General features: G+C 60.9%; 52 protein-coding genes and 1 riboswitch (2 of these 53 cut by a window edge). Of the genes, 21 read left to right on the forward strand and 31 right to left on the reverse strand.

What is annotated here, in order from left to right; translation table 11 throughout:
* Nucleotides 1–1,296 carry the 5' portion of a putative bifunctional diguanylate cyclase/phosphodiesterase gene (locus VNV36_RS08005; protein WP_325717290.1) on the reverse strand. It extends 828 nt beyond the left edge of the window, so 1,296 of the gene's 2,124 nt are visible here — the first part of the coding sequence; its start codon is at nt 1,294–1,296; its stop codon lies beyond the left edge, outside the window.
* Between the two features lie 313 nt (nt 1,297–1,609).
* Between VNV36_RS08005 and VNV36_RS08010 the strand changes: the two genes are divergently transcribed.
* The 3 genes from VNV36_RS08010 (at nt 1,610) to VNV36_RS08020 (ending at nt 3,766) form a co-directional block, all read left to right on the forward strand.
* Nucleotides 1,610–2,278 carry a polysaccharide lyase family 7 protein gene (locus VNV36_RS08010; RefSeq protein ID WP_325717291.1) on the forward strand — a complete coding sequence of 223 codons (669 nt, stop codon included), beginning with the start codon at nt 1,610–1,612 and terminating at the stop codon, nt 2,276–2,278.
* Nucleotides 2,279–2,757: 479 nt separating this feature from the next.
* The gene (locus VNV36_RS08015) at nt 2,758–3,120 is read left to right on the forward strand and encodes a DUF6124 family protein (RefSeq protein ID WP_325717292.1); all 363 of its coding nucleotides are present in this window, start codon (nt 2,758–2,760) and stop codon (nt 3,118–3,120) included.
* Between the two features lie 295 nt (nt 3,121–3,415).
* Nucleotides 3,416–3,766, forward strand: a complete 351-nt coding sequence (locus VNV36_RS08020; protein WP_325717293.1) for a hypothetical protein — start codon at nt 3,416–3,418, stop codon at nt 3,764–3,766.
* A gap of 63 nt (nt 3,767–3,829) precedes the next feature.
* On the opposite strand, the gene fba is transcribed toward VNV36_RS08020, so the two are convergent.
* The 6 genes from fba to tkt all read right to left on the reverse strand — a co-directional run bounded on the left by fba (nt 3,830) and on the right by tkt (nt 10,197).
* On the reverse strand, nt 3,830–4,894 hold the full coding sequence (gene fba, locus VNV36_RS08025; protein WP_325717294.1) for a class II fructose-bisphosphate aldolase: 1,065 nt from the start codon (nt 4,892–4,894) through the stop codon (nt 3,830–3,832).
* 263 nt (nt 4,895–5,157) lie between these two features.
* A complete protein-coding gene (locus VNV36_RS08030; RefSeq protein ID WP_325717295.1) occupies nt 5,158–5,490 on the reverse strand; it encodes an MliC family protein in 333 nt (110 codons plus the stop codon).
* Between the two features lie 57 nt (nt 5,491–5,547).
* Nucleotides 5,548–5,769, reverse strand: a complete 222-nt coding sequence (locus VNV36_RS08035; RefSeq protein ID WP_325717296.1) for a hypothetical protein — start codon at nt 5,767–5,769, stop codon at nt 5,548–5,550.
* 34 nt (nt 5,770–5,803) lie between these two features.
* On the reverse strand, nt 5,804–6,967 hold the full coding sequence (locus tag VNV36_RS08040; protein WP_325717297.1) for a phosphoglycerate kinase: 1,164 nt from the start codon (nt 6,965–6,967) through the stop codon (nt 5,804–5,806).
* 12 nt (nt 6,968–6,979) lie between these two features.
* Entirely contained in the window at nt 6,980–8,032 is a 1,053-nt protein-coding gene (gene epd / locus VNV36_RS08045) for an erythrose-4-phosphate dehydrogenase (protein WP_325717298.1), read from the reverse strand.
* Nucleotides 8,033–8,199: 167 nt separating this feature from the next.
* Nucleotides 8,200–10,197, reverse strand: coding sequence for a transketolase (tkt, locus tag VNV36_RS08050; RefSeq protein ID WP_325717299.1), 1,998 nt, complete (start codon nt 10,195–10,197; stop codon nt 8,200–8,202).
* Nucleotides 10,198–10,455: 258 nt separating this feature from the next.
* On the opposite strand from tkt, the gene VNV36_RS08055 reads away from it, so the two are divergent.
* From VNV36_RS08055 to VNV36_RS08070, 4 genes are all read left to right on the forward strand, one after another.
* Nucleotides 10,456–11,451 carry an ArsR/SmtB family transcription factor gene (locus VNV36_RS08055; protein ID WP_325717300.1) on the forward strand — a complete coding sequence of 332 codons (996 nt, stop codon included), beginning with the start codon at nt 10,456–10,458 and terminating at the stop codon, nt 11,449–11,451.
* A gap of 18 nt (nt 11,452–11,469) precedes the next feature.
* On the forward strand, nt 11,470–12,660 hold the full coding sequence (metK, locus tag VNV36_RS08060; RefSeq protein ID WP_024014624.1) for a methionine adenosyltransferase: 1,191 nt from the start codon (nt 11,470–11,472) through the stop codon (nt 12,658–12,660).
* 235 nt (nt 12,661–12,895) lie between these two features.
* Entirely contained in the window at nt 12,896–14,560 is a 1,665-nt protein-coding gene (gene ligB / locus VNV36_RS08065; RefSeq protein ID WP_325717301.1) for an NAD-dependent DNA ligase LigB, read from the forward strand.
* Nucleotides 14,561–14,657: 97 nt separating this feature from the next.
* Nucleotides 14,658–15,053: a DUF1090 domain-containing protein gene (locus tag VNV36_RS08070; protein WP_325717302.1), complete on the forward strand. Its 396-nt coding sequence runs from the start codon at nt 14,658–14,660 to the stop codon at nt 15,051–15,053.
* Between the two features lie 120 nt (nt 15,054–15,173).
* Here VNV36_RS08070 and VNV36_RS08075 read toward each other — a convergent pair whose 3' ends face one another.
* Nucleotides 15,174–15,623, reverse strand: coding sequence for a c-type cytochrome (locus VNV36_RS08075; protein ID WP_325717303.1), 450 nt, complete (start codon nt 15,621–15,623; stop codon nt 15,174–15,176).
* Nucleotides 15,624–15,751: 128 nt separating this feature from the next.
* Here VNV36_RS08075 and mltA point away from each other — a divergent pair, with 128 nt between their 5' ends.
* Nucleotides 15,752–16,924, forward strand: a complete 1,173-nt coding sequence (mltA, locus tag VNV36_RS08080; protein ID WP_325717304.1) for a murein transglycosylase A — start codon at nt 15,752–15,754, stop codon at nt 16,922–16,924.
* 93 nt (nt 16,925–17,017) lie between these two features.
* On the opposite strand, the gene VNV36_RS08085 is transcribed toward mltA, so the two are convergent.
* On the reverse strand, nt 17,018–17,401 hold the full coding sequence (locus VNV36_RS08085; protein WP_325717305.1) for an MAPEG family protein: 384 nt from the start codon (nt 17,399–17,401) through the stop codon (nt 17,018–17,020).
* Nucleotides 17,402–17,727: 326 nt separating this feature from the next.
* Between VNV36_RS08085 and VNV36_RS08090 the strand changes: the two genes are divergently transcribed.
* Both VNV36_RS08090 and VNV36_RS08095 read left to right on the forward strand, forming a co-directional pair.
* Nucleotides 17,728–18,897: an MFS transporter gene (locus VNV36_RS08090; RefSeq protein ID WP_325717306.1), complete on the forward strand. Its 1,170-nt coding sequence runs from the start codon at nt 17,728–17,730 to the stop codon at nt 18,895–18,897.
* Nucleotides 18,898–19,019: 122 nt separating this feature from the next.
* Nucleotides 19,020–20,285, forward strand: coding sequence for a cation:proton antiporter (locus VNV36_RS08095; protein ID WP_325717307.1), 1,266 nt, complete (start codon nt 19,020–19,022; stop codon nt 20,283–20,285).
* Here VNV36_RS08095 and VNV36_RS08100 read toward each other — a convergent pair whose 3' ends face one another.
* Both VNV36_RS08100 and VNV36_RS08105 read right to left on the reverse strand, forming a co-directional pair.
* Nucleotides 20,286–21,173 (reverse strand): formate/nitrite transporter family protein, encoded by an 888-nt coding sequence (locus tag VNV36_RS08100; protein WP_325717308.1) that lies wholly within the window; start codon nt 21,171–21,173, stop codon nt 20,286–20,288. It lies immediately after the preceding gene.
* Between the two features lie 184 nt (nt 21,174–21,357).
* Nucleotides 21,358–21,765 (reverse strand): acyl-CoA thioesterase, encoded by a 408-nt coding sequence (locus tag VNV36_RS08105; RefSeq protein WP_325717309.1) that lies wholly within the window; start codon nt 21,763–21,765, stop codon nt 21,358–21,360.
* 192 nt (nt 21,766–21,957) lie between these two features.
* A riboswitch (S-adenosyl-L-homocysteine riboswitch) is annotated at nt 21,958–22,056 on the forward strand.
* Between the two features lie 23 nt (nt 22,057–22,079).
* On the opposite strand from VNV36_RS08105, the gene ahcY reads away from it, so the two are divergent.
* The 4 genes from ahcY to rhlE2 all read left to right on the forward strand — a co-directional run bounded on the left by ahcY (nt 22,080) and on the right by rhlE2 (nt 27,562).
* Nucleotides 22,080–23,489 (forward strand): adenosylhomocysteinase, encoded by a 1,410-nt coding sequence (gene ahcY / locus VNV36_RS08110; protein ID WP_039757587.1) that lies wholly within the window; start codon nt 22,080–22,082, stop codon nt 23,487–23,489.
* A gap of 159 nt (nt 23,490–23,648) precedes the next feature.
* Entirely contained in the window at nt 23,649–24,494 is an 846-nt protein-coding gene (metF, locus tag VNV36_RS08115) for a methylenetetrahydrofolate reductase [NAD(P)H] (protein WP_325717310.1), read from the forward strand.
* A 171-nt stretch (nt 24,495–24,665) separates the two neighbouring features.
* Complete coding sequence (locus VNV36_RS08120) at nt 24,666–25,478, forward strand: substrate-binding periplasmic protein (protein ID WP_325717311.1); 813 nt, start codon at nt 24,666–24,668, stop codon at nt 25,476–25,478.
* Nucleotides 25,479–25,699: 221 nt separating this feature from the next.
* A complete protein-coding gene (rhlE2, locus tag VNV36_RS08125) occupies nt 25,700–27,562 on the forward strand; it encodes an RNA helicase RhlE2 (protein WP_325717312.1) in 1,863 nt (620 codons plus the stop codon).
* A 228-nt stretch (nt 27,563–27,790) separates the two neighbouring features.
* Here rhlE2 and VNV36_RS08130 read toward each other — a convergent pair whose 3' ends face one another.
* The 3 genes from VNV36_RS08130 to VNV36_RS08140 all read right to left on the reverse strand — a co-directional run bounded on the left by VNV36_RS08130 (nt 27,791) and on the right by VNV36_RS08140 (nt 31,105).
* Nucleotides 27,791–28,369 (reverse strand): YceI family protein, encoded by a 579-nt coding sequence (locus VNV36_RS08130; RefSeq protein WP_325717313.1) that lies wholly within the window; start codon nt 28,367–28,369, stop codon nt 27,791–27,793.
* Between the two features lie 31 nt (nt 28,370–28,400).
* Nucleotides 28,401–28,952, reverse strand: coding sequence for a cytochrome b (locus VNV36_RS08135; RefSeq protein ID WP_110644415.1), 552 nt, complete (start codon nt 28,950–28,952; stop codon nt 28,401–28,403).
* Between the two features lie 383 nt (nt 28,953–29,335).
* Entirely contained in the window at nt 29,336–31,105 is a 1,770-nt protein-coding gene (locus tag VNV36_RS08140) for a flavin monoamine oxidase family protein (protein ID WP_325717314.1), read from the reverse strand.
* A 223-nt stretch (nt 31,106–31,328) separates the two neighbouring features.
* Between VNV36_RS08140 and VNV36_RS08145 the strand changes: the two genes are divergently transcribed.
* Entirely contained in the window at nt 31,329–32,735 is a 1,407-nt protein-coding gene (locus tag VNV36_RS08145) for an adenosylmethionine--8-amino-7-oxononanoate transaminase (protein WP_325717315.1), read from the forward strand.
* A 143-nt stretch (nt 32,736–32,878) separates the two neighbouring features.
* Nucleotides 32,879–33,598: a 16S rRNA (uracil(1498)-N(3))-methyltransferase gene (locus VNV36_RS08150; RefSeq protein WP_325717316.1), complete on the forward strand. Its 720-nt coding sequence runs from the start codon at nt 32,879–32,881 to the stop codon at nt 33,596–33,598.
* Between the two features lie 92 nt (nt 33,599–33,690).
* On the opposite strand, the gene trhA is transcribed toward VNV36_RS08150, so the two are convergent.
* Nucleotides 33,691–34,308 carry a PAQR family membrane homeostasis protein TrhA gene (gene trhA, locus VNV36_RS08155; protein WP_007964065.1) on the reverse strand — a complete coding sequence of 206 codons (618 nt, stop codon included), beginning with the start codon at nt 34,306–34,308 and terminating at the stop codon, nt 33,691–33,693.
* A 162-nt stretch (nt 34,309–34,470) separates the two neighbouring features.
* Here trhA and VNV36_RS08160 point away from each other — a divergent pair, with 162 nt between their 5' ends.
* The gene (locus VNV36_RS08160) at nt 34,471–35,385 is read left to right on the forward strand and encodes a LysR family transcriptional regulator (RefSeq protein ID WP_325717317.1); all 915 of its coding nucleotides are present in this window, start codon (nt 34,471–34,473) and stop codon (nt 35,383–35,385) included.
* Nucleotides 35,386–35,432: 47 nt separating this feature from the next.
* Here VNV36_RS08160 and madM read toward each other — a convergent pair whose 3' ends face one another.
* The 16 genes from madM to pilG all read right to left on the reverse strand — a co-directional run bounded on the left by madM (nt 35,433) and on the right by pilG (nt 53,768).
* Nucleotides 35,433–36,197, reverse strand: coding sequence for a malonate transporter subunit MadM (gene madM, locus VNV36_RS08165; RefSeq protein ID WP_325717318.1), 765 nt, complete (start codon nt 36,195–36,197; stop codon nt 35,433–35,435).
* Between the two features lies 1 nt (nt 36,198).
* Nucleotides 36,199–36,615 (reverse strand): malonate transporter subunit MadL, encoded by a 417-nt coding sequence (gene madL, locus VNV36_RS08170; RefSeq protein WP_325717319.1) that lies wholly within the window; start codon nt 36,613–36,615, stop codon nt 36,199–36,201.
* Nucleotides 36,616–36,679: 64 nt separating this feature from the next.
* Entirely contained in the window at nt 36,680–37,600 is a 921-nt protein-coding gene (mdcH, locus tag VNV36_RS08175) for a malonate decarboxylase subunit epsilon (RefSeq protein ID WP_325717320.1), read from the reverse strand.
* Complete coding sequence (locus VNV36_RS08180; RefSeq protein WP_325717321.1) at nt 37,597–38,217, reverse strand: malonate decarboxylase holo-ACP synthase; 621 nt, start codon at nt 38,215–38,217, stop codon at nt 37,597–37,599. Before VNV36_RS08180 ends, mdcH begins: the two co-directional genes overlap by 4 nt.
* On the reverse strand, nt 38,211–38,996 hold the full coding sequence (mdcE, locus tag VNV36_RS08185) for a biotin-independent malonate decarboxylase subunit gamma (RefSeq protein ID WP_325717322.1): 786 nt from the start codon (nt 38,994–38,996) through the stop codon (nt 38,211–38,213). Before mdcE ends, VNV36_RS08180 begins: the two co-directional genes overlap by 7 nt.
* Entirely contained in the window at nt 38,993–39,844 is an 852-nt protein-coding gene (locus tag VNV36_RS08190; protein ID WP_325717323.1) for a biotin-independent malonate decarboxylase subunit beta, read from the reverse strand. The genes mdcE and VNV36_RS08190 overlap by 4 nt, the downstream gene beginning before the upstream one ends.
* On the reverse strand, nt 39,837–40,136 hold the full coding sequence (locus tag VNV36_RS08195) for a malonate decarboxylase subunit delta (protein ID WP_325717324.1): 300 nt from the start codon (nt 40,134–40,136) through the stop codon (nt 39,837–39,839). The genes VNV36_RS08190 and VNV36_RS08195 overlap by 8 nt, the downstream gene beginning before the upstream one ends.
* The gene (locus VNV36_RS08200; protein ID WP_325717325.1) at nt 40,136–40,993 is read right to left on the reverse strand and encodes a triphosphoribosyl-dephospho-CoA synthase; all 858 of its coding nucleotides are present in this window, start codon (nt 40,991–40,993) and stop codon (nt 40,136–40,138) included. Before VNV36_RS08200 ends, VNV36_RS08195 begins: the two co-directional genes overlap by 1 nt.
* Nucleotides 40,993–42,663 (reverse strand): malonate decarboxylase subunit alpha, encoded by a 1,671-nt coding sequence (gene mdcA / locus VNV36_RS08205; protein ID WP_325717326.1) that lies wholly within the window; start codon nt 42,661–42,663, stop codon nt 40,993–40,995. The genes VNV36_RS08200 and mdcA overlap by 1 nt, the downstream gene beginning before the upstream one ends.
* A gap of 269 nt (nt 42,664–42,932) precedes the next feature.
* On the reverse strand, nt 42,933–43,298 hold the full coding sequence (locus tag VNV36_RS08210; protein WP_325717327.1) for a DUF6124 family protein: 366 nt from the start codon (nt 43,296–43,298) through the stop codon (nt 42,933–42,935).
* Nucleotides 43,299–43,809: 511 nt separating this feature from the next.
* Nucleotides 43,810–44,280: a chemotaxis protein CheW gene (locus VNV36_RS08215; protein ID WP_325717328.1), complete on the reverse strand. Its 471-nt coding sequence runs from the start codon at nt 44,278–44,280 to the stop codon at nt 43,810–43,812.
* The gene (locus tag VNV36_RS08220) at nt 44,273–50,188 is read right to left on the reverse strand and encodes an Hpt domain-containing protein (RefSeq protein WP_325717329.1); all 5,916 of its coding nucleotides are present in this window, start codon (nt 50,186–50,188) and stop codon (nt 44,273–44,275) included. Before VNV36_RS08220 ends, VNV36_RS08215 begins: the two co-directional genes overlap by 8 nt.
* An 11-nt stretch (nt 50,189–50,199) precedes the next feature.
* Nucleotides 50,200–52,248, reverse strand: a complete 2,049-nt coding sequence (locus VNV36_RS08225; RefSeq protein WP_325717330.1) for a methyl-accepting chemotaxis protein — start codon at nt 52,246–52,248, stop codon at nt 50,200–50,202.
* A gap of 139 nt (nt 52,249–52,387) precedes the next feature.
* Nucleotides 52,388–52,927, reverse strand: a complete 540-nt coding sequence (locus VNV36_RS08230) for a chemotaxis protein CheW (RefSeq protein WP_325717331.1) — start codon at nt 52,925–52,927, stop codon at nt 52,388–52,390.
* Nucleotides 52,928–52,937: 10 nt separating this feature from the next.
* The gene (pilH, locus tag VNV36_RS08235; protein WP_325717332.1) at nt 52,938–53,303 is read right to left on the reverse strand and encodes a twitching motility response regulator PilH; all 366 of its coding nucleotides are present in this window, start codon (nt 53,301–53,303) and stop codon (nt 52,938–52,940) included.
* Between the two features lie 60 nt (nt 53,304–53,363).
* On the reverse strand, nt 53,364–53,768 hold the full coding sequence (pilG, locus tag VNV36_RS08240) for a twitching motility response regulator PilG (RefSeq protein WP_016772743.1): 405 nt from the start codon (nt 53,766–53,768) through the stop codon (nt 53,364–53,366).
* A gap of 225 nt (nt 53,769–53,993) precedes the next feature.
* Here pilG and gshB point away from each other — a divergent pair, with 225 nt between their 5' ends.
* From gshB to ruvX, 4 genes are all read left to right on the forward strand, one after another.
* Nucleotides 53,994–54,965 carry a glutathione synthase gene (gene gshB / locus VNV36_RS08245; protein WP_325717333.1) on the forward strand — a complete coding sequence of 324 codons (972 nt, stop codon included), beginning with the start codon at nt 53,994–53,996 and terminating at the stop codon, nt 54,963–54,965.
* Between the two features lie 154 nt (nt 54,966–55,119).
* The gene (locus VNV36_RS08250; protein ID WP_325717334.1) at nt 55,120–56,019 is read left to right on the forward strand and encodes an energy transducer TonB; all 900 of its coding nucleotides are present in this window, start codon (nt 55,120–55,122) and stop codon (nt 56,017–56,019) included.
* Between the two features lie 135 nt (nt 56,020–56,154).
* A complete protein-coding gene (locus VNV36_RS08255; RefSeq protein ID WP_325717335.1) occupies nt 56,155–56,727 on the forward strand; it encodes a YqgE/AlgH family protein in 573 nt (190 codons plus the stop codon).
* Nucleotides 56,727–56,763: the beginning of a Holliday junction resolvase RuvX gene (ruvX, locus tag VNV36_RS08260; RefSeq protein ID WP_325717336.1), read on the forward strand. Its footprint extends 401 nt past the window's final position; 37 of the gene's 438 nt are visible here — the first part of the coding sequence; it begins with the start codon at nt 56,727–56,729; the stop codon falls past the right edge of the window. The genes VNV36_RS08255 and ruvX overlap by 1 nt, the downstream gene beginning before the upstream one ends.

Below are 56,763 nucleotides of genomic sequence, written 5' to 3' on the forward strand. Positions count from 1 at the left end.
CTGCTGCCGCCCGGCACGCTTGGCTTCGTACATGGCAATGTCCGAGGCGCGCAGCAAACCGTCGAGGTTGCGCCCACAGTCAGGATAAGTCGCAATGCCGATACTGGCGCCAAGGACGATATCCAGCCCTTCGATCTGCTGACAGACCGACACCCGTTCAATGAGCTTCTCGGCAATCTTCGCTGCCTGCTCGGGAAATTCCAGATCCAGCAGCGCGGTGAATTCATCGCCACCCATGCGCGCGAGAATGTCGAACGGCCGCAGGCACGCCTTCAATTGTTCGGAAACCCAGCGCAGCACACGGTCGCCGGCATCATGCCCGAGGGAGTCGTTGACCCGTTTGAAGCCGTCGAGATCGAGATAGAGCAGCACCCAACTGCTGTCGCTGCGTTCGCCGCGCAACAGCAGGTTTTCCACGGTCTGGTAGAAACCGCGACGGTTGAGCAACCCGGTCAGTGGATCGGTAACCGCCTGGAACTCCAATTGCTGGTGCAGATGCCGCACCACCGACATGTCCAGCACGGTCACCACCATGGCGTGCTGTTCCGAAGACAGCGGCGCACAGGACAACGCCACCGGCACTTGCTGCCCGGGCGCGGTGCGCAATGACGCATCATGCAGACGCAGGGTCTCGCCACGCTGGTAACCGGCGTAAAACTCGGAATCGGCCCACAAGGGAATATGCGGTTTCTGCAGGAAATCGAGAAACTCCTTGCCCTCAAGCTCCTTGACCGGCGCGTTGAGCAGCCGCGAAATCGCCGGATTGGCAAAGCGGATCACGCCGTCCTCGCTCAGCACCAGAATGCCCTCGGCGGCGTTATCCAGCACCGAGGCATTGAAGGCGCGCGCCACTTCCAGGTCATGACTCAAGCGCTGCAAGGCACGACGATTGCGCTGGTGCTCAAGCAACGCCTGCACTTTGGGCTTGAGGATCTGCGGGTCGAACGGCTTGAACAGGTAATCCACCGCACCGCTGGCATAACCCTTGATCACGGCATCCTGGGATTGCTCGTTGGCGGTGAGGAAAATAATCGGCGTCAGACGCGTGCGCTGGCTGCCACGCATCAGCCGCGCGACCTCGAAGCCATCCATGCCGGGCATCTGCACATCGAGCAAGACCAGATCGATATCGTGCTCGAGCAGAAGGTTGAGCGCCTCGAAACCGGAGGCGGCGGTCATAACGTGCCAATCCTGTCGCTGCAGCAACGCACGCATGCTGATCAGGTTTTCGGGGTAATCATCGACGATCAAAAGGACCGAGTTGCCTTCACCTGGCTGGGGTTGCGCGCATTCCATGCTGCTTCTCTTATCGGGACCGGTTGCCGGCAAAACCATAGACGTACTGAGCCTTCACTCTAGTCGTGGATGCCGCAAAGCAGAAGCTGTCCTCCAGCCATCATTTGGCCAATGTTCCGTCGAGCCGACTAACGGTCAGCGCTGAAGCCCCCGAAATCCGGGAAAGATGGCATTTCGACAGGATGTTGACGTCAATCATCCGCCGGACGGGCATTAACAAAAATAGCCGCTACGCTTATAAAGGCGCCCCGAAAAGGCGCGGGCTAGAGCTTCTGGCACCCGCGTTCAGGATGAATCGAGTGGAAGAACAGACATGATCGATCTCGCAACCTGGAACCTCAGCGTTCCCGTTGGCAGCCCGCCATACACCGTAGAAACCGAAAAACTGGTGAATGGCTTCAAGGATCAATACTTCCATTCCGACACCGGCACCTTATTCTTCTGGTCCCCGGTAACCGGGTCAAAAACCGAAAACGCCATCTATCCGCGCACCGAATTGCGCGAGACTTACAGCAACGGCACCCTGCGCAACTGGTACTACCCCGACGCCGACAACCTGCTGCGAGCAACCCTCACGGTCAACAAAGTGCCAAGCTCGGGCAAGATCGTCATCGGCCAGATCCATGCCTATGAAAGTCAGAAGCCGATGCTCAAACTCGAGTACCAGTACAAGACCAAAACCGAGACCGGCAACCTGGTTATCAAAGTGCGCATGCGTCCCGATGACGAAGAAAGCCGCGTCATCACCCTCGCCACCGGCATCAAGCTCGACCGCGAATTCAACTACCTTATCCACTTGAGTCCCGGCGGTGCGCTGGGCGTGAGTGCGGCGGGGTATCAGTGGGATTCCCAGATCAGCGCGAGCTGGCGGGACAAACCGTTGTATTTCAAGGCCGGGGTGTATGTGCAGGACAACACCGGCTACACCAGTGAGGGTGGGCAGGTGACTTTCTCCAAACTCGACATCGATCACGACAAGTAACCCATTTCCTCATCGCATTCCCCTGTAGGAGCTGCCGAAGGCTGCGATCTTTTGATCTTGATGTTTGGCGGCTCTTGGGAGCGCCAGAATCAAAGTCAAAAGATCGCAGCCTTCGGCAGCTCCTACATTTAAACGGGATTGTTTAGATAGGTCGGCGGTTACTTCCGGATGCCTACAACAGCTTGCGTCGTTGCCTACCACTACGCCAGAATCCGCCGGCTTGTGCGCCTGGAGGGCCATCGGTAACTTGATTCGCGTCACTGATTTCCAGTGATCGGGTTTAGTAGCCCGTGGTTTCAAGCGTGATGCACAAGCATCTGTCAGTCGGGGATTTTGATTCCTGCGCTTGATGGTAGCTGTGCGCAGGGCACCTTCGGGTGCGCCGGCTTGCTCGAAACCCCGGTCTACTAACCTGCGTACAGTTGCCTCCACTTTGATTAGTAGCCAGAGCGGGGGCACTCCAATCAGGTTTCGAGCAAATGACTAAATCAACGCCACACCCGCCGGTCACCGACCCGGCCTCGCCATACGAATCCCTCGTCTCGAAAAAACTCAACGACGCCGCCGAACGCGCCCTCGACCACTACCTCAACCCCGCCGCCCTTATCTTGGCGAGCAACAATGAACCCGAGCCCATGTATTTCGCCAACCCGAAATACAACACCGAATCCCTGCTGGCCAACGCCAGTGAAACCTTGGGCTCAGCCAGCGTCATGCTCAACAACTTCGCCGCGATGCTCGACAACTCGCATCGCAAAACCGCGCTGGGGATCGCGCAGGTCGTCATGCTCGGTGAACTGGCAGTGAATCAGGCACTGGATCATGTCGAATTGAAGGAATAGTTCTACTCCGCAAAAAAACAACCCGCCTCTTGGTGGGTTATTTATCAGAGATTTAATACATCCAAATACACTGCCTCTATACGTTACCGACAGGCCTGTCTAAATCACCACTCTTATACCGATTTTATGAAATATCCGAAAAGAATATCGCAAACGACTATATAAAACTGTCATTTCTGTCAGGTTACAAAAAACAGACTTCCACCTAACCTCATCAACGTGATCCCGGAAAACCAACTTCGGACTGAAGTTCAGCCCGAGCCTTAAATATCGCGAGCAAAAGGTGAAGAAGATAATGCTTACTTTCCAAGGAACCGTCTCTGATACAGGCGAAAGCAATCCCGCCACACTTACATTTGATGACCTAAGCCAACAAGGCGGACAGTTAAATAATGGGAAAATGAAATATTACGGACTTAACTTTAAAGTCACCGGTAGCTATACCGCGAAGAGTTCCAGGTCTTTTAATCTTCAAGCAAAAGCAAAAGCCTCAGATGGAGATGAATATGGACACGGAGACAGTTCACTCACCATCAGCTTGAAATCGCCCGACGGCAACGATAATAAGTTGAACGGCACTGTTAAGGTTAACGCAGGCGGGCCGAATGTGGGTAAAACCTACAATATGAACTTCACAAGAGGGTAAGACCTGAACACAAAAAACCCGCCTCACGGCGGGTTTCTCATTGAAGCAGTTAAACGCTCAGGCTTAGTTAACCTTGGCGTTCAGCTCACCTTTCAGGTAACGCTGGTACATCGCTTCCAGCGAGATCGGTTTGATCTTCGAAGCATTACCGGCAGTACCAAACGCTTCATAACGAGCGATACACACATCACGCATTGCAGTCACGGTAGCGCCGAAGAATTTACGTGGGTCGAATTCGCTCGGGTTGGTGGCCATCAGGCGGCGCATGGCGCCGGTGGATGCCAGGCGCAGGTCGGTGTCGATGTTGACCTTGCGCACGCCGTGCTTGATGCCTTCGACGATTTCTTCAACCGGCACGCCGTAGGTTTCTTTGATGTCACCGCCGTACTGGTTGATGATCGCCAGCCACTCTTGCGGAACCGAAGACGAACCGTGCATCACCAGGTGAGTGTTCGGAATGCGCTTGTGGATCTCTTTGATGCGGTCGATCGCCAGCACGTCGCCGGTAGGTGGCTTGGTGAACTTGTAGGCGCCGTGGCTGGTGCCGATGGCGATGGCCAGGGCATCCACTTGGGTTTTCTTGACGAAGTCAGCGGCTTCTTCCGGGTCGGTCAGCATCTGGCTGTGATCCAGAACGCCTTCGGCGCCGATGCCGTCTTCTTCACCGGCCATGCCGGTTTCCAGCGAACCCAGGCAGCCCAGCTCGCCTTCTACCGAAACGCCGCAGGCGTGAGCCATGGCCACGGTTTGTTGGGTAACGCGGACGTTGTAGTCGTAGTCGGTCGGGGTCTTGCCGTCTTCGCCCAGCGAGCCATCCATCATCACCGAGCTGAAGCCCAGTTGAATCGAGCGCTGGCAGACGTCAGGGCTGGTGCCGTGGTCCTGGTGCATGCACACCGGAATGTGCGGGAATTCTTCGATCGCGGCCAGGATCAGGTGACGCAGGAATGGCGCGCCGGCGTATTTACGGGCGCCGGCCGAAGCCTGGACGATCACCGGGGAGTCAGTCTTGTCAGCGGCTTCCATGATCGCGCGCATCTGCTCAAGGTTGTTGACGTTGAAAGCTGGAACGCCGTAGCCGAACTCGGCTGCGTGGTCCAGCATCTGGCGCATGCTGATAAGTGCCATTGTGTGTGTCTCTCCCGGTTGAGGGTCGTTGATCGTGCCAGCCTGCCGGAGCGGCGGCGGCTATTCAAGTTAATGCAGATCGGGAGATGAGGCCCGGTCTGGTGATTCGGTATTACCAAAACCCTGTGAACAACAGAGAACCATTGTGGGAGCGAGCCTGCTCGCGAAAGCGGGCTGACAGACACTGCATCATCATCGGCAAGATCGCCTTCGCGAGCAGGCTCGCTCCCACATTTGGATCTCTGTACATCAAATCAATCGTGTTACTCAGCTTTGCAACCGCGGCCAATCAGGTCATTGGTGGCGACCCAGTACACCAGGCCTTCGTCACCCTTGACGTGAAATGCCAGCATGCCGTCGCTGTACAGCGTGCCCGAGGCGCCCGGCTCTTCTTTCAGGCGATAGACCTGATCACCGCCGCCGAGGCGGACGTCGACTTCCTTCTGGCCGGCATCGGCATAACGCCATAACACCTTGGCTTGACTGTCGCAGGTCCAGGTCGTCCAGTTGTCTGCCGGGACGGACGACTGAAACAGATTCAACTGCGCGCAACCGCCCAACAATGCCAACGCCGCAACGGCGATCAAGCCTTTCATCCGTGTTCCTCGACTGACAGCGCACGCCGCCAGCCCTGAGTTAAAGAGTCAGACCCGTCAAGGACAACCATGTTCCTTGACCGGGGTTTGCGTCTCATATTTGTCCAGACCGTCCGGACCGGAGCGCTTGTTCAGCACCGGGTTGGTTTCGGCCTGCCAGTCGGCCTGATAACAGCCCTTCTGCGGCTCGCTCGGTGCTGGCGTCGCGTCGGCCTTTGGGGTACTCCCGCAGGCTGCCAGCGTAACGCTCAGCAACAACAGCGCTAACGACTTGACCATGTCAACACTCCTTTGCCTGGCCAAACGGGCGGCCTCAGGCCTTGGCCCGGCTTTCCAGAACTTCAACGGCTGGCAGCACCTTGCCCTCGACGAATTCGAGGAACGCGCCACCACCGGTGGAAATGTAGGAGATTTGCTCAGCCACGCCATATTTATCGATCGCCGCCAGGGTGTCGCCACCGCCGGCGATGGAGAAAGCCGAGCTTTCGGCGATGGCCTGGGCGAGCACTTTGGTGCCGTTGCCGAACTGATCGAACTCGAACACGCCCACCGGGCCGTTCCACAGAATGGTGTTCGACGATTTCAGCAGCTCGGCGAAGTTGGCTGCGGTTTGCGGGCCGATGTCGAGAATCATGTCGTCTGCCGCCACGTCAGCGATCAGCTTGACGGTGGCTTCAGCGCTCTCTGCGAATTCTTTGGCAACCACCACGTCAACCGGCAGCGGCACGCTGACCTTGGCGGCGATTTCGCGGGCGGTGTCGAGCAGATCCGGCTCGTACAGCGACTTGCCGACCGGGTGGCCGGCAGCGGCGAGGAAGGTGTTGGCGATGCCGCCACCGACGATCAGCTGATCGCAGATCTGGCTCAGGCTGTTGAGCACGTCGAGTTTGGTCGAGACCTTGGAGCCGGCAACAATGGCCGCCATCGGCTTGGCCGGTGCGCCGAGGGCTTTGCCCAACGCGTCCAGTTCAGCCGCCAGCAACGGGCCAGCGGCAGCGACTTTGGCGAACCTGGCTACACCATGGGTCGAACCTTCGGCGCGGTGAGCAGTACCGAAGGCATCCATCACGAACACGTCGCACAGGGCCGCGTATTGCTGGGCCAGTTCATCGGCGTTCTTTTTCTCGCCCTTGTTGAAGCGCACGTTTTCGAACAGCACGATGTCGCCGGCCTTGACGTCAACGCCGCCGAGGTAATCAGCCACCAGCGGCACTTCGCGACCGAGGGCCTTGCTCAGGTAGTCGGCGACGGGCTTGAGGCTGTTCTCGGCGGAAAACTCGCCTTCGGTCGGACGGCCCAGGTGTGAGCAGACCATTACCGCCGCGCCTTTTTCCAGGGCCAGCCTGATGGTCGGCAGCGAAGCCAGGATACGCGCGTCGCTGGTGACAACACCGTCCTTGACGGGGACGTTGAGGTCTTCGCGGATCAATACGCGCTTACCTTGCAGATCGAGGTCGGACATCTTCAACACGGTCATGGGTCGCACTTCCTACGGTTTTTTTGAAGTTGCTGTTTGCAGATAGTGGTCTGCTACGTCCAGCATTCGGTTGGCAAAACCCCATTCGTTGTCGAACCAGGCCAGGATGTTTACCAGTTTGGGGCCGGAAACGCGGGTCTGACTGGCATCGACGATGGCCGAATGTGGGTCATGGTTGAAATCACAGCTGGCGTGCGGCAACTCGGTGTAGGCCAGAAGGCCTTTGAGCGGGCCGCTGGTGGCGGCTTCGCGCAGGATCCGGTTGACCTCGTTTGCGTCAGTCGCCGTGGCGGTCTGCATCGTGATGTCGAGGCAGGACACATTGACTGTCGGCACGCGCACGGCTTTGGCCTGAATTCGTCCGGCAAGTTCCGGCAGCAGGCGCTCGATACCGCGCGCCAGACCAGTGGACACCGGGATCACCGACTGGAACGCCGAGCGGGTGCGGCGCAGGTCTTCGTGATGATAGGCGTCGATCACCGGCTGATCGTTCATCGCCGAGTGAATCGTAGTGATCGACACGTAATCCAGACCGATCGCCTGATCAAGCAGGCGCAGTAGCGGCACGCCGCAATTGGTGGTGCAGGAGGCGTTGGAAACCAGCAACTCGTCGCCGGTCAGGCAGTCCTGGTTGACGCCGTAAACGATGGTGGCGTCGACATCCGCTTCGCTGGCCATCGGCTGCGAGAACAGCACCCGTGGCGCGCCGGCATCGAGAAAACGCTGACCATCGGCCCGGGTGTGGTAAGCGCCGGAACATTCAAGCACCAGATCGACGCCCAGCGACGCCCAATCGATGCCTTCGGGGGTGGCACTGCGCAGGACTTTCACGCAGTCGCCATTGATATGCAGACAATCGCCCTCGACCCGCACTTCGCCGGGAAAGCGGCCGTGAGTGGAGTCGAAGCGTGTCAGGTATTCGATGCTGGCCATGTCCGCCAGATCGTTGATCGCGACAATTTCAAACCCGGCCTTGTCGCCGCGCTCGAACAACGCCCGCAAGACGCAACGACCAATGCGGCCGTAGCCGTTGAGTGCAACTTTGTAGGGACGCGGTTGAGGCATGGGGTTCTCGATAGAATTCGCTAACAACACAACCCTTGTAGGAGCTGACGAGTGAAACGAGGCTGCGATCTTTTGATCTTGTTTTTAAGATCAAGATCAAAAGATCGCAGCCTTCGGCAGCTCCTACAGGAGGAACGCGGCGGCCAAAGCCACCGCATTCCTGCTGCTTAGTCTTCCAGCAGTTCTTCAGCCTGACCGAGGATGTTTTCCAGGGTAAAGCCGAACTCCTCGAACAGCGCCGAAGCCGGCGCGGATTCGCCGTAGGTGGTCATGCCGATCACGCGACCTTCCAGACCCACGTACTTGAACCAGAAGTCGGCGTGAGCCGCTTCGATGGCGATACGCGCGCTGACCTGCAACGGCAGCACCGATTGCTTGTAACCAGCGTCCTGTGCATCGAAAGCGCTGGTGCATGGCATCGACACCACACGAACCTTGCGGCCCTGCCCGGTCAGTTTGTCAAAGGCCTGCACGGCCAGACCGACTTCCGAACCGGTGGCAATCAGGATCAGCTCAGGCTCGCCTGCGCAGTCCTTGAGTACATAACCACCACGGCTGATATTGGCAATCTGGCCAGCATCGCGCTCCTGGTGCTGCAGGTTCTGCCGCGAGAAGATCAGCGCCGACGGGCCGTCCTTGCGCTCCAGAGCGTTTTTCCAGGCCACCGCCGATTCCACGGCGTCGGCTGGACGCCAGGTGTCGAGGTTCGGCGTGCTGCGCAGGCTGGTCAGTTGCTCGATCGGCTGGTGCGTCGGGCCGTCTTCGCCCAGACCGATGGAGTCGTGAGTGTAGACGTGGATCACACGCTTCTTCATCAGTGCCGACATACGCACGGCGTTGCGCGCGTATTCCATGAACATCAGGAAGGTCGCGCCGTAAGGCACCAGACCGCCGTGCAGGGCAACGCCGTTCATGATCGCGGTCATGCCGAACTCGCGCACGCCGTAGTACATGTAGTTGCCGCTGGCGTCTTCAGCGGTGACGCCTTTGCAGCCTTTCCACAGGGTCAGGTTGGAACCGGCGAGGTCAGCCGAACCACCGAGCATTTCCGGCAGCAGCGGGCCAAAAGCGTTGAGGGTGTTCTGGCTGGCTTTGCGGCTGGCAATGGTTTCGCCCTTGGCCGCGATTTCGGCGATGTAGGCCGAGGCTTTTTCCGAGAAGTCGGCCGGCAGTTCGCCGCTCAGACGACGGATCAGCTCGTTGGCTTCGGTCGGGAACGCAGCGGAGTAGGCGGCGAAACGCTGATCCCACTCGGCTTCCACCGCGCGACCAGCTTCTTTGGCGTCCCACTCGGCATAAATGTCGGCGGGGATTTCGAACGGGCCGTAGTTCCAGTTCAGCGCCTGACGGGTCAGGGCGATTTCCGCGTCACCCAGCGGGGCGCCGTGGCAGTCTTCCTTGCCTTGCTTGTTCGGCGAACCGAAACCGATGGTGGTCTTGCAGCAGATGAGGGTCGGCTGAACGCTCTTGCGCGCGGTTTCGATGGCAGTCTTGATCTCTTCCGGATCGTGGCCGTCGACGTTGCGGATCACCTGCCAGTTGTAGGCTTCGAAACGCTTCGGGGTGTCATCGGTAAACCAGCCTTCAACTTCACCGTCGATGGAAATGCCGTTGTCATCGTAGAAGGCGATCAGCTTGCCCAGGCCCAGCGTGCCGGCCAGGGAAGCGACTTCGTGGGAAATGCCTTCCATCATGCAGCCATCACCGAGGAACACGTAGGTGTGGTGATCGACGATGTTGTGGCCGGGACGGTTGAACTGCGCAGCCATGACTTTCTCGGCCAGCGCAAACCCGACGGCATTGGCCAGGCCCTGACCCAGCGGGCCTGTGGTGGTTTCGACGCCCGGGGTGTAACCGAATTCCGGGTGGCCCGGGGTACGGCTGTGCAGTTGACGGAATTGCTTGAGGTCGTCGATCGACAGGTCGTAACCGGTCAGGTGCAGCAGCGAGTAGATCAACATCGAGCCGTGGCCGTTGGACAGCACGAAGCGGTCACGGTCGGCGAAAGACGGGTTGCTCGGGTTGTGCTTGAGGTAGTCGCGCCACAGCACTTCGGCAATATCTGCCATACCCATAGGGGCACCGGGATGGCCGCTGTTGGCTTTTTGCACGGCATCCATGCTGAGGGCACGAATGGCGTTGGCACGCTCACGACGGCTAGGCATCGCTGATCTCCTGGGTGTGAATAGACTGAAACGGAAAAAAGGAGGGCATTTTCCCTCACCCATGCGCCTCGGGGCAATGACAGATAGTCATCGGCGGGCGTTTTTCCAATCGATAGCACGGGTTTCGCCTGGTGAAACCTTTCCGCTATTCGTTTGTAGAGACTACCGCCCGGTGAGAAGTGCCATTTATCGAGCAATATCAAAACTTTTTGATATTGCCCTTGCGATGCTTGGGCCCCGTCTCTAGACTGCCAGCCCATGAACTTACGCGTGCCTTCCATTCGCCATGACGATTGCGACGAGCTGGCGGCCCTGTGCAAGGCCGGCGGCGATCCGCTGCGGTTGAATGTATTACGCGCGCTGGCCAACGATTCGTTCGGTGTGCTGGAGCTCGCGCAGATTTTCGGCATTGGCCAGTCTGGGATGAGTCATCACCTCAAAGTGCTGGCGCAGGCCGATCTGGTAGCGACACGCCGCGAAGGCAATGCGATTTTTTATCGCCGCGCCCTGCCCCACAGCGAATTGCTCGGCGGCAAGTTGCATGCGGCATTGTTAGAAGAAGTCGACAACCTGGCCCTGCCGGATGACGTGCAAGCACGGATTGAACAGGTCCACGGGCAACGCGCCGCCGCCAGCCAGGACTTCTTCGCTCGGGTTGCGGAGAAATTCCGTGCCCAGCAGGATCTGATCGCCGGCCTGCCGCAGTATCGCGACAGCGTGCTGGCCCTGCTCGACAAGTTGACTTTCAATGGTGTTGCCACCGCCATCGAGGTCGGCCCCGGTGACGGCGCTTTCCTGCCGGAGCTGGCGCGCCGCTTCCACGCCGTGACAGCGCTGGACAACAGCCCGGCGATGCTCGAACTGGCGCGTCAGGTGTGTGAACGCGAGCAACTGGCTAACGTCAGCCTGCAATTGGCCGATGCATTGAACGGCAGCAGCCTCAAGGCCGATTGCGTGGTGTTGAACATGGTGTTGCACCATTTCGCCGCCCCGGCCGATGCGCTCAGGCACATGGCCGATTTGCTGCAACCGGGCGGTAGCCTGCTCGTGACAGAGTTATGCAGCCACAATCAGAGTTGGGCCAGGGAGGCCTGCGGTGATCTCTGGTTGGGGTTTGAACAGGACGATCTGGCCCGTTGGGCCACCGCTGCGGGACTCGTTCCCGGGGAAAGCCTCTATGTAGGCTTACGTAATGGTTTCCAGATTCAGGTTCGCCACTTTCAGCGACCGGCTGGCGACACTCACCATCGGTAAATTCAGGAAAACATCGAGATGAGCGAATACTCCCTCTTCACCTCCGAGTCCGTGTCTGAAGGACATCCGGACAAAATCGCCGACCAGATTTCCGATGCGGTGCTGGACGCCATTATTGCCCAGGACAAACATGCTCGCGTGGCGGTGGAAACCCTGGTCAAGACCGGTGTGGCCATCGTTGCCGGTGAAGTGACCACCAGCGCCTGGGTCGATCTGGAGCAGATCGTTCGTGACGTGATTTGCGACATCGGCTACACCAGCTCCGAAGTCGGCTTCGACGGCGCGACCTGCGGCGTGATGAACATCATCGGCAAGCAGTCTCCTGACATCAACCAGGGCGTTGACCGTGCCAAGCCTGAAGATCAGGGCGCCGGCGACCAGGGCCTGATGTTCGGCTACGCCAGCAACGAAACCGACGTGCTGATGCCAGCCCCGATCACCTTCTCGCACCAGTTGGTGCAGCGTCAGGCCGAAGCCCGCAAGTCGGGCCTGCTGCCTTGGCTGCGTCCGGACGCCAAGTCGCAAGTGACTTGCCGTTACGAAGGCGGCAAGGTTGTCGGTATCGACGCCGTGGTGCTGTCGACCCAGCACAATCCTGAAGTGTCGTACAAAGACCTGCGCGAAGGCGTGATGGAGCTGATCGTCAAGCACGTTCTGCCTGCCGAACTGCTGAGCAAGGACACCCAGTTCCACATCAACCCGACCGGCCAGTTCATCATTGGCGGCCCGGTAGGTGATTGCGGTCTGACCGGTCGCAAGATCATCGTCGACAGCTACGGCGGCATGGCCCGTCACGGCGGCGGTGCATTCTCCGGCAAGGATCCATCGAAGGTTGACCGTTCGGCTGCCTACGCTGGCCGTTACGTTGCCAAGAACATCGTCGCTGCCGGCCTGGCCGAGCGCTGCGAGATCCAGGTGTCCTACGCGATCGGTGTGGCCCAGCCTACATCGATCTCGCTGAACACCTTCGGCACCGGCAAGATCAGCGACGACAAGATCATCAAACTGGTGCGTGAAGTGTTCGACCTGCGTCCATACGCAATCACCACCATGCTCGATCTGCTGCACCCGATGTACCAGGAAACCGCAGCCTACGGCCACTTCGGTCGCGCCCCGCAGACCAAGACCGTTGGCGAAGACAGCTTCACCACGTTCACCTGGGAAAAAACCGACCGCGCCGACGCCCTGCGTTCTGCCGCTGGCCTGTAATACCCTGGCTGCATGAAAGCCCCGCACGGTTCACGCCGTGCGGGGCTTTTTCATGAAAGAGCAAAAGATCGCAGCCTTCGGCAGCTCCTGCTTTGGAATGCGTTTCCCGTAGGAGCTGCCGAAGGCTGCGATCTTTTGACTTTGATGTAACGAAATACCCCGCAAAACACCCATCCCACCTTGCTCTAAATTCTGACTAGCCTTCAAGAACTATCCCGGAGCAAGGATGCTCACGATGCGCTCGCTGCTTGTCTTAATGCTGATTGTTGTTGCCCATCCTACCCTCGCCAACTGCCCCGACTGGACTGTTCTCAAAGCCCAGAAGGAAATTACCGCCCTGCAAAACCGGATCGACCAATGGGACGACGCCTATCACCGCGAAGGCCGTTCACTGATCGCCGACGAGCTCTACGACCAATCCCTGTTGCGGCTCAGCGAATGGCGCAACTGCTTCAACCAACCTTCACCACCGCAGCCCTTGCGCACAGCATCAGGCGCGGTCGCCCACCCCATCCCCCACACCGGCCTGAACAAGCTGCATAAAGCCGAAGACGTGGCCGATTGGCTGCGCGATCGCCACAACGTCTGGGTGCAACCCAAAGTCGATGGCGTCGCCGTCACGCTGATCTACCGCCAGGGAATATTGCAGCAGGCCATCAGTCGCGGCGACGGGGTCACTGGTCAAGACTGGACAGTCTCGGCGCGCAAGATCGCTACCATTCCGCAACGCCTGACGCAGCCACGGGATCTGCTGGTACAGGGCGAACTCTATTGGCGCCTGAACGCGCATGTTCAATCACAGTCCGGCAGCGTCAATGCCCGCGCCAACGTGGCCGGGCTCATGGGGCGTAAAACCCTCGATGCCGAACAGGCCGCAGGGATCGGTCTGTTCGTCTGGGACTGGCCGCAAGGCCCTGTGGATTTGCCTGAACGGTTGGCAGAACTGCGGGCATTGGGATTCGCCACAACCGAGCCCTATACACAAGCCATCAGCCGATTCGAAGAAGCGCAAAAATGGCGCGAGCACTGGTATCGCTCTCCCCTGCCCTTTGCCAGCGACGGCATAGTGCTGCGCCAGAGCCAGCGTCCACCCGCCGAACGCTGGCAGGCTCGGGCGCCGTACTGGGCGATCGCCTGGAAATATCCCTTCGCCCAGGCGTTGGCCGAAGTGCGCAAGGTCAATTTCAGGATCGGCCGCACCGGGCGCATCACGCCGGTGCTGGAACTGCTGCCGGTCAGACTGGATGACCGCGAGATCAAACGGGTCAGTGTCAGCTCGCTCAAGCGTTGGCAGACACTGGATATCCGTCCCGGCGATCAGGTGGCTATAAGCCTGGCCGGGCTGACTATCCCGCGACTCGACAGTGTCGTGCTGCGCGCCAGCGACCGCGCAGAGCTCAACATCCCCAGCGCCGGCGACTACCATGCCTTGAGTTGCTGGCAACCGACGCCTGGTTGTGAAAGCCAGTTTCTTGCCCGTCTGACCTGGCTGAGCGGCAAACAGGGTCTGGCCATGCGCAATGTCGGGCGCGGCACGTGGGAGAAACTTTTGGAAACAGGCCGTCTGAAACATCTGCTGGATTGGCTGACCCTCGATGCGCCAGAGCTTGCTAACATTGCCGGCCTCGGCGAACGCAGCAGCGCGCGCCTTATCCACAGTTTCAACGACGCGCGGCAACAGCCGTTCGCTCAGTGGCTGAAAGCGCTGGGCATGCCGCCGACCGGGCAGGCACAACTTGCCGATTCGTGGCAGGCGCTGGCACAACGCGACACTGAACAATGGCAGGCAGAAGCCGGCATAGGCCCGGGACGCGCCGCGCAGCTGAGCGCATTCTTTCGCGACCCGCAGGTACTGGCATTAAGCGACACCTTGCGAGCCGCCGGAATCGACGGCTTCTGAACATGCATTCCCCGCCAACCGGGAACCCAACGGCCGGCCGGGCGCTCCAACAGCGCAGTGCCCTCCAACCCCGATTGCCTTTGCACATGGAGCTTTTATGAAATTTCTCGCACCGCTCGCCCTGCTCACCCTGTGCGGCGTCATGGCCGCCCCGGTAACAGCCGAAGAAGACGGCCCGGGCCTGACCGGTTGCGCGGCCAAGAAACAGGGCATCATCAATCAGATTGAACAGGCCAAATCGCGCGGCAACATGCAGCAGCAGGCGGGTCTGGAAACCGCTCTGCGTGAAGTGACCGAGCACTGCACCGACGCCGGGCTGAAGAAGGAACGTGAGAACAAGGTACTTGAGGCCAAGCATGAGGTGAGCCAGCGTCAGGCGGATCTCGACAAGGCCATGAAGAAAGGCGATCCGGAGAAGATCAACAAGCGCAAAGACAAGCTGGCCGAGTCCCGCAAGGAGCTGCAGGAAGCGCTGGACGAAATCGATAAGTAAGATCCGGGTTTCGTGGCGAATGGCAACCCGCTTTCGCGAGCAGGCTCGCTCCCACACTGGAATGCATATCCCCTGTGGGAGCGAGCCTGCTCGCGAAGGCGTCAGTTCAGACTACACAAATCAATGATCCCGAAACTCTTTATGGCAAGCACTGCAGGCATCTTCGACTTTCTGCACGGCCGGCCCAAGGTTGCTGGCCTTGTACGGCTGAACCTGACTGGCGACCACCAACTCACCGGTAGCCGCTTCGAGGGCGCGGGCCAGCTCCTGAAAACGCGCCTGCTTTTGCCAGACGTCGTCCCTGGCGCTGGTGTGTTCTTCTTCGCGCACCTGCGCAAAATGCTTCCATGGTTCATGGGACAACGCATCGAGTCTGACCGCGCCCTCGGCAAATTTCGACCCGTCGAAGGGGATGCGCCCACGCAACATGCCGCCAAGGTCTTCGCTGGTCTTGAGCATCTGTTTGAAGATGGCCTTGCGCTGGCCCAACGGCGAATTCGGGTCGACACCGCCACAGGCGGACAAAGTCAGACAGGCCAGCAATACAACAGCAATTCGTTTGAAAGTCATGGTGGCTTCAGGTCGCGGAAATCGGCGGCCAGTATCCTCGGGTCACCGGCAAACACCAATAGCCCTATTAAAAATACGGGTTGCTCAAGCGCATGGAGCACTTGGGCAACCGGCACAGGAATCACTCCATGAACAGCCGCTTTACGGCCTGGCGTCACCCACTGCTCGTCACCCTTCCACTGCTGGCGATCCTTGCCGGCTGCACCGGCGGCGACAGCGCAAAGCCTGCAACTCACGCGCTGGCGACTTATTCCAGCGCAACCTGGGAAGCGTTACCAGCTGTCTCCGACGGCGATCTGGTCGCCGGTTTCGGCTCGTGGCGCAGCGCCTGCACACGACTGAAAGCCGACGCAGTCTGGGGCCCGACCTGCGCTGCGGCGGCCAATGTGCCGCAAAGCGCCGGCGAGATTCGCGCATTCCTCAAGCAGAACCTGGATGTCTTCGGCCTGCGCGCCGAGAACGACAACCCCAACGGCCTGATCACTGGCTACTACGAACCGGTGTACCCCGGCAGCCTGACGCCAACCGCAACGGCAAACGTCCCGGTGTACGGCGTGCCCGAAGACATGATCATTGTCTCGCTGGACAGCATTTACCCGGAGCTGAAAGGCAAGCGCCTGCGCGGCCGCCTCGAAGGTCGCGTGCTCAAGCCTTACGACGACGCTGCAACCATTGAGTCCAAAGGTGTGAAAGCGCCAGTGGTGGCTTATTTGACCGATCCGATGAACCTGCAATTTCTGCAAATCCAGGGTTCTGGCCGGATCCAGACGCAGGACGGCAAACAACTGCGCATCGCCTACGCCGATCAGAACGGCCACCCGTACCGGCCGATCGGTCGCTGGCTGGTCGAGCAAGGCGAGCTGAAGAAAGAAGACGTGACCATGAGTGCAATCAGCAACTGGGCCAAGGCCAACCCGACGCGCATCCCGGAACTGCTCGCCAGCAACCCGAGCTACGTGTTCTTCACCCGCAATCCGGACAGCAACGAAGGCCCGCGCGGCTCGCTGAACGTACCGTTGACCGCCGGCTACAGCGCGGCGGTGGATCGCAAGGTGATTCCGTTGGGCAGCCTGTTATGGCTGTCCACCACCAAACCGGATGGCACACCGCTGGTGCGCCCGGTGGCCGCGCAGGACACCGGTGGCGCAATTGCCGGCGAGGTACGTGCGGATCTGTTCTGGGGCACTGGCGATGCGGCCGGGCAACTGGCCGGGGACATGAAGCAGCAGGGGCAAATCTGGATGCTTTGGCCTAAAGGGGCATCGCTGCCGCAGGTGCCTCAGGTGGCCGACAAACCTTAACAGCAACAGATCGCAGCCTGCGGCAGCTCCTACACGGTTGAACACAAATCCAGTGTAGGAGCTGCCGAAGGCTGCGATCTTTTGACCTTGCTTTTAAATGGACACAAAGAAGAACGAAGCAATCAACGCCATCCCGATAAACCATACCACCGAACGCAGTGCAGCCCAGTCGGCCAGGTAGCAAATGATGTAGAGCAGGCGGCTGGTGATAAACAGCACGGCCAGCACATTGACCGTCACCAGCTCGGCAGTGCCTACCAAATGCGCGACGATCACCGCAGCAGCAAATGCCGGGGTCACTTCAAAGCTGTTAAGTTGCGCGGCGTGGGCTCGACGGGCCACGCCATCGACGCTATCGAGAAAGTCCCGTGGGTCGTAGTTGTCCTTCAGCCGGAAACCGCCGGTCGCCTTCGCCACGATCGTGCACACGTAAGGCAGAAAAATCGCGATCAACACACACCACAGAGCCACCGTCATAACGTCGTCCTTTTTCGATTGGGGAAATTCACGAGCGGTCAGTACTTCATCACCAACTCAGAGCTAAGAGCCGTGCGCGGCCGAAAGGTTCTTTGCGGCCAGACATCCCTGACAACAGCGCTGATTGCGAGGGTCGTTATGCCACCCGGTCAGTTATTGATTCGCCATGTGTCGGCAGCTGTTTATACTGCACCCCACCACGCCGTACTCAGCTGCACACCAAAAAATTCCAATAATAGCTGCCTGCTCCGCTTTCCTTGTGAAATCGGACGCTGGCACGCGTATGCCTGATCAAAGCGTCAAGACTACTGACAGAGACCTTGCGCATGCCCCTCGCCTTGCTTGCACTTGCTGTTGCCGCGTTCGGCATCGGCACCACCGAATTCGTCATCATGGGCCTGCTGCCCGATGTCGCCCGCGACCTCGCCGTGAGCATTCCACACGCCGGTTTGCTGATCACCGGTTATGCCTTGGGCGTGGTATTTGGCGCGCCGATCCTGGCGGTCGGCACCGCCAATATGCCGCGTAAAGCGACACTACTGGGCATGACGCTGATGTTCATCCTCGGCAACGTGCTCTGCGCGCTGGCACCGAACTACGCAACGCTGATGGCCGCGCGGGTCGTTACCGCGCTGTGCCATGGGGCGTTCTTCGGCATTGGCTCGGTGGTTGCCGCCGGACTGGTTGCGCCGAACAAACGTGCACAGGCCATTGCGATGATGTTCACCGGCCTGACCCTGGCCAATGTGCTTGGTGTGCCGCTGGGCACAGCGCTGGGTCAGTACGCCGGCTGGCGTTCGACCTTCTGGGCGGTGTCGGTGATCGGTGTCGTCGCGGCGTTGGCGCAATGGCTATGGCTGCCCAGACACATCGCAATGGACAAGGCCAACCTCGCCAGCGAATTCAAAGTGCTGGGCAAGGCCAACGTACTGCTGGCACTGGGCATGAGTGTGCTGGCCTCGACCAGCCTGTTCAGCGTGTTCACTTATATCGCGCCGATTCTGCAGGACATCACCGGCGTCAGCCCGCATGGCGTGACGGTGATGCTGCTGTTGTTCGGCGTCGGCCTGACAGCGGGCAGCATGCTCGGCGGGCGTCTGGCCGATAGTCGCTTGCTGCCGTCGCTGGTCGGTGTGGCGTTGGCGGTCGTGGTGATTCTGGCAGCGTTCAGCCAGACCAGTCGTTCGGTTATTCCAGCGGCGATCACGCTGGTGCTGTGGGGGATTTTCGCCTTTGCGCTGTGCCCGATTCTGCAGTTGTTGATCATCGACCAGGCGCACGAAGCGCCGAATCTGGGTTCGACGCTCAATCAGAGCGCGTTCAACCTCGGCAACGCGGCAGGCGCCTGGATCGGCGGGCTGGTGGTGGCCAGTGGCGCGGATCTGGCGGACTTGCCGTGGACAGGCGCGCTGGTTGGCGTGCTGACTGTGCTGACCGCGCTGCTGTTCATTTACATGCAACGTCGGCGGGCGGTTGCAGTGGATGTCTCCGATTAACCTTTGCAAGCTCCCTCGCCACAGGGAATCCGTGTTGTGCCCCCTGTCGGTATTCGCCCATCCAACCCTTGCACCAACGACTCGGTGCACTGTCTTTTTACCCTCTTCCCGAAGGACCCCGGATGCTTGAACTTGTCGCCGCTTTCATCTGCCTCACGACCCTCCTGACCTTCGTCAATTTCCGCTTCATCGGCCTGCCGCCAACCATCGGCGTGATGGTCACCGCGCTGCTGTTCTCGCTGATTCTGCAAGGCCTCAGCGTGCTCGGTTTTCCTGGCCTCGAAGAGCGAGTGCAGCAACTGATCGGCCAGATCGACTTCGGCGATCTGTTGATGAACTGGATGCTGTCGTTCCTGCTGTTCGCCGGAGCTCTGCACGTCAATCTGAACGATTTGCGCAGCTACCGCTGGCCGATCGGCCTGCTGGCCACCTTCGGCGTGTTGATCGCCACGGTAGTGATCGGCAGCCTGGCCTTCTACATCTTTGCCCTGTTCGGCTGGCACGTGAGTTTCCTGTACTGCCTGTTGTTCGGCGCACTGATCTCGCCGACCGACCCGATTGCGGTACTCGGTGTGTTGCGTACCGCCAACGCCTCGAAACCACTGAAAACCACCATCGTCGGCGAATCGCTGTTCAACGACGGCACGGCAGTCGTGGTGTTTACCGTACTGCTGGGCATCGCCCAGCTCGGCGCAACCCCGACCGTCAGCGCCACGGCCATGCTGTTCGTCCACGAGGCGATTGGGGGCGTGCTGTTCGGTGGGCTGATCGGCTATCTGGTCTATCGGATGATCAAAAGTGTCGAGCAGCATCAGATCACCGTGATGCTGACGCTGGCCCTGGTGATCGGCGGTTCGGCAATGTCCACCGAGCTGCATGTCTCGGCGCCGATCGCGATGGTGGTCGCCGGTCTGATCATCGGCAATCTCGGACGCAATCTGGCAATGAACGACATGACCCGGCGCTACCTCGACGGCTTCTGGGAGCTGCTCGATGACATGCTCAACGCCCTGCTGTTTGCGCTGATCGGTATGGAATTGTTGCTACTGCCGTTCAACTGGCTGCACATAGCCGCAGCAGGTCTGCTGGCGGTGGCGATTCTGCTGTCGCGCCTGCTCACTGTGGCACCGGCGATCCTCTTGCTGCGCCGCTGGCGCTCGGTGCCGGCTGGCACGATCCGGATTCTGACCTGGGGCGGTTTGCGCGGCGGCGTTTCGGTGGCGCTGGCCCTGGCGCTGCCGCTGGGACCGGAACGCGATCTGCTGCTGAGCATCACCTACATCGTGGTGCTGTCATCGATCCTGTTGCAGGGCCTGACCATCGGCAAACTGGTCAAGCACGCGACGCGCAATGAGCCCGCCGCTGCGCCTGAACCCGCTGACCATTGATCATTTCCTGATCGGCTGCGGGTCGGGTTCTACAGCCTGATCCGCAGGCTCCTTCGGCGCACCGCTTTCACTGCGGATCTGTGCGTGGCTGATCAGCGCGAAGATAAAGCTGCCGCCGATGATGTTGCCCGCCAGCGTCGGTCCGGCGAACACTGCCCAGAAATCACTCCACGGCAATTCGCCGGCAAATACCAGGTACGAGACTTCCGCCGATCCCACGACGATGTGGGTGAAATCGCCCAGCGCCATGAAGTAGGTGATAAGGATGATGATCCACATCTTCGCACTCTCCATGGACGGAATCATCCACACCATGGTGGCGATCATCCAGCCGGAAACAATGCCCTTGGCGAACATTTGACTGGCACTGTGCTCCATGACCTTGCGGCCGATTTCGAGGAAGGCGACGTCGGTCTTGCTGTCGAAGATCGGCAGTTCCAGCATCACGTAGGCAACCAGAATCGTCCCGCAGAGGTTGCCGACCAACACGACGCTCCACAGGCGGATCAAGCGGGCGAAATTCAGCAGTGTCGGCTTGGTCATCACCGGCAGCACGGCGGTCAGGGTGTTTTCGGTGAACAGTTGCTGGCGCGCGAGGATCACTGCGAGGAAACCCGCGCAGTAACCGAAACTGGCGATCACCTTGAACTCGTCACCCTCGGGCAGACGCGAATTGAGTAAACCCATGCCCATCAGGGACAGGCCCATGGTCAGGCCGGCCGCCAGCGCCGACCACCACAGCGCGGCGATGCTGCGCTCCAGCTCCTGATCGCCCTGGGTGCGGATGATTTCATGCAGAACGGCCGCGCGCGGCGGCTGGCTCTTCTCGACTTCGTGCTGTTCCTGGGCCGAGAGATCGGGGGTCTTGTCGCTGGTGGGGGTGGTCATGGCGTGTGAACCAGTGGGGGGCTTTCAGCTACGACCGTTGCGCTTGGGAATACGTTCTGTAGGCACCCCACAAATGCACGGCCGAACAATGTAGGAGCTGCCGAAGGCTGCGATCTTTTGATCTTGATTTTTGAAGACCAAGATCAAAAGATCGCAGCCTTCGGCAGCTCCTACAGGGCTCGCATTACCCGCTGATGGCCTCGTCATCCTTGAACTGGTCTTTCACATATTTGATCTCGGTGCGCCCGTGCGGCGCCGGCAGGCCGTCTTCACCGAGGTTGACGAAGACCATTTTCTCGACGGTCAGAATGCTCTTGCGAGTGATCTTGTTGCGCACTTCGCAGGTCAGGGTGATCGAGGTGCGGCCGAATTCTGTGGCTGTGATGCCCAGCTCGATGATGTCGCCCTGACGCGAAGCGCTGACGAAGTTGATTTCCGAGATGTACTTGGTCACCACGCGCTGGTTGCCCAACTGCACGATGGCGTAGATCGCCGCTTCTTCATCGATCCAGCGCAACAGGCTGCCACCGAACAGGGTGCCGTTGGGGTTGAGGTCTTCGGGTTTTACCCATTTGCGGGTGTGGAAATTCATGGGGGGGGCTCCTGGGTCGAGGCGTTTGAGCGTTAGGGGTATTGGCCCCCAGCTTCAAGTTTTAAGCTACAAGCTGCAAGTAAAAGCCGATCAGCTTGTCGCTTGCAGCTTGCAACTTGCAGCTCAAAGACAGCTATAATCGCCACCGTTTCAAAAAACGGTAACGTTCACTGGCTACCGTTTTCCCGCCACCTGTCCGAGGGGCGCTGCAGCAGGTTCGACCTGTCAGGCTCGGATGGGGCGTTGACCGGCTCAAGCCGGACACTAAACGCACAACGGCGCCCATTCGCATACATTACGAATGGAGGCTCTTCATGAGCGCTGTCAACACGCCTGCCGATTTTACCGATTACAAAGTTGCCGACATGTCCCTGGCTGCCTGGGGCCGTCGCGAAACCATCATCGCCGAATCGGAAATGCCTGCCCTGATGGGTCTGCGCCGCAAGTACGCTTCCGAGCAGCCGCTCAAGGGCGCAAAAATCCTCGGCTGCATCCACATGACCATTCAGACTGCCGTGCTGATCGAAACCCTGGTTGCCCTGGGTGCCGAAGTACGCTGGTCGTCCTGCAACATTTTCTCCACTCAGGATCAGGCCGCTGCCGCTATCGCTGCCGCCGGTATCCCGGTGTTCGCCTGGAAAGGCGAGACTGAAGAAGAGTACGAGTGGTGCCTGGAGCAGACCATCCTGAAAGATGGCCAGCCATGGGACGCCAACATGATCCTCGACGATGGCGGCGACCTGACCGAGCTGCTGCACAAGAAATACCCGCAAGTGCTGGATCGCGTTCACGGCGTCACCGAAGAAACCACCACCGGCGTACACCGTTTGCTGGACATGCTGGCCAAGGGCGAGCTGAAGATCCCTGCGATCAACGTCAACGATTCGGTGACCAAGTCCAAGAACGACAACAAGTACGGCTGCCGTCACAGCCTGAACGATGCGATCAAGCGCGGCACCGACCACCTACTGTCCGGCAAGCAAGCGCTGGTCATCGGTTACGGTGACGTGGGCAAGGGCTCGGCACAGTCGCTGCGTCAGGAAGGCATGATCGTCAAGGTATCCGAAGTCGATCCGATCTGCGCCATGCAAGCCTGCATGGACGGTTTCGAACTGGTGTCGCCGTTCATCGACGGTATCAACGACGGTTCCGAAGCAAGCATCGACAAAGCGCTGCTGGGCAAGATCGACCTGATCGTGACCACTACCGGTAACGTCAATGTTTGCGACGCGAACATGCTCAAGGCCCTGAAAAAGCGCGCCGTGGTCTGCAACATCGGTCACTTCGACAATGAAATCGACACCGCTTTCATGCGCAAGAACTGGGCATGGGAAGAAGTCAAGCCACAGGTGCACAAGGTTCACCGTACCGGTGCCGGCAGCTTCGATCCACAGAACGACGACTACCTGATCCTGCTGGCCGAAGGCCGTCTGGTGAACCTGGGCAACGCCACCGGTCACCCGAGCCGCATCATGGACGGTTCGTTCGCCAACCAGGTGCTGGCGCAGATCTTCCTGTTCGGTCAGAAATACGCCGACCTGTCGCCAGCGCAGAAAGCCGAGCGTCTGACCGTTGAAGTCCTGCCGAAGAAACTCGACGAAGAAGTGGCTCTGGAAATGGTGCGCGGCTTCGGCGGCGTGGTCACTCAGTTGACCAAGCAACAGGCTGACTATATCGGCGTTACCGTCGAAGGCCCGTTCAAGCCGCACGCCTACCGCTACTAACAGGCGCTGAATGCTCGCTCTCCCTGTGGGAGCGAGCTTGCTCGCGAAAGCGGTTTATCATTCAGCATCAATGTTGTCTGACCCGCCGCTTTCGCGAGCAGGCTCGCTCCCACACGGGATTGCAGCGCCTCGAAGGTTCTTGTTTTCAAGGGTATGACCATGTCCCAAGACCGTCGCTACAGCTTCGAGTTTTTCCCGACCAAGACCGATGCCGGGCAGGAAAAGCTGCTCGCCACTGCCCGTCAGCTGGCCACCTACAATCCCGATTTCTTTTCCTGCACCTACGGCGCTGGCGGTTCGACCCGTGATCGCACGCTCAACACCGTGTTGCAGCTGGAAAGCGAAGTCAAAGTACCGGCCGCTCCACACCTGTCGTGCGTCGGCGACAGCAAGGCCGACCTGCGCGGTCTGCTGAACGAGTACAAGGCAGCCGGCATCAAGCGCATCGTCGCCCTGCGTGGTGACCTGCCGTCCGGCATGGGCATGACCAGCGGTGAGCTGCGTCACGCCAACGAGCTGGTGGAATTCATTCGTGAAGAAACCGGTGATCATTTCCACATCGAAGTCGCCGCTTACCCGGAGATGCATCCGCAAGCGCGCAACTACGAAGACGATCTCGCCAACTTCGTACGCAAGGCCCGCGCCGGCGCCGACAGCGCGATCACCCAGTACTTCTTCAACGCCGACAGCTACTTCTACTTCGTCGATCGCTTGCAGGCACTGGGCGTGGATCTGCCGATCGTGCCGGGAATCATGCCGATCACCAACTACAGCAAACTCGCGCGCTTCTCCGACGCCTGCGGTGCGCAAATCCCGCGCTGGATCCGCAAGCAACTGGAAGCCTACGGCGATGACACGCAAAGCATCCAGCGCTTTGGCGAACAAGTCGTCAGCGATATGTGCGAACGCCTGCTGCAGGGCGGCGCACCGGGGCTGCATTTCTACTCCATGAACCAGGCCGAACCTAGCCTGGCGATCTGGAACAACCTGAAATTGCCGCGTTGAAATAGCCGCAAGTTTCAAGCTGCAAGCGACATGCAAGAGCAAAAAGATCGCAGCCTTCGGCGGCTCCTACAGGGTCGTCGATGTTGCGATCTTGTGCGTTTGGAGCCCGCGAAACAGAGCTTGTGCAGGCAGTTTCTGGCTCTTTGCGGTTTCTCGTCGTAATCTCCAGCCATGCCTTTGATCACGCAACTATTCGCCGTGCTGGTTTTCGCTTGCCTGAGCTTCGCCGCTCGAGGCGAGAAGTTGCGTATTGTCACCGAGCCCTGGGCGCCGTACGTTTACGAAGAGGACGGCAAGAATCTCGGGCTGGACTACGAAACCACCGCCATCGTGTTCAAGCGTCTGGGCATTGAAGTCGAGTGGCAGTTCCTGCCGTGGAAGCGCTGCCTGTCGATGCTGGAAACCGGTCAGGCCGACGGTGCGCTGGACATCTTTCATAGCGCCGAACGCGACGCCACCCTGCTCTACCCCAGCGAACCGTTGTCCGACGTCGAGTTCGTGATGTTCTACGCCAACGATCGACCGCACCCGTTCCGCTCGCTCGAAGAACTCAAAGGCCTGACCATCGGCACCTCGCCAGGCTATCTGTACAGCCCCGATTTCAGTCAATCGAACCTGTTCAGCCGCGAGCCGGCGCCAACCCATGAAGCCAACTTCGGCAAACTGGTACGTGCTCGAATCGACTTGCTGATCACCGATCGCCGTGTCGGACAGCATTTGCTCGATGAACTTAAGATTCGCGATCTGATTACTGAAAATCCCACTGTTATCAGCCGCCAGAGCCAGTTTCTGGCGGTTCGGCGCAATTCCGGCATGGATTTGCTGGTGCAGCGTTTCGGCGCCGAGCTCAAGCGTTTCAAGCGTGAACCGGCCTACGCCGAGCTGAGCGCGCGCTATGGCGCTGCGCCCGTCGACAGTGCCGTGCTGCGCTCGACCGCGGCGCGCGATGAAACCGTTGAGCAGCAGGAACGCAGCGCGCAGTGATTGCTCTGTTATACTCCGGCGTTCCCGCCAGGCTCACGCCCGGACGCCCGGAACCGTGACAGGCCTCTCGACCCGCTACAGCGCAGCTTTCAGCCCGCGCGAGCGCTCCTGACGTGCCTTCGGAACCGCCGCTGGACCGGACGGGATTGCGTCCTCTTAAACGTGATTCGCGCCAGGCAAGACTCCCATTGGGCCAAGCCCTAACTAAAACAGGATTACTCATGTCCTTTGCTTCCCTCGGTCTCTCCGAGGCTTTAGTCCGCGCCATCGAAGATGCGGGCTATACCGAGCCTACTCCGGTGCAACAGCGGGCCATTCCCGCCGTGTTGCAAGGTCGCGACCTGATGGTCGCGGCTCAGACAGGTACCGGTAAAACCGGCGGCTTCGCCCTTCCGATTCTGGAGCGGTTGTTTCCCAACGGTCACCCGGACAAATCCCAGCGTCACGGCCCGCGCCAACCGCGCGTACTGGTCCTGACCCCGACCCGCGAACTCGCGGCCCAGGTGCACGAGAGCTTCAAGATTTACGCCCGTGACCTGAAATTCGTCAGCGCCTGCATCTTCGGCGGCGTCGGCATGAACCCGCAGGTTCAGGCCATGTCCCGTGGCGTCGACGTCCTCGTCGCCTGCCCGGGTCGCTTGCTCGACCTCGCCGGCCAGGGCAGCGTCGATCTGTCCCACGTTGAAATCCTCGTGCTCGACGAAGCCGACCGCATGCTCGACATGGGCTTCGTGCACGACGTGAAGAAAGTCCTCGCACGCCTGCCGGCCAAGCGCCAGAACCTGCTGTTCTCGGCGACGTTCTCCAAAGACATCACCGACCTTGCCGGCAAACTGCTGCACAACCCTGAACGCATCGAAGTCACACCGCCGAACACCACGGTCGAGCGCATCGAGCAACGCGTCTTCCGTCTGCCGGCCAGCCACAAGCGCGCACTGCTGGCGCACCTGATCACCGCCGGCGCGTGGGAACAGGTTCTGGTCTTCACCCGCACCAAGCACGGCGCCAACCGTCTCGCTGAATACCTGGACAAACACGGCCTGCCGGCGGTGGCGATCCACGGTAACAAGAGCCAGAACGCCCGCACCAAAGCCCTGGCCGACTTCAAGGCCGGCGAAGTGCGCATTCTGGTCGCCACCGACATCGCCGCTCGTGGTCTGGACATCGATCAGTTGCCACATGTGGTCAACTTCGAGCTGCCGAACGTCGATGAAGACTACGTGCACCGTATCGGCCGTACTGGCCGAGCCGGTCGTTCGGGCGAGGCGATCTCGCTGGTCGCACCGGACGAAGAAAAGCTGCTGAAAAGCATCGAGCGCATGACCAAACAGAAGATTGCCGACGGCGATCTGATGGGCTTCGATTCGAGCACCATCGAAGCCGAGAAGCCGGAAGCCCGTGAGCGTCCGGACATCCGCAACCCGCGCAATTCCCGTGGCCCGCGCGGCGACGGCCCGAATGGCGGCGGCGGTGGTGGCGGTCGCAAGGACAAAGGCAAAGACAAGGGCAAGGAAAAGCCGGCCGGTGATCGTGGCGAGCGCCCTGCCCGTCAGCAGAAACCGCGCGAGGGTACGCCGAGCCGCGACCAACGCCCGAGCCAGCCACCGCGTGCAGCGGCTGACCGTGCCCCGGACGAATTCCTCGACGACGATATCGATAACTTCGGCAATCGTGTCGACTATGTGCCGAAAGCCGCTCCTGCCGGCGGCCGTGGCCGTCGTCCGGGCGCACCGGCGCAAGGCGCTGGCGCACCACGCGGCGGTCAGCCACAAGGTCGTCAGAACGGTCCGCGCAACAGCAACGGTTCGAGCACTGGCACCCCACCAGCCAAACGCAGCGGCCCGCGCAATGGCGCTCCGCGTGACGGTCAGGGTCGTCGTGACGAATCCGCCCCACGCAACCGCCGCCCGGCGCGCGACGATCAGCCACGCAGCGAACCGGCTGTGCAGAACCCGCGCAGCAACGGCCCGAAGATCATGCACAAGGAATCGAAAGCCGACCGCTTCCCGACGCCTGAGCAGCTCGATCAACTGCCAAGCCGCCCGCGTGGCGAGAAACCAGCCCTGCTGACCCGCAATCGCTGAGTTTCAAGCCGCAATGAAAAATGCCCCGATTCGAAAGAGCCGGGGCATTTTTTATGAGCGCTGCAAATCGCTTTGCGTAGGAGCTGCCGAAGGCTGCGATCTTTTGATCTTAAAAAATCAAGATCAAAAGATCGCAGCCTTCGGCAGCTCCTACAAGGGATCTGCGTTGTGGCAATAAAAAACGCCCCCGGCCTTTCGACCGGGGGCGTTTTTGTGTGGCGGCGAGGATTATTTCGCTTTCACACCTTCAAACGAAACATACAGCTCGACCACATCGGACTTCGGACCGAGGTCTTTCTGCTTGCCGAAATCGGAACGCTTGATCGTGGTGGTGCCTTCGAAGCCGGCGCGGTAACCGCCCCATGGATCCTTGCCTTCGCCCAGAAAAGTCGCCTTGACGACAACCGGCTTGGTCACGCCCAGCAGGGTCAGGTCGCCGGTGACGTCAGCGGTGTTGGCACCGGTGGATTTGACGCTGGTGGAAACGAAAGTGGCCTTGCCGAATTTGCTGGCGTTGAGGAAGTCAGCGCTGGCGATGTGCTTGTCGCGTTCGGCGTGGTTGGTGAACACGCTGGCGGTGTTTACATTGAACTCGATCTTGCTGTCTTCAGGCTTGGCAGCGTCAAAGCTGAACTTGCCGTCGATGTCCTTGAAGGAACCGGTGATGTAGCTGTAGCCCAGGTGGCTGATCTTGAAGTCGACGAAGGCGTGCTGGCCTTCCTTGTCTACCACATAGTCAGCAGCCATTACGTTGGCGGACAGCACGGCAGAACCGATTGCCAGAGCGGCCAGAGTCTTTTTCAACATGCTTTCTTTTCCTTTGAGTCGAGGTTGAATTTCAGGCTTTGCGACCGAGCATTCGGGTAAGGGTCGCATCACGATCGATAAAGTGGTGCTTCAATGCTGCCAACGCATGGAGGCCGGAAAAAATTACCAGCGCCCACGCCAGCCAGAGATGAATCACCCCAGCGGTATCTGCCTGATCCGGTAGTCCGGAGAGCAGAGCAGGAACTTCGAACAGGCCAAACACCGGGATCCCGACACCGTCTGCGGTGGAAATCAGGTAACCGGCAATCATCACAGCGAACAGCGCAAGGTACAGAAACCCGTGGCCGAATTTAGCGCCGATGCGGGTCATGCGGCTGTAGCTTTGCAGCGTTGGCGGCGGCGGGCTGATGAAACGCCACAACACCCGCAACACCATCACAGCGAGCAGCACCAGACCGATGCTCTTGTGCAGATCCGGCGCGTCTTTGCGCCAGGTGCTGTAGTAATCCAGCCCGACCATCCACAGACCCAGCGCAAACAGCCCGAAGACCGCCAGCGCCACACCCCAGTGCATGAAGATGCTGACCCAACCATAGCGCGAAGAAGAGTTACGTAGCTGCATTGCCCAAATCCTGTGAGAACTGCGAACCAAGACTAGCGAGTTATCTATCGAATTAAAGCGGAAAATTTTGCTTTGAAATATCGAGAAATACGATCAAGAGTCTGGAAGTGGCGTGTTAAGGAAAGATTAAAGGCAAAAGTGTGGCGGGATGTGGATGAGATTTGCGCAGTCGAGTGCGCTCTTGTGGCGAGGGAGCTTGCTCTAGCTGGAGGCCGAAGGACTCCCAAAAACACAGCTGCGCAGCGCATTGGAAATATCGGCTCTCCAGGATTTACGACTGCTTCGCAGCCGAGCGGGAGCAAGCTCCCTCGCCACAGGGGTTGTGCTCAGGCAATAAAAAAAGCGCGGCATGAAAGCCGCGCTTTTTCATTCACCGAAAAGCCTTACTGCGCTTTGGTCTCGGTGGTCGCATCAGGCTTGGCTGCAGGCTTCTTCGCCGGTTCAGCTTTTTTCGCTGCGGGTTTGGCAGCCGGCTTTTTCGTTTCGGTCTTGGCCGCAGGCTTCTTCGCCGCAGGCTTGGCCGCCGCTTTCTTCGCTGGCTCGGCTTTCACCGGTGCCGCTGGCTTCGGTGCTTCCACCGGAGCGGGCGCAGGGGTCGGAGTCGGTGCAGGCGCTGGAGCAACAGGTACAGGCGCTGGCTCTGGTGCCTTCACAGGCTCTGGCTTCTTCTCGTCATCCGCACCGCCAAACAGGTTAGTGAAGAAGTTGCCCTTCTTCGCCGCCAGAGCACCCGCTGCACCCGCCGCCGCTGCAGCCGGAACCACTTTGACCGGTTCAAACGACTTGCCTGCCGCCAGATCTTCCACCTGGCTGGCCGCGCGCTGGCCGGTACGCAGTGCGCCTTCCAGCGTGCCCGGGTACAAGGTGTCGGTGTGTTCGCCGGCGAACGCTACGCGCTGCAGCGGACGCTCCCACAGCCGCCAGAACTTGCTGATCTGGCCCGGGCCGTAAGCCAGGTAAGCGCCGCCCATCGACGGGTCGGTGCTGTAACGACGGATTTCATAACCGGTGAACGAGCCACGGGCCTGTGGATAAAACGCGTGCAGACGAATCAGCACCTGATCGACCATCTGCTTGTCGCCGAACGCCTGCATGACGCGGGCGTTATCGCCGGACAGGTTGATCACCACGTTGGCACCGCCCTTCAGCGCCGGTTCGATCCAGAGCATGCCCAGACCGGTATTACTGTAGATCTCGCCGGACATGCGCGACTTGCTTTCCCACACCGGCGTCTTGAACTTCAGCATGATCTGGTCGCGCCAACCGTAGTTGGTGCCCTTGATCGCTGCCAAGTGCTGAGCATCCAGCGCCGGGGTCAGGGCGATCTTGTTCAGCGCGCGCAACGGCACCGCCAGCACCACGTAATCAGCCTGATAGCCGACGCTGCCGACCTTGACGGTCACGCCGTCCTTGTCCTGGGTGATGGCCGAGACCGGCGAGTTGGTCTTGATGGTCTTGATCTGTTTGACGAAGGCCTGGGCCAGCACCTGGCTGCCGCCGACCAGACGCGAGGCGCGCAGGTCGCGGTCGGAAACGCCGCGATAGACGCGATTCTGCTGGGCGAAATACAGCAGCGACAGACGCGAGGGTTCGTCGTAGTGGGTGCGGATGTCCTGGTTGATCAACTGACGCGCCGTGGCCGGCAGGTTCTGCTTGTCGAGCCAGCTCGATACAGTGATCTGATCCAGCGCATGCAGGGTGGCAGTCGCCGCCGGGTTCTGCGGATCGTCGATCGAGCGTGCCAGATCGTCGAGGGTTTTCTGGTAGCGCTTGAGCGCATCGGCGGTGGCTGGTTGCCTGGTGGCCAGATCAGCGGCGGAGAAATAATCGCCGTCGATCAGATAGCTTGGGGTACGCACGAATTCCGGCGCCGGCGTGGTGCCGAGCTTGAAGGTCGAGACGTACTTGTTCAGCACCGGCTGGGTCTTGTCGTTGCCGATCCACTCGCTGGTGGCCATGCCCGAGCGACCGCCCAGGCTCGGTTTGGCTTCCAGCAGAGTGACCTGCCAGCCCTTGTTCTGCAGCTCGTAAGCGGCAGTCAGACCCGACAGGCCGCCGCCGATCACGATTGCGGTTTTATCCTTGGCCAGCGCCGTAACGCTGAACAGCCCCAACATCACCAGCGCACAGACGCGCAGCCAACCGACAGACATTCAGCGAACTCCGGAAAAACATGTGGGAAAAAGCAGTTTTGCGAGTCAGACAACTCGAAGAACCGCGAAGAATACGTTAGCCATCAAAACGCCGCCAGCGACGTCTATCGGCTCAGACAAAGTAGTTCAATCGACACAATGGGTTGTTCCCGCGCGATGCATTGCATAGGCTTGCGCGATTGTTCGCCCGCGCCAGACGCGAGCCGCCTCGAGGAGACTGTAAATGGGCCTGAATAACCAGTGGATGCAACGCGATCTCGCGGTGTTGTGGCATCCCTGCACCCAGATGAAAGACCACGAACAGCTGCCGCTGATCCCGATCAAGCGCGGCGAAGGCGTCTGGCTCGAAGACTTCGAAGGCAAGCGTTACCTCGACGCAGTCAGCTCGTGGTGGGTCAATGTGTTCGGCCACGCCAACCCGCGCATCAACCAGCGCATCAAGGATCAGGTCGATCAGCTTGAGCACGTGATCCTTGCCGGTTTCAGCCATCAGCCGGTGATCGAACTGTCCGAGCGTCTGGTGAAGATGACGCCGGAAGGCTTGAACCGGGTGTTCTACGCCGATAACGGCTCGTCGTGCATCGAAGTCGCGCTGAAAATGAGCTTTCACTACTGGCTCAATCGCGGCCAGCCGAATAAAAAGCGCTTCGTCACCCTGACCAACAGTTACCACGGTGAAACCATGGCGGCGATGGCCGTCGGCGATGTGCCGCTGTTCACCGAAACCTACAAAGCACTGCTGATGGACACCATCAAAGTGCCGAGCCCGGATTGCTATCTGCGCCCCGCCGGCATGAGCTGGGAAGAGCACTCGCGCAACATGTTCGCGGCGATGGAACAGGCTCTGGCGGAAAATCATGACAGCGTCGCGGCAGTGATCGTCGAGCCGCTGATTCAGGGCGCCGGCGGCATGCGCATGTACCACCCGGTGTACCTGAAACTGTTGCGCGAAGCCTGCGACCGTTACGGTGTGCACCTGATCCACGACGAAATCGCCGTAGGTTTCGGCCGCACCGGGGCGATGTTCGCCTGTGAACAGGCCGGCATCCGCCCGGACTTCCTGTGCCTGTCGAAAGCCCTCACCGGCGGCTACCTGCCGCTGGCGGCGTGCCTGACCACCGACGAGGTCTACAGCGCGTTCTACGACGACTACCCGACCCTGCGCGCCTTCCTCCATTCGCACAGCTACACCGGCAACCCGCTGGCGTGCGCGGCGGCGTTGGCGACGCTGGATATCTTCGAGCAGGACAACGTCATCGAGAACAACCAGGCCCTGGCTCAGCGCATGGCCTCGGCGACAGCGCATCTGATCGACCACCCGAACGTCGCGGAAGTGCGCCAGACCGGCATGGTCCTGGCCATCGAGATGGTCAAGGATAAGGCCACGAAAGAGGCCTACCCTTGGCAGGAACGTCGCGGTTTGAAGGTGTTCCAGCATGCGCTGGAACGTGGCGCGCTGTTGCGGCCGCTGGGCAGCGTGGTGTATTTCCTGCCGCCCTACGTGATCACTCCGGAGCAGATCGACTTTCTGGCCGAAGTGGCGAGTGAAGGCATCGACATCGCTACCCGTGACAGCGTCAGTGTCGCCGTGCCGCAGGACTTCCATCCGGGATTCCGCGATCCGGGCTGATTCAAACTTTCGGGTGCCTGGACTGCTGCTTTCGCGAGCAGGCTCGCTCCCACAGGGGAATGCATTGCAAGTGTGGGAGCGAGCCTGCTCGCGAATGAAGTCGACGCGGCCCCCACTGATTCACATCTTTCAAGAGACCCGAAATGAGACTGTCCCGCTTCTTTATCGACGCCCCGCTGAGCACCGGCGAACACGAACTGCCGGAAGCCCAGGCGCATTACATCAGCCGCGTGTTGCGCATGGCCGAGGGCGATGCCGTGCAGTTGTTCGACGGCTCCGGTCATGAGTTTCGCGGTGCGCTGGTGGAAGTCGGCAAGAAACGCGTGGTGGTGCAGATCGACGAGCAATTCGCCGGGCAGGTCGAATCGCCGCTGCACATCCACCTCGGCCAGGGCTTGTCCCGGGGCGAGCGCATGGATTGGGCGATTCAAAAAGCCACCGAACTGGGCGTCACTGAAATCACCCCGATCTTCAGCGAGCGCTGCGAAGTGCGCCTCAAGGACGAACGCGCCGACAAGCGCTTGCTGCATTGGCGTCAGGTGGCGATCAGCGCGTGCGAACAGTGCGGGCGCTCACGGGTGCCGGTGATTCATCCGCCGGTGCTGCTGGGGGACTGGATCAAGCACAGCGATGCCGAATTGAAACTGGTGCTGCACCCGGTGGCCGAGCCGCTGGTCAGCCATGCCAGACCGGCGACACTGGCATTCCTGATCGGGCCTGAAGGTGGCTTGACGGACGCCGAAGTCGAGCAGGCCAAGGCCAACGGTTTTCACGCCGCCCGCCTCGGCCCGCGGGTGCTGCGCACCGAGACGGCGCCGGTGGTGGCGCTGGCTGTTGCACAACAGCTGTGGGGGGATTTCTAAGACGCCAAAAGATCGCAGCCTTCGGCAGCTCCTACAATTGAAATGCATTCCAATGTAGGAGCTGCCGAAGGCTGCGATCTTTTGATCTTGCTTCAAAGAACGTAAAACAGAATCGCGACAAAGTGCAGCAGACTCCCGGCAATCACGAACAGATGCCAGATGCCGTGGGCATGCCGCAGCCGGTGATCCAACGCGAAGAAGATAATCCCCACCGTATACAGCACACCGCCCGACGCCAGCCAGGCAAACCCCGCTGTCCCTAGCGCGGCGATCAACGGCTTGACCGCGACCAGCACGATCCAGCCCATCACTGCGTAAATCACGATCGACAGAATCCGCGCCTCGGAGCGCGGTTTGATTTCCTGCAGGATGCCGATCAATGCCAGCCCCCAGACAATCCCGAACAACGTCCAGCCCCACGGCCCGCGTAACGTCACCAGGCAGAACGGCGTGTAGCTGCCGGCGATCAACAGGTAGATCGAAAAATGATCGACCTTTTTCATGATCGCTTTCTTGCGCCCGCGCACGCTGTGGTACACGGTCGAAGCGCTGTAGAGCACCAGCAAGGTGAACGCGTAAATCGCCACGCTGACGATCTTCCATGGACTGCCGTCGAGGCTGGCAATCACCAACATCCACACGCCGCCGATAAACGCCGCGACGGCCCCGACCAGATGGGTCCAGGCGTTGAGTTTTTCCCCGTGATACATGTGTCGCACACCTCGTAATCGCTACCGCAAGCGCGCAAGGCTCGGGCCTTGAGCGTAAAAGCGCAAGTTTGCGTTCAACACGATCCCCTGTAGGAGCTGCCGAAGGCTGCGATCTTTTGATCTTCCGTGCACAATCGGCCGATAGCAAAAAGAGTCCGCGCCATGCTGATCGACGAAGAATTGACCCTGAAAAAACTCGAGGTGTTCCTCGCCTTCATGCGCACTGGCAACCTCGCCCGCGCCGCCGCGCAGTTGCAGACCAGCAACGTCAGCGTGCACCGCGCCATTCATTCGCTTGAGAACGCCCTGCGCTGCCCGCTGTTCAAACACGAAGGCCGCAACCTGACGCCACTGGAAAGCGCCTACGTGCTGGAAGAGCGCGCGCAGAAACTTATCAACGACGTCGTTGACAGCGTGCGCCTGACCCGCGAGGCGGCCGGGTTTTCCGCCGAGCGTTTCAAGCTCGGCTCGCTGTATTCGCTAACGGTCAAGACCGTGCCGCAATTGATCATGGGCCTGAAAATCCGCCGCAGCGAACTCAATATCGACCTGATCCTCGGCTCGAACATCGACCTGCTCTACAAGCTGAAAAACATGGAAGTCGACGCGATTCTGGTGTCGCTGGACGACAGCATCAACGACCCCGATTGCGAACAGATTGCGCTGTTTTCCGACGACATCTTCCTCGCCACCCCGGCCGATTCAAAATTCGCTCAGCGCAGTGAAGTCGATCTGGCGCAAGTGCGCAATGAAACTTTCATCACCCTGACCCAGGGCTTCGCCACCCATCAGGACGGTGTGCGGGTATTCAAGCAAGCGGGGTTCGAGCCGAAGGTGGCAATGCAGGTCAATGATATTTTCACCCTGCTGAGCATGGTCAGTTCGGGTGTGGGTTATGCGTTGCTGCCAGGAAGGATTGCGGCGGTGTACGAGAATCGGGTGAAGCTGATTGCGTTGCAGGAAAAGTACCGCTTGCAGCAGCACATTGGCGTGGTGTTTCTCAAGGCCAAGGAGCGCGATCCGAATCTGCTGGCATTGCTGGCGGAGTGTCGGATGTATGCCAATCGCCAGAATTAACCTGTGGCGAGGGAGCAAGCTCCCCCGCCACAACAACATTCAGCGTTTCAGCCGACAATCGCGCGAACAATGAAGAACAACAGCGACGGCCCCAGCAAACACCCAAGCCCGGTGTGAAAGGTGGCCGTCAACGCCCCGTACGGCACCAGGCGCCGATCCGTCGCCGCCAGCCCCGCCGTTACCCCGCTCACCGTCCCGGCCAGCCCGCCAAACACCATTGCCGAACGCGGATTGTCCAGGCCCATCCAGCGCGCCGCGACCGGGGTGCCGACCATCACCAGAATCGCCTTGATCAGCCCGGTGGCAATCGACAGCGCCATCACATCCGACGTCGCGCCGATCGCCGCACCCGTCACCGGCCCGACAATGTAGGTCACCGCGCCGGCGCCAATGGTGGTCATGCTCACCGCATCGCGATAACCGAAGGTCCAGGCCATGCACGCGCCGACAATGAATGGCAGGATCGTGCCCAGCAGCAAGGCGATCACGCCGATCATCCCGGCCTTCTTCGCTTCGGTCGCCTGCACTTCGAACGCGGTGGCGACGATGGCGAAGTCACGCAACATCGCCCCGCCCATCAGGCCGATGCCGGAGAACAGCGTCAGATCCGCCAGGCCTTTCTGCCCGCCGGTCATGGTGCCGCCAACCCAGGCCAGCACCAGGCCGATGACGATGGCAATCGCCGAGCCGTGGATGCGCCCGAAGGTCAAGCGCCTGGAGAGAATCACCGACACCCACATGATCACGCCGACAAAGGCGAATGCGGTGATCAGCCCATTGTGTTCCAGACCTTTTTCGATGAGTTCCCACATGTCAGCGACCTCCTATCGGGGTGCCGATCGGGGAGATTTCCGCCGGTTCGTCGGGCAACGGTTCGCCCTTGTGGGTGCGGCTGATCAGGGCAATCGTGCAACCACAAACCACCACTGAACCGATTGCCGCCAGCACCGCAACCGGGCCACCGTGCAGGGCGGTGACGACGTTCTGTTGCGCGGCCATGGCTACCACCACCGGAATGTACATCGCGCCCCAGAAGCCAACGCCCATCTCGCAGTCCTTGGTCATGCCGCCACGCCTTTGCATCCACAAGCGCGCGCAGATCAGCAGGATCATGGCGATGCCGACCCCGCCGACGTTGGATTTGACGCCCAGCAATACGCCGAGCATGTCACCCATGATCACCCCTGCCAGCGTACAGATCGCCAACAGCGCCACACCGTAAATAATCATTGTTGTAGTCCTCAAAGTGCATCGTCGAATGTTGTTTTTGTTGTCGAAGCTTGAGTCGGCGGTCTTAAGGTCGGCGGCCATCCTCCTCACGCAGAAGCGCTTGCAGGGTATCGAGTCGGGCACTGTCGAAGGCAGCGACGGTGCCCTGTTCGAACACCCGGCGCGCCAGCCCGGTCAGCACCGCACCGGGCGGCAGTTCGATCTGTAAACGCACGCCGCGCTCGTAGGCGCTCTGCACGGTGCCGCGCCAATCCACCATGCGGCACATGTTGAAGGCGAGGTCGTCGCGCAAGGCATCAGGCTTGATCAGCGGACGCGCGCGGCTGCCGCTCAGATAAGCCATCTGCGGCGTTTTCAGTGGAATTTTCGCAAAGGCTTCGGCGAGGGTTTGCGCCGGTTGTTCCAGCAGCGGGCAGTGCGACGGCACGCTCACGGCCAGACGTTTTGCCAGTCCGGCGCCACGACTGCGCGCCAGCTCGGCCACCGCTTGCATCGCCCTGTCGCTGCCGGCAATCACCAGCTGATTGTCGGCATTGATGTTGGCCAGATACACCGGCGTATCTTCACTGTGCACCTGCGCCAGCAGTGTTTCGACTGTGGATAATTGCAGGCCGATGATCGCGGTCATCCCGTAGCCCTGTGGATAAGCCTGTTGCATCAGCTCCCCGCGCAGGCTGACCAGATGCAGCGCATCGCTGAAACTCAAGGCCCCCGCCACCACCGCCGCCGGATAAGCGCCGATGGACAGGCCGGCGACGTAATCCGCAGTCAGTTCATCCTGCAATAACTGCCGTGAGCCAGCGACACCGGCGATCAGCAAGCACAGCTGAACCGCTCTGGTCGTGCGCAATGCCTCGGCAGAATCCAGCAGCAAGACATCCTCGCCGAGCACATCACTGGCCTCGACCAGCGTTTCCCGAGGCAAACGCTGCAGCATGCCCGCTTGCTGCGCGCCCTGGCCGGGAAACACCAGCAGACTGCTCACGCTGCCCGCTCCTGCGGGTTCCACGGATCAGCCACCAGACACGCCTGATGCGCATTTTTCAGCAGCACCCGCGCCGAGCCACTGGCCCATTCGCGTAAGGCGAGTGCACCGAATGGTGTCTGCAATTGCATATCGACCCGGCACACGGCTCGATCCACCAGCGCGACCAGTTCGCGCGCCTGAACACGCGTCATCAACTGCGGTGTACGCAGGATCAAATCGAGATCGCTGGCCGCGTGCATCGCTGCAAAACCACTGGCCAATTCAAACCCTGCGCTGCCGCTGACACCCCAGACCAAACCGCAATCATCGAGCGGCGATCGCAATTGCTTGAGTGCCTGCACCACTGGCAAATCTCGCGGGCTGTCGACATCACACAGCGCCTCGGGACTGACCCGCCGCGCAATCGAATCAAGCGGCATGAACCCCGCCAACCGCTGCTCGCGTAAAACTCCACGCACACCGACGGCAACAAAACCTTCCTGACTCAACGCCCGCCGCACCACCACCGGTTGCCCGGCCGCGAGCGCCTCTACCGCCCACGCTGGCGCATCAGCCGGCAACTGCGCAGGCGTCATGCCCCAGAGCAGGTCGTGGGCCAGGGGCATGCTCACCACTGCGCCCTCAGCAATTCGCGGACTCGGCTGGAAGCTGCACGATTGCTCGCGCCAAGGCGGCCCTTCAAATCGCTGCCGGTGACATCGTTGATCGCTTGCTTCAGGCACTCGGTCACCCGCGCCAGATCTTCCGTCGTTGGTTGCTCGATCTGCTGCACCGAGAGGGTTTCCCAGAGCAGACCGAGGCTGGCGTAACTGTCGATGTCGTAGGCCATCGGCGGCACGCTCGAGGCCAGCGCTTCCAGTTCTTCAACGCTGCGCAACGTCACCCGCGCGGCCGATGCCTTGCCCATTGCATGCACCATCACGCAGGGGTCACGCAAAGCAATCAGGCGATTGGCCTGATAACCGTGGGCAAGAAATGCACCGGACATGGCCTTGCCCACCAGCAGCGCAATCACCGGGTGCCCGGCCAGCCGCGCACGGGCATAGCTGTCTGCCGCGCCGGCCAGCGCCTGATGAATGCCGAGGGCTTCTTCGCGCCGGCCATACGCCTGACTTGGCACATCGACGATGGCGATGATCGGGCGTTTCCGCGCGTTGTCGCGGTCGGCCGTAATCGCATCATCCACAGCCTTGGCCAGACCCCAGCCTTCGAGCAAACCGACTTCGCCGTTACGGGCGCGGGGAAAACGATTGTCCGGGTCAGCCACCACGGCGATAACACGTCCGAGCTCAGCGTCGGCCACTTTCAATGACGGCGGCAAACCTTCAACGACATTTGCGCCCGCGCTGAGCGCGTTGAACCAGTGCAAACCGCGCAATGAATAACCGCTCATGAGCGCTCTCCTTGGTACAGATCGCGAACCACCGACGGTTCGATTTGCTTGTCCGTGTCCAGGCTCGCCAAGCGTTTGAGGAACCACTCGGCGCGCTGGCTGCGCGGTTGCGCGGGCAAGCCCTGCTGGAGCAGTTCATTCACCTGCTGCCGAATCTGCGCCACGTCATCGCCGACATAACGATCCACCAGACCGCTGTTGAAGCGCTGCTCGCCGCCGGTCAGGCTCCAGATGAATGGCCGGTCGCGGGAGTCGTATTCCTCGATTCCGGCTTCCTGCTCGATCACCTGCGGGCCATTCAAACCGAGGCGCGCTTCTTGAGTCACCAGCAGATAGCTGCACAGCGCCGCGGCGATCGACATGCCGCCGAAACAACCGACGCTGCCGGCCACGACACCGACCACCGGTTGGTAGCGCTGCAAATCGACAATCGCCGCATGAATATCGGCAATCGCCGCAAGGCCCAGATTGGCTTCCTGCAAACGCACGCCACCGGTCTCCAGCAGCAACACCGCGCGGGTGAGGACGCCGTTGCGATTGTCTTCGGCGGCCAGTTCCAGCGCGCCAGCAATTTTCGCCCCGCCGACTTCGCCGAGGCTGCCACCCTGGAATGCGCCTTCGATCGCCGCGATGACCACTGGCAAACCGTCGAGGCTGCCCTTGGCGATGACCACGCCGTCATCGGCTTGGGGCACCACGCCCTGGCGCTCCAGCCACGGCGACATGACCCGCTGAAACGGATCGAGCAATTCGCGAAAGGTGCCCGCATCGAGCAAGGCTTTCGCCCGCTGCCGCGCGCCGAGTTCGACGAAGCTGTGTTTGTTCAGCAGCGCTGCGCTGTCAGTCATGGCCGATCTCCTCGAAACCCTGTTCCAGCCGCAGGCGCACCACACCGGGGGTGGCGCCGAAATCGTGGATATCGATGGCCATCGCCGGCGGCGTGGTGCCGTCGAACATCCGTGCAAACAGGTGCTGCCAGCGCTGCTGCGCGCCGTTGACCGAGGTCTGCACATTGATCGTCAGCTTGCCGGCCGCCCCCGGTTCGATCAGCACTTCCAGATCGCCCGAGCCGACGCAACCGACCAGAGCGCGTCCGCGTGGCGGCTGCCCGGCGGGGAATTCAAACGATAGGCTTTCCATCAAAACGCTCCCTGAAGGATGCCGTCGTGCTCGATGCGGTCGAGCAGCAGCGTGGCCGCGAGCAAGTCGGCGGCGCCACCGGGCGAGGCATTCAATGCGATGAGTTGTTGATCGAGTTCGTGCAGGCGCCGACGCCCGCTGAGGCTCGCGCAGCCGCCGGCATCGAGCACTGCTTGCGCGCCGGACTGCATGGCGTGCAGGCCGGGTTCGCCAGCGCGGTAGAGCACGCAGGTGTCGGCCAGCTCGGTCATGATCGCCAGCAAGGCGTCGAGTCGGGCGTTCTGTTCGCCGTGACCTTTGGCGCGACTTTTGTGCAGTTGCGGCAGGCCGCGTTGCAGCACTGAGGGAAAGCCGAGTTGCGCTTCTTCCTTGGCACCACGTTTGCCGTAGCGCTGGGCCACTTGTGCGCCGTGGCTTCGCGGTTTCGGTGCATGGCGATCGTCGAGCAGTGCCAGGCGTGCGGCACACAGAGCGATGGATTTCGGTTGCAGCGCGGCGGCTGTCACCAACAGTCCCAACGCCCAGATTGCGCCGCGATGAGTGTTGACGCCGTTGGTGGTCGCGAGCATGGCTTGCTCGCCCTCGCGGCCAATGCGGCCAATCGCTTCGCGCAACGGCAAACCGATTTCACCAATCTCCAGCGCTGCCTCGGCCATTTCCTTGAACGCCGGCCACAACGCCAGCGCCGAAGCGTGCATCAGGCCCAGGTGCAGATCGGTGTGCGCGCCGTTGCCGCGACGGTCGACCAGCGCCGGTTTCGGCGACAGATCGGCCTCGTCGATCAGCGCATCCACCGCCAGATCGGCCAATCGATCCGCCAGTGACAGCGATTTCGCTTGCAGGTTGAGTGCGTGCATTACCAGCTCCTGAATTTGGCGGGCGGGTTGTAGAGGCCGCCGGACCACTCGACCAGATCGGCCACGCTTTTCGCTGCGAGCAATTCGCGAGTGGCGTCGGTGCGGCGGATGCCGAGGTCTTCGGGCAAGGCAATCAGGCCTTCGCGGCGCATGCGTTCAGTGTCTTTCGGGTTGTGCCGCAGGCCGATGGCGGTAACGCCGGCGACGGCTGCGATCATCGCCTGGCGCTCTTGCAGCGAGCGCGCCTTGTACAGGTAGGCGATGCCTTCTTCGGTGAGCAGGTGGGTGACGTCGTCGCCATAGATCATGATCGGCGCCAGCGGCATGCCGCTTTTCTTCGCTACTTCCACCGCGTCGAGGGTTTCGACGAAGGTCGGTTTGCCGCCCTCCTGGAACGTCTCGACCATTTGCACCACGAGTTTCTTGCCGCGTTCGAGCATCGGTTGCTGCGCATCGGCGTGGCGCATGTCCAGCCACGCCGGAGTGCCGTGACGCCGACCGCGTGGGTCATGGCCCATGTTCGGCGCACCACCGAAACCGGCGAGACGGCCACGGGTCACGGTCGAGGAATGGCCGTCGCCGTCGACCTGCAGCGTCGCACCAATGAACAGATCCACCGCGTATTGCCCGGCCAGTTGGCAGAACATCCGATTGGAGCGCAGCGAGCCGTCGCGCCCGGTGAAGAACACATCAGGCCGGGCGGCGATGTAGTTTTCCATGCCCAGTTCAGTGCCGAAGCAATGCACGCTTTCGACCCAGCCGCTTTCAATCGCCGGGATCAAAGTCGGGTGCGGGTTGAGCGTCCAGTTGCGGCAGATCTTGCCCTTCAAACCGAGTGATTGGCCGTAGGTCGGCAGGATCAGCTCAATGGCGGCAGTGTTGAAACCGATGCCGTGGTTAAGCGACTGCACATTGTGCTTCTCGTAGATGCCACGGATCGCCATCATCGCCATCAGCACGTGGACAGGCTTGATATGGCGCGGGTCGCGGGTGAACAGCGGTTCGATGTAGAACGGCTTGTCGGCCACCACGACGAAATCGACCCATGACGCCGGAATGTCTACTCGGGGAAGCTCGCTGACGTCGTCGACCAATTGGTTGACCTGGACGATGACGATGCCGTCGCTGAACGCCGCCGGTTCGATCAGTGCGGGGGTGTCTTCGGTGCTCGGACCGGTGTAGATATTGCCGGCACGGTCGGCCATGAAACCGGCCGAGAGCACGACGTTGGGGATCAGGTCCACGACGAGGCGGGCATAGAGTTCGATGTAGGTGTGAATGGCGCCGACTTCGAGCAAGCCATCTTCAAGCAACTGGCTGATGCGCAGGCTCTGGGTGCCGGCGAAGGAGAAATCGAGCTTGCGGGCGATGCCGCGTTCGAACAGATCGAGGTGTTCGGAGCGGCCGACGCTGGGCATGATCATGTGCAGATCGTGTAGCTTGGCCGGGTCGGCCTTGGCCAGCGAGCGCGAAAGGAAATCCGCCTGCTTCTGGTTGTTGCCCTCGAGCACCACGCGATCGCCGGGATGGATCAGCGCTTCGAGCGCGGCGACGATTCTGTCACTGGGCAACACCGCACCGTCGGCCAGCCCGCGCACCTTGTCGAGCCGCCGCTGCTTCTCATCACGCCGCCGCGTCCAGCGTGAGTCGGGGGAAATTGTTGTTGTCATGCTCACTCCACGGGGTTCGCTGTCGTGGAGCCACGTTAGGCGCGTGTGGTGAGGGCATCAATCAAGCTGGGAGGTGAATCATTACGCTGAGCGTAACGGACAAGCTGAAGCCCCTGTAGGAACTGCGGAACGCTGCGATCTTTTGATCTTGATTCTGAAAATCAAGAGATCGCAGCCTCGTTTCACTCGACAGCTCCTACAGGGGGAACGCATTCCAACTGTGGGAGCGAGCCTGCTCGCGAAGAGGTCAGTCGCCTCAGCGAATTTGCTCAGTCGGTTGGCACCATTTTGTCCAGCACGCGATTCACCGCCATCTCCGCCACCATGACAATCTGCGCAATGCCCTGCAGGGTCTTGCGCTGCGAGCCTTCAACCGAGGCAGCGTGGTTGTGCAGCATCACCGTCGCCGAACCAAGGGTTTCACAGGCATCGGCCAGCAAGGATTCGGTGTCGGCGTCAGGGTTGGCCATGTACAGCGTGTTGGGTGCGTAAGGCGGGGCCATGAAGTCGGCGCAGGGCGGGCCGAGGTAATGGTCGAGGGCGCGCTCGGCGGCTTCGTGGAATTTCCTGGAGTCGGGGGATTCGTAGGGCGATGCCGGGTCTTTGGTCGGCGGGTTTGGCGATGGTTTTTTCATTTTCAGGTTCCGGGATAAAGCCGCAACCGCTTCTCTGCTAAAAGAAGGGTGGCAGCTGAACGCAGGTTAGCAGACCGGGGAACCTAAGGAAGCCGGCGCGCCGAAGCGCCCTGCGCACAGCCGCCATCGAGTGCAGGCGTGAAGCCTGACTGACGGTGCTCGTGCAACCTTAGATTAACCACGGGCTGCTAAACCCGATCACTGCGAATCAGTGACCCGATCCAAGTTACGCAGCATGCCCTGGGCGCACAAGCCGGCGGATTCTGGCGCAGGCGTAGGCAGCGGCGCAAGGATTTGTAGGTTGGTGGGTCGCAACACTGGGTGTCTTTAAACACAGGTAAGCATTGGCGTTTATTGAACTACAGGAAGTGAAGATCGACCTGTGGGATTGTGGTGATGCGACTGGCGCTTTCGCGAGCAGGCTCGCTCCCACAGGGGATGTGCGGCGTACACTCCCTGTGGGAGCGAGCCTGCTCGCGAAGAGGCCATCCAAAACACCGAAAGCCTTGGATCAGCGGGCCAGGCCAGCCTCCACCAACAACCGCTCCAATCCCAACAAATCCGGCACCTTCGCCACCTGCTCACCCACCTGCACCGCCGCCTGCTCCAGCGCACACAACGGCACATCCACGTAACTCAGGTGACTGTCGAGCTTGTACGACCGGGGAATCCCCTGCACCAAGAGCGCGATGAATTTCAGCTCCGGCAAGCCGCCCAAGGCATTCAGAATGACGATCCGCGCACGTTCGCCGATGACAATCTTCTGTCCGCAGGCCGATTCGAAACTGATCAACGGAATCTGCCGTTCGCGCCACGTTACCCGGCCCAGGTACCACGGTGGCGTGTCGAGGTCGAAGGCGCTGGTCTGGTAGTCGATCAGTTCGGCAATGGCGACGTTGGGCAGGATCAGGTTGCGATCGGCCAGCGGCAGCAGCAGCCCGGTCAGCTGGCCGGTGCGCGGGTTGTGCCGGTGCTCATGCATGTTTCTTGCTCCACTGGGCGATGCTTTCGAGCAGTACCGATTCCTGATACGGCTTGCCAAGGTAGTCGTTGACGCCGATGGCCATCGCGCGGTCGCGGTGTTTCTGCCCGGTGCGCGAGGTGATCATGATGATCGGCAAATGGCGCAGGCGTTCGTCGTTGCGCACCTGCGTGGCGACTTCAAAGCCGTCCATGCGCGGCATTTCAATGTCCAGCAGCATCAGGTCGGGCATGTGTTCTTCGAGCAACAGCATCGCGTCAACGCCGTCCTTGGCGGTCAGCACATTCATGCCGTGACGTTCGAGCAAACGGCTGGTGACCTTGCGCACCGTCACTGAGTCGTCGACGACCATGATCAGCAGCGGCTTTTGCGGCTCGCTGTCGACCTCCGCGCGTGAAGGTTCCTGCGCCACTCGCGCCTGCATCGCCCGGATCGGTGCGAGCAGATCCAGGATCAGCACCACCCGGCCATCGCCGAGAATCGTCGCCCCGGAAACGCCCTGCACCGCCGAGAATTGCGGGCCGAGGCTCTTGACCACGATCTCGCGGGTGCCGCCCATGGCGTCGACCAGCACCGCAATGTGGCGGTCGTTGTAATGCACCAGCAGCACCGGCAACGGCAGATTCTGCCCGAGCAGTTTCGGCCGTGGCGCGGTTTTCAGCAGCTCGCCGAGGTAGCACAGTTCATAGGTCTGGCCGCCGTACTGGTAGCGCGGCGGATCAATCCGCAAGTGCGCTTCCAGATCATTGGGCAATACCCGCACGATGCCTTCGATGGTGTTCAGCGGGATCGCGTATTGATCCTCACCGCACTGCACCATCAACGCGCGATTGACCGACACGGTGAAGGGCAACCGAATGCGAAAATGCACGCCCTGCCCCGGCACCGAATCGATGCTCATGCTGCCGCCGAGCTGACGCACCTCTTCGTGAACCACATCCATGCCAACGCCACGTCCGGAAATCTGGGTGATTTTTTCCGCGGTGGAGAAACCCGGCTGGAGGATGAACTGCAGCACGTCGCGGTCGCTGATCTCGGCGTCGGGCGCCAGCAAGCCGCGTTTGATCGCCTTGCGCCGCACGGCTTCCAGCGGCACCCCGGCGCCGTCGTCGCGGATGTCGAAGACGATGTCGCCGCCCTCGCGGGACAGGTCGAGGGTGATCTGCCCTTGCGCCGGTTTGCCCGCCGCCAGCCGCACCTCGGCAGATTCCAGACCATGGTCAACGGCATTGCGCAGCATGTGTTCCAGCGGCGCAGCCATGCGCTCGAGGACGTTGCGATCCATCTCGCCCTCGGCATTGCCAACGACAAACGCAACATCCTTGCCCAGCTCTTCGGCGACCTGACGGACGATGCGCTTGAGGCGCGGCAGCATGCGTTCGAACGGCACCATGCGCGTGCGCATCAGGCCTTCCTGCAATTCGGTGTTGATCCGCCCCTGTTGCTGCAACAGGTTTTCCGCGTCGTGATTGCGCCGGTCGAGGGTTTCCTTGAGGTCGAGCAAGTCGGAGGCGGACTCGAACAGCGCCCGCGACAGTTGCTGCAACTGCGAATGACGATCCATTTCCAGCGGATCGAATTCTTCGTACCCCAGGCGTTCACCGTCGACTTGCTGACGGCTGAGAATCCGACCCTGGGTTTCGGTGTCGAGACGGCGCAGTTGATCGCGCATGCGCTCGATGGTGGTTTCCATTTCATTGAGGGCAACCTGCGCGTCGTTGACCTGCTGCTCGATACGCCCGCGAAAGATCGAAGTTTCCCCGGCCAGATTGACCAACTCGTCGAGCAGCTCGGAGGACACCTTGACCATGTCCGCGCCGGCGTCGGCGGCCGGTGGCGCAGCTTCGGGCCTGGGCGCAGATGGCAAGGCTGGCGCCGGCGGTGTTTCAACCTGCGCCGGATGACTGAAATTGCGGATCGCGTTGATCAGCCGATCGGCTGGCGGGCAAGGCTGCCCGGCACGCACCGCGTCGAGCATCTGCGCCAGTCGGTCATGGCCGCGCTGCACCAGTGCGAACAGTTCGCCAGACGGTTGCAGCGCACCGGCAGAGAGGCTTTCATAGAGAAATTCCAGCTCATGGGCGAGGTCGCCGATCGGGCCGATTTCGACCATCCGCGCCCCCCCCTTGAGGGTGTGCAAATCACGCAGCAGGGTTTCGACTTCCTGACGATTGCCCGGCTCGGCCTGCCAGCGCAACAGCGCGGCGCCGGAGCTTTCGATGATGTCGAAACCTTCTTCGAGGAAGATTTCCAATAACTCCGGATCATGCCCGGCGGTGTCCTGCCCCGCCGGCGTCGGCGGTGTTTCACTCCCGGCCTGGCCCTGACGCAGTTGACGAATCGCATCGATCAGATCCTGCGCCGGGGTCAGCGGCTGATGCGCTTGCAGTTGCTCCAGCATCAGCGCCAGGCGCTCGTGACTCTGCTGCAGCACACCCTCGAGCGCTGCGCTGTGGCTGTAGCGGCGGTCGACCAGACCTTCGTAAAAGCTTTCCAGCTCTTGAGCGAGATCGCCGATAGCCTCGACTTCGGCCATGCGCGCGCCACCCTTGAGGGTGTGCAAGTCGCGCTGCAAGGACGACAGCGGCGCGGCGTTGTCCGGCATCTTGAGCCAGCGCTGCAAGGCTTGCCCGGCGCTGTCGAGGATATCCACGGCTTCTTCGAGGAAGATTTCGACGATCTCGTCGTCCGGCTCCAATGCACTCGCCGACTGCTGCAACTCGGCAGTCGCGCCGCTCAGTTCGCGAATGTTCAGGCTGCGGCTGCCATCGCTGCGGATCAGGCCCATGGCCGCCGGGTCGAGGCCTTCGTCGAGCAGCTCCTGCAACGCACGAATGCGCTCGGGCTGTGGGGTGATTTCCTGGCCGGCGGCGAGCTCGTCGAGCATGTTGATCAGCGCTTCGTGCGCCAGTTGCGCCTCATGAAAAAATCGCTCGCTGACCGCCAGACTGCTTTCTTCCACGGCGCCATAGAGATCGAGCAAGGCTTCGCAGAGGCCATCGACCGGTAGCAGATCGGCGAGGTGCGCACCTTCGCCGAGGGTGGTCAGTTCATCGAGCAAGGCGCTGAGTTCCTGGCGTTCGCCAGGGTGTTGCTGCCAGCGCTGCAAGAGGTTTTCGGCATCGAGCAGAATGTCCATGCCCTGGGCGAGAAAGTTGTTGATCAACTGCGGGTCGCGCTTGATGCGCAGGCCGTTTTCAGCGCTGTCGAAGCTGGCTTGCAGACGTTCGGCGAGCAGCGCGTCGGTACGCTTGATCAGCGACTGCGCGCCAACAATCGGCGCCAGCGGATCGTGCTTGAGCTGGCGCAGGCCGACGCGAAACAGCCCTTCGGCTTCCAGCAGCAGCTCGACCTCATCAAGATCCAGTGGCAACTGATGCGCCTTGAACTCGCGGGCCAGTTGATCGAGTGACGCGGCCAGTTCGGCCATCGGCAATACCCCGGCCATCGAGGCGCTGCCCTTGAGCGTGTGCAACGCCCGTTGCAGGTCATCGCTGGCCTGCAGCGGCACGTGTTCGGCGGCCTGATCGAGGAAGCGGTTGAGGCTGGCCAGGTGGGTTTCGGCTTCGTTGCGGAAGATCTCCAGCAACAACGGATCGAGCGCAGCGACGTCGTCGGTGTCTTCGGCGGCCAGCGGCTCATCACCCTTGGCCAGCGCGTGAGCGCGGGCGGCGAGTTGGTCGACATCGTTGCGCTGACGCTGGCGCTGGGTGGCGAATTCGTTAATCAGCTCGGGCAATAGCAACAGCGTGTCGCCGAGCAATTGGCGCAGCACCGCGCCGGGTTCCACGCTTTGCTCAAGCACACGGTTGAGCAGGTTTTCCACCGCCCAGGCCAGTTCACCGAGAACCAGCGCACGCACCATGCGCCCGCTGCCTTTCAAGGTATGGAAGGCCCGGCGCAGCTCGGTCAGCGCGGCGCGATCCTGCGCATTGGCGATCCAGCGCGGCAGGTATTCATGGAGAACTTCGAGAACTTCGTCGGTCTCTTCGAGGAACACTTCGCGCAGCTCATCGTCGACCGGTTCTTCATCGGCCGGCGGCGGCATCAGGCTGCCGGGGGTGTTGCGCGCCGGCGGGTTGAGCGTCGACACCGGACTGGCCAGCACCTGGGCGAGCGACTGCACGACCTCGGGGTCATCAAGCGTCTGCAGGTCCTGCATGACCTGCGCTTCGCTGGGGCTGAGCACTTCATCGAGCAGCGGCACCTGCGGTTCGCCGGGTTGCTCGCTCGGGAAGAAGCCGAGGCTGGCGAGGCTGTTCTGCGCGACATCCAGCAGATGCTCGGCGGGTGCCTGCGGGTCGTCGCTCAGGCGTTCGAGGTAATACTCGAGGCTGCTGATCACATCGGCCAAATGGTCGAGTTGCTCCCAGCCCGGTTCGTGGGCATCGAACATCAGGTGTTCGCGGATAAAGCCGTTGCAGGCCTCGACCAGACTCGCCGCGCGCGCCAGCGGAATCATCGCCAGCGCCCCGCGCACCTGGGTCAGCAGCTCCGGCAAAGGTTGCAAGTGCTGGCGATCCCAATCGGCATCGATGTAGTCGACGATCATGTCCTTGGCCTGTTGCAGGCAGATGCGCGCTTCCTTGATCACTATCTGGTGGATCTGCGTCAGGTCGGTGGTCGGCAGGCGCGCATCGTCGGCGCTTTGCGTTTCCACCGTACCGACCATGCCGGCCAGCGTCGCTTCGACGTAAAGCAAGGCCCCGGCGACGTCCATGAGGATCGCGTCGTTCGGTTCGCGCTGGCCCTGGGCGAGGCTGAGCACTACTGCCAGTTGATCGATGATGACTTTGCGCGGCTGGCCGAAACCCAGCACTGCGAGGGTATCTGCGATCTGCCGCAGCGGCGCGAGCAGGCTGTCGAGATCCGAGGCGTGCTGGCGGTCGCTGCGCACGAACAGGTCGAGGCGCTCCTTGACCCGCACCAGCTCTTCGCACAGCGCCGCCAGCACCGAGCGCATGGCATCGCGGTCGGGGCCGGCGAGGCGTGCGCGTTCTTCATCGACCATCGCGCTGTCGGGCAACGCGTCGTCCAGGGAGTAGCGATCTTTCATGGTCAGCATCTGCCCGGTGGGATGTTCGGCTTTGGCAATATAGAACAACAGGCTTTTCAGCAATTCGGCCGGCGCCGGCTGATTGAGTGCGCGCATACCCTGATCGAGCAGGCGTTTGAGCTCTTTGTCGGCCTCCTTGAACAGGCTGCGCAGCGCCGGACTGTTGGCGATGACGCCCTCGCGCATACCCTCGACCAGCGCCGAGGCCACTTGCCACAGCGGGCTCAACGGCGAATCACCGCTCAACGCTTCGAGGCGCGTGAAGACCTTGGCCAGATAACCGAGGTGCGTCTGGTCGTCCTGTTCGCGCAGCAGACCGACCAGGGCCATTATCAGCATCTGCCGCAGTTTGCGCAGCACGTTCGGCAGATCGGGCGGTTCCAGTGCGGCGAGTGCTTCGTCGCTCAGCGGCGCCAGCTCGGGCAATGGCGGGCTGAACAGGCTGGTTTCCGCCAACAGGCTTTCGCCGCGTGCGCTGCGCAAATCGTTGATCAGCGGCAACACCACCAGCGGCAGGTCACGCCGGGCACTCTGTACGCGGTCGAGGTACGCCGGCAATTGCCCCAGCGCCTGCAGCATCAGGTGCAAGGCTTCGTCGCGGTGCGGCACGCGCTCATGTTGCAGGGCTTGGACCAGATGCTCCATTTCTTCGGCGAGCAACGCCGCGCCATAGAACTCGACCATTTGCAGACTGCCGTGCACCTGATGAATGTACGCCAGGCACTCGTCCAGCCCGGGGAAGGCCTGCGGATCGTCGAGCACGGCTTCGATCGCCTGATGCGCCAGCCTCAGCGTTTCGGCAATTTCGCCCTTGACCCATTCCAGGGCCACATAGTCGTGCCGATCACCCATAACCACTCCACTCACGCTTTATCTGTCGCCGCCGGCAAGGTGAAACCGGACACCGAACGGCGCAGCTGACTGGCCATTTTCGCCAGGTTGCCGATGCTCTCGGCGGTGGCCGTGGACCCCGACGAAGTCTGCGAGGTGATCTGCTGGATCACGTTCATCGTCAGCGAGATCTGACCGGCCGAAGAGGTCTGCTGCTGCGCCGCGTTGGAAATGCTCTGGATCAGCGCCGCGAGGGTCTTGGACACGCCTTCGATTTCTTCCAGGGCCACACCGGCATCCTGCGCCAGTCGCGCGCCGCGCACTACCTCGGTGGTGGTCTGCTCCATGGAAATCACCGCTTCGTTGGTGTCGGCCTGAATCGCCCGCACCAGTGTTTCGATCTGCCGGGTCGCGGCGGAGGAGCGCTCGGCCAGACGCTGCACTTCATCAGCAACCACAGCAAAGCCGCGCCCGGCATCACCGGCCATCGATGCCTGAATCGCTGCGTTGAGAGCGAGGATGTTGGTCTGGTCGGCGATGTCGTCGATGAGGCTGACGATGTCGCCGATTTCCTGGGACGACTCGCCGAGGCGCTTGATGCGCTTGGCGGTGTCCTGAATCTGCTCGCGGATGTTGTCCATGCCGTGGATGGTGTTGTGCACCACCTCGTTGCCCTTGTTGGCGATTTCCACGGAGCGTTCGGCCACCGCCGACGATTCGGCAGCGTTGGCCGAGACCTGATCGATGGATTCGGCCATGTCGCTGATCGCTGTCGAGGCTTCGGAAATCTGCTGGGCCTGTTGCTCCGAAGCCTGAGCCAGGTGCATGGCGGTGGCCTGGGTTTCCTGCACCGCAGCGGCGACCTGGCCGGCGGTGAGGTTGATGGTCGCGACCAGATCACGCAGCTGGTCGACGGAATAGTTGATCGAGTCGGCGATGGTACCGGTGAAGTCTTCGGTCACCGAAGCGGTCACGGTGAGGTCGCCGTCGGCCAGGTCTTCGATCTCGTCGAGCAGGCGCATGATCGCGTTCTGGTTGCGCTCGTTCTTCTCGGCGGTTTCGCGCAACTGGCGATTGGTCTCGCGCACCATCACCAGACCGATGAGGATGATCGAGGCCAGCGCCAGCAAGCCCAAGACATAACCGCCAATGGTGTCGGTGTTGCGCCCGCCGGCAAGATGTTCAAAACCTGTGGCCAGGTGCGAGGCTTCGTCGAGCAGCGTTTGTGACAGGCTGAAAATATTGGTGGCCGATTCGCGCACCTTGAACAGCTCCGGCGAGGTTTCGAGGATTTCATCCACGGAGCCTGAGACGAACTGGAACAACTCGGAAATTTCACTCAACCGCGCGCGGGCGTCGCGATCTTCGACCTGGCTGATCTTCAGCGCCGGGTTGCCCTGCAACATGCCGTTGAGCACCAGGCCGAAACGCGCGGCGTCGCGGCCAAAGGCGTCGGCAGCCTGCTGCGAGTTTTCGTCGCCGGCGAGCACGGTGTTGACCGCGCCGAGAATACGTTCAGCCAGCAGCGATTGGCGCTGGGCCATCGCCACCTGCGCCGCCGGAGCGCCGCGCTGCAAGAGAATTTCCACGACTTTTTCGTATTCGATCTGCAACTGCGGCACGGTTTCGGCCAGGGTCGCGGCAACCTGATGCAGCGACAGCACGGTTTGTTCGCTGCTGAGGATCGCGTCGGTATTTTTCAGCAGGCGTTCCCAGTCCAGCTGCACGGCGCGCATTTCCGGGCGCACGGCGGCGGGTGCCGGTGGCAACCCAGTGTTCGGGTCGCCTTTTTTCAGGTAACCCCAACGCTGGGTGAAATCGTTGCGCGCGTCGCTGAGCAATTTGAACGCGGCCGCTTTGCCCGCCGCCGCTTCGGTGGCGTTCTTGGCGATGCGTTGCGAGAGCACGCGCAGCTCACCGGCGTGGCCGATGTACTGCTTGTCGTAGTTCGCCTGGGTGTTGAGGTAAGCGAAGTTGGCGAACAGCAGCATGATGAACACGATCAGCGCGATAAACAGCACGATGATCTGCGCACGACTGCGCGATGCCTCTGCCGACTTGCCTGTTTTTGCTTTTGTCATCGGTCCTCGCCTATGAAACCTGCCATGGCCCTTGTGGGAGCGAGCCTGCTCGCGAAGGCGGTGGGTCAGCCAGCATCATGGTGGATGGCAGACCGCATTCGCGAGCAGGCTCGCTCCCACAGGGATGGTATTCAACCAATCAGATTGCGACACCCATGAACACCGGGGATCTGGCCAGCGCAAACAAACTGAACACTCGCCAGTTCTGTTCGCGGCGGAAGTAGCCCTTGACGAATTCGGCCTTGGAGCCCTGGCGTTTGCTGATCGACAGTGGCTCGAAGCTGTCCTGCTCGAAATGCTGCAAGCCGATGACTTCGTCGACCATCACCCCGACAAACACGTCTTGATGTTCCACCACCAATACCCGCCGCTGTTTGCGCAGCGGTGACAGCTCATGGCCGAAGAACCCGCACAGGTCCATGATCGGCAGCAGCCGCCCGCGCAGATTGGCCACGCCCTTGACCCACGGTTTGACCCCGGGCACTTGTGTGAAGCGCGGCTCATGCAGGACTTCGCTGACTTCGCCCATCGGCGCCACATACCAGTGCTCGCCGAGGCGAAAGCCGATGCCGCTCCAGCGATCCGGGCGCGGTGCCTGCGAGGGCAGGTCCGCTGCCAGCAAGCGGCAGCGCTGGTCGATCTGCCAGAGCAGTTCGAACGCGGTCAGCGACTGGCTCATGATTGCGCGATCAGCCTTTGAGCACGTTGTTCAGGGTCTTGATCAGGGTCTCTTCGTCGACCGGTTTGGTCAGGTAGTCCCTGGCGCCCTGGCGGGTGCCCCAGACCTTGTCGGTTTCCTGATCCTTGGTGGTGATGATGATCACCGGGATGTGCGCGGTATCGGCATCCTTGGTCAACTGCCGGGTCGCCTGAAAGCCGTTGAGGCCGGGCATGACGATGTCCATCAGCACGGCGTCGGGTTTTTCCTGACGCGCCAGGGCGACGCCGTCGGCGCCGTTCTCGGCCTTGAGCACTTGATGGCCATGCTTTTCGAGCATGCCGGTCAGTTTGTACATTTCAGTCGGCGAATCATCGACGATCAGGATACGTGCCATGGTCTTCCCCATTTTTCTGGTCGACTGCCGGCCCGCTGGCCGAGCGTCACTGTGCGTGTCTTACTGCGGCAAAACGGCGGCGAAGCCCGGGACATGGGCCTGAATCGCGTTGAGCAGTTCTTCTTTGCTGAATGGCTTGGTCAGGAATTGATCAGAACCGACGATCCGCCCCTTGGCCTTGTCGAACAGCCCGTCCCTGGATGACAGCATGATCACCGGCGTGGCCTTGAAAGCGCTGTTGTTCTTGATCAGGGCGCAGGTCTGATAACCATCCAGACGCGGCATCATGATGTCGACGAAGATGATCCCGGGATGGTGGTCGGCGATCTTCGCCAGCGCATCGAAACCGTCGATAGCGGTGATCACTTCGCAACCAACGTTCTTCAACAATGTTTCGGCGGTACGACGAATCGTTTTCGAGTCGTCGATCACCATGACCTTCAAGGCGCTGGACTGCTGTTCCATAAGAGGGTTCTACCGTCGCCTTTGCGAATCAAATTGTCCGTTTTGCCGTGAATAATGGCCTCAAACCCTTGATGGCCAAGGGGCGGCGCGATCTGCCAGCCTTTTTAGCACAGTCTCCAGATGCAATCTATCGACGGGTTTTCCCTTGACCCGAAACCCACCCAGCGCCACTCTGGCGGCACTTTTTCAATACCGATCCGGTAGCCAAATTTCGAGGAAAACCCAATGAGCGTTCGCGTCGGGATTGTCATGGACCCTATCGCCAGCATCTCCTATAAAAAGGATAGCTCGCTGGCCATGCTGCTGGCCGCGCAAAAGCGTGGCTGGGAACTGTTCTACATGGAACAGCGCGACCTGTATCAGGCCGAAGGCCAGGCACGGGCGCGGATGAAGCCGCTGAGAGTCTTCGCCAACCCGGAAAAATGGTTCGAACTGGACGCCGAGCAGGACAACCTGCTGAGCGATCTGGACGTGATCCTGATGCGCAAGGATCCGCCGTTCGACATGGAGTTCGTCTACTCCACCTACCTGCTCGAACAGGCCGAAACCGCCGGCGTGCTGGTGGTGAACAAGCCGCAGAGCCTGCGCGACTGCAATGAAAAGCTGTTCGCCACGCTGTTCCCGCAGTGTACGCCGCCGACCATCGTCAGCCGCCGCGCCGACGTGCTGCGTGAATTCGCTGCCAAGCACGGCGACGTGATCCTCAAGCCGCTGGACGGCATGGGCGGTACTTCGATCTTCCGTCACCGCGCGGGCGATCCGAACCTGTCGGTGATTCTGGAAACCCTGACCGCCCTCGGTGACCAGCAGATCATGGGCCAGGCGTACCTGCCAGCGATCAAGGATGGCGACAAACGCATCCTGATGATCGACGGCGAGCCGGTGGACTACTGCCTGGCGCGGATTCCGGCGCAGGGCGAAACCCGCGGCAACCTCGCCGCCGGTGGCCGTGGCGAAGCGCGTCCGCTGACCGACAAGGATCGCTGGATCGCCGCTCAGGTCGGCCCTGCCTTGCGCGAAAAAGGCCTACTGTTCGTCGGCCTCGACGTGATCGGCGAGAACCTCACCGAAATCAACGTCACCAGCCCGACCTGCATCCGTGAAATCGACAATGCGTTTGGTACTGATATCGGCGGCATGCTCATGGATGCCATTGAGAAGAAGCTGCAAGCTTCGAGCCGCAAGCCTCAAGCTTGAAGCCGAGCGACCAGCTTCTAACTTGCAGCTTGCAGCTCGAAACTTGCAGCTGCCCCTAAGCGGCTCGTCGCTTGCTTCTCTGTAGCTTGCAGCTAAAAACCAACATTGCGTTATCATGCCGGGCCCATGAAAACGCGATGTTGGTTTTTCTGTCATGACCCTCCCGTCCGATCTGCCCGCTGAACTCGCCCATCGAGGCGTGCGCCCGGCCGATCGCCTCGGTTTTACCCTGTTTCTCGCGGCGCTGATTCACTTGGCGCTGTTGCTCGGTGTCGGCTTTACCATGGTCGAGCCCCAGCAGATCAGCAAAACCCTGGAAATCACCCTGGCCACTTTCAAGGCCGAGAAAAAGCCGGAAAAGGCTGACTTCCTCGCTCAGGAAAACCAGGAAGGCAGCGGCACGCTGGACAAGAAAGCCACACCGAAAACCACCGAAGTCGCGCCGTTCCAGGACAATCAGGTCAAGAAGGTCACCCCGCCCCCGGCCGCCAAACCCGAAGTGCAGGAAGCCGCGCCAAAGGCTGCGGTGACCACCGTCGCGCCGAAACCGAAAAAGGCGCCGACCAAGAAAGAAGAAACCAAGACCGAAGTCAAACCGACCGTCGATGCGCCGGCGTTCGACAGCTCGCAGTTGTCCAGCGACATCGCCAGCCTTGAAGCGGAACTGGCCAAGGAACAACAGCTGTACGCCAAGCGCCCGCGCATCCACCGCCTGAGTGCGGCGTCGACCATGCGCGACAAGGGTGCCTGGTACAAGGACGACTGGCGCAAGAAGGTCGAGCGCATCGGCAACCTCAATTACCCCGAAGAGGCGCGCCGCAAGCAGATCTACGGCAATCTGCGTCTGATGGTGTCGATCAACCGCGACGGCTCGCTGTATGAAGTGCTGGTACTGGAATCCTCTGGCCAGCCGCTGCTCGATCAGGCCGCGCAGCGCATCGTCCGCCTGGCCGCGCCGTTTGCACCGTTTACCGGCGATCTGTCGGATATCGACCGACTGGAAATCATCCGCACCTGGAAATTTGCCCGGGGTGACAAGCTCTCCAGCAATTAAGAGCAAAATCAAAAGATCGCAGCCTTCGGCAGCTCCTACAGTGGGCCTGCGTACACCCTGTAGGAGCTGCCGAAGGCTGCGATCTTTTAAAGCCTCAGCTTGTCAGTTCGCCCTTGCGACGCCACACTAGCGCACATGAAAAACGTCAGCCCCAGCTACCTCAAGCATCACTTCCTGATCGCCATGCCACACATGGCCGACCCGAACTTTGCCCACACTTTGACCTACATCGTCGAGCACACGGCCAATGGCGCGATGGGGCTGGTGATCAACAGGCCGCAGGAGTTGAACCTGGCCGACATCCTCGAACAGTTGCGCCCGGACATCGAACCGCCGGCACGCTGCCAGGATGTGCCGATCTTCATCGGCGGGCCGGTACAGACCGATCGCGGTTTCGTTCTGCACCCGTCGGGCCAGACCTTTCAGGCCACTGCGCAGCTGGACGGCGATCTGGCGCTGTCGACTTCCCAAGACGTGCTGTTCGCCATCGCAGACGGCGTCGGCCCGGCGCAAAGCCTGATCACCCTCGGTTACGCCGGCTGGGAAGCCGGACAACTGGAAGCCGAATTGGCCGACAATGCCTGGCTGACCTGCCCGTACCACGCCGACATCCTCTTCAACACCCGCAGCGAATTGCGCCTGGAAGCGGCAGCGCGACACTTGGGCATCGACCTCAATCTGCTTACCAGCCAGGCAGGTCACGCCTGATGGCCCTGCGCCTGATTCTCGGCTTCGACTACGGCA

The sequence above is a fragment of the Pseudomonas sp. genome, from assembly GCF_035554175.1.
GTDB lineage: Bacteria > Pseudomonadota > Gammaproteobacteria > Pseudomonadales > Pseudomonadaceae > Aquipseudomonas.

Coding starts and splice junctions, on each gene's coding strand:
- VNV36_RS08015 (WP_325717292.1), top strand. CDS start 2,758: ATGACTAAATCAACGCCACACCCGCCGGTCACCGACCCGGCCTCGCCA.
- madL (WP_325717319.1), bottom strand. CDS start 36,615: ATGATTATTTACGGTGTGGCGCTGTTGGCGATCTGTACGCTGGCAGGG.
- VNV36_RS08190 (WP_325717323.1), bottom strand. CDS start 39,844: ATGACTGACAGCGCAGCGCTGCTGAACAAACACAGCTTCGTCGAACTC.
- VNV36_RS08070 (WP_325717302.1), top strand. CDS start 14,658: ATGAAATTTCTCGCACCGCTCGCCCTGCTCACCCTGTGCGGCGTCATG.
- VNV36_RS08085 (WP_325717305.1), bottom strand. CDS start 17,401: ATGACGGTGGCTCTGTGGTGTGTGTTGATCGCGATTTTTCTGCCTTAC.
- VNV36_RS08140 (WP_325717314.1), bottom strand. CDS start 31,105: ATGTCTGTCGGTTGGCTGCGCGTCTGTGCGCTGGTGATGTTGGGGCTG.
- tkt (WP_325717299.1), bottom strand. CDS start 10,197: ATGCCTAGCCGTCGTGAGCGTGCCAACGCCATTCGTGCCCTCAGCATG.
- VNV36_RS08010 (WP_325717291.1), top strand. CDS start 1,610: ATGATCGATCTCGCAACCTGGAACCTCAGCGTTCCCGTTGGCAGCCCG.
- VNV36_RS08195 (WP_325717324.1), bottom strand. CDS start 40,136: ATGGAAAGCCTATCGTTTGAATTCCCCGCCGGGCAGCCGCCACGCGGA.
- mdcE (WP_325717322.1), bottom strand. CDS start 38,996: ATGAGCGGTTATTCATTGCGCGGTTTGCACTGGTTCAACGCGCTCAGC.
- VNV36_RS08215 (WP_325717328.1), bottom strand. CDS start 44,280: ATGCATGAGCACCGGCACAACCCGCGCACCGGCCAGCTGACCGGGCTG.
- fba (WP_325717294.1), bottom strand. CDS start 4,894: ATGGCACTTATCAGCATGCGCCAGATGCTGGACCACGCAGCCGAGTTC.
- ligB (WP_325717301.1), top strand. CDS start 12,896: ATGCGCTCGCTGCTTGTCTTAATGCTGATTGTTGTTGCCCATCCTACC.
- madM (WP_325717318.1), bottom strand. CDS start 36,197: ATGTGGGAACTCATCGAAAAAGGTCTGGAACACAATGGGCTGATCACC.
- gshB (WP_325717333.1), top strand. CDS start 53,994: ATGAGCGTTCGCGTCGGGATTGTCATGGACCCTATCGCCAGCATCTCC.
- VNV36_RS08020 (WP_325717293.1), top strand. CDS start 3,416: ATGCTTACTTTCCAAGGAACCGTCTCTGATACAGGCGAAAGCAATCCC.
- VNV36_RS08055 (WP_325717300.1), top strand. CDS start 10,456: ATGAACTTACGCGTGCCTTCCATTCGCCATGACGATTGCGACGAGCTG.
- VNV36_RS08160 (WP_325717317.1), top strand. CDS start 34,471: ATGCTGATCGACGAAGAATTGACCCTGAAAAAACTCGAGGTGTTCCTC.
- VNV36_RS08250 (WP_325717334.1), top strand. CDS start 55,120: ATGACCCTCCCGTCCGATCTGCCCGCTGAACTCGCCCATCGAGGCGTG.
- VNV36_RS08095 (WP_325717307.1), top strand. CDS start 19,020: ATGCTTGAACTTGTCGCCGCTTTCATCTGCCTCACGACCCTCCTGACC.
- rhlE2 (WP_325717312.1), top strand. CDS start 25,700: ATGTCCTTTGCTTCCCTCGGTCTCTCCGAGGCTTTAGTCCGCGCCATC.
- metF (WP_325717310.1), top strand. CDS start 23,649: ATGTCCCAAGACCGTCGCTACAGCTTCGAGTTTTTCCCGACCAAGACC.
- VNV36_RS08225 (WP_325717330.1), bottom strand. CDS start 52,248: ATGACAAAAGCAAAAACAGGCAAGTCGGCAGAGGCATCGCGCAGTCGT.
- ahcY (WP_039757587.1), top strand. CDS start 22,080: ATGAGCGCTGTCAACACGCCTGCCGATTTTACCGATTACAAAGTTGCC.
- VNV36_RS08150 (WP_325717316.1), top strand. CDS start 32,879: ATGAGACTGTCCCGCTTCTTTATCGACGCCCCGCTGAGCACCGGCGAA.
- VNV36_RS08220 (WP_325717329.1), bottom strand. CDS start 50,188: ATGGGTGATCGGCACGACTATGTGGCCCTGGAATGGGTCAAGGGCGAA.
- VNV36_RS08200 (WP_325717325.1), bottom strand. CDS start 40,993: ATGCACGCACTCAACCTGCAAGCGAAATCGCTGTCACTGGCGGATCGA.
- VNV36_RS08230 (WP_325717331.1), bottom strand. CDS start 52,927: ATGAGCCAGTCGCTGACCGCGTTCGAACTGCTCTGGCAGATCGACCAG.
- VNV36_RS08100 (WP_325717308.1), bottom strand. CDS start 21,173: ATGACCACCCCCACCAGCGACAAGACCCCCGATCTCTCGGCCCAGGAA.
- trhA (WP_007964065.1), bottom strand. CDS start 34,308: ATGTATCACGGGGAAAAACTCAACGCCTGGACCCATCTGGTCGGGGCC.
- VNV36_RS08130 (WP_325717313.1), bottom strand. CDS start 28,369: ATGTTGAAAAAGACTCTGGCCGCTCTGGCAATCGGTTCTGCCGTGCTG.
- epd (WP_325717298.1), bottom strand. CDS start 8,032: ATGCCTCAACCGCGTCCCTACAAAGTTGCACTCAACGGCTACGGCCGC.
- VNV36_RS08105 (WP_325717309.1), bottom strand. CDS start 21,765: ATGAATTTCCACACCCGCAAATGGGTAAAACCCGAAGACCTCAACCCC.
- VNV36_RS08145 (WP_325717315.1), top strand. CDS start 31,329: ATGGGCCTGAATAACCAGTGGATGCAACGCGATCTCGCGGTGTTGTGG.
- metK (WP_024014624.1), top strand. CDS start 11,470: ATGAGCGAATACTCCCTCTTCACCTCCGAGTCCGTGTCTGAAGGACAT.
- VNV36_RS08135 (WP_110644415.1), bottom strand. CDS start 28,952: ATGCAGCTACGTAACTCTTCTTCGCGCTATGGTTGGGTCAGCATCTTC.
- pilG (WP_016772743.1), bottom strand. CDS start 53,768: ATGGAACAGCAGTCCAGCGCCTTGAAGGTCATGGTGATCGACGACTCG.
- pilH (WP_325717332.1), bottom strand. CDS start 53,303: ATGGCACGTATCCTGATCGTCGATGATTCGCCGACTGAAATGTACAAA.
- VNV36_RS08040 (WP_325717297.1), bottom strand. CDS start 6,967: ATGACCGTGTTGAAGATGTCCGACCTCGATCTGCAAGGTAAGCGCGTA.
- mdcA (WP_325717326.1), bottom strand. CDS start 42,663: ATGACAACAACAATTTCCCCCGACTCACGCTGGACGCGGCGGCGTGAT.
- VNV36_RS08030 (WP_325717295.1), bottom strand. CDS start 5,490: ATGAAAGGCTTGATCGCCGTTGCGGCGTTGGCATTGTTGGGCGGTTGC.
- VNV36_RS08210 (WP_325717327.1), bottom strand. CDS start 43,298: ATGAAAAAACCATCGCCAAACCCGCCGACCAAAGACCCGGCATCGCCC.
- mltA (WP_325717304.1), top strand. CDS start 15,752: ATGAACAGCCGCTTTACGGCCTGGCGTCACCCACTGCTCGTCACCCTT.
- VNV36_RS08090 (WP_325717306.1), top strand. CDS start 17,728: ATGCCCCTCGCCTTGCTTGCACTTGCTGTTGCCGCGTTCGGCATCGGC.
- VNV36_RS08035 (WP_325717296.1), bottom strand. CDS start 5,769: ATGGTCAAGTCGTTAGCGCTGTTGTTGCTGAGCGTTACGCTGGCAGCC.
- VNV36_RS08075 (WP_325717303.1), bottom strand. CDS start 15,623: ATGACTTTCAAACGAATTGCTGTTGTATTGCTGGCCTGTCTGACTTTG.
- VNV36_RS08120 (WP_325717311.1), top strand. CDS start 24,666: ATGCCTTTGATCACGCAACTATTCGCCGTGCTGGTTTTCGCTTGCCTG.
- VNV36_RS08255 (WP_325717335.1), top strand. CDS start 56,155: ATGAAAAACGTCAGCCCCAGCTACCTCAAGCATCACTTCCTGATCGCC.